The organism is Rathayibacter sp. AY1C2 (assembly GCF_002931195.1).
Classification (GTDB): Bacteria; Actinomycetota; Actinomycetes; order Actinomycetales; family Microbacteriaceae; genus Rathayibacter.
In genome coordinates this window covers 1-57,597 of the sequence record NZ_PSWG01000023.1, presented here as the reverse complement: position 1 = coordinate 57,597, position 57,597 = coordinate 1, and the positions used below count along the sequence as shown (strand labels likewise).

Below are 57,597 nucleotides of genomic sequence, written 5' to 3'. Positions count from 1 at the left end.
CACCTGAAGGACCCCCCCCATGTCACGAACCCCCCGGCAGGAGCGCACCCGGCGCTCACGCCTCCCCCGAGCGGGCGCCGCGCTGACGCTCGCCATCGCCTGCCTCGGCGGCGTCCTCGGACCGATCGGCGCCGCCGGCGCCGCAGAGACCGTCCCCGCTCCCGCGCTGCAGTACTCGTTCGACGGCATCGGCGCGACGCTCGCCAACGGAGCCGTCGTCGCCGACTCCGCTCCGGGCAACCACCCCGGCACCCTGATCAACTCCGGCGCGACCAGCGTCGCGGGTCCCTCCGGCGCCTCCACCGACCGCGCTCTCTCGCTCCCGGGCGGATCGAGCACGTCGGCCGCGCCGCACGTCCGGATCGCCCCGGGCCTGATCCCCGCCGGCACGCAGGACGTCACGATGTCCGCCTGGCTGCGCTGGAGCGGTGCTCCGGACTGCACCTGGCCCTTCACGCTCGGCTCCAGCGTCGACTCCCACGTCCTCTCCACCACGAAGTGCGGACCGGCCGGCTTCGGCGCGATCAAGAGCGGCTCCGAGGTGCGGGCCGCAGGCACCACTCCGGTCGCCGCGAACCGCTGGGTGCACATGGCGGTCGTCGTCAAGGGCGGCCAGTCGGTCTCGACCTACTTCGACGGAACCCTCGTCGGCCAGGGCAGCACGACCTTCACCGCCGCCTCGGCGATCGGCACCTCCACGTTCTCCGGCTTCCTCGGCAAGTCCTTCTACGGCGCGGACGCCTACTGGGCCGGCGCGATCGACGACATGCAGGTCTGGACCTCCGCGCTCACCGCCGGCCAGGTGCAGCAGAGCGCCGCGTCCGTGCACTCGGTGCTCGCGAACCAGGACGCCGCCGTCTCGCTCGGTGACACCTCGAACGTCACCTCGAACCTCACTCTCCCCACGACCGGCGCCAACGGCTCCACGATCACCTGGACGTCGAGCGCCCCCGGCGTCGTCAGCACCAGCGGCGTCGTCACCCGGCCCGCCGCGGGCAGCCCGGACGCCACCGTCACGCTGACCCCGACCGCCGTCCACGGCGGCATCACCGTCGTCGGCCGAGCGACCACCGTCTCCGTCCCGGCGTACGCCGCCGGTGACAGCGCCGAGGCCGAGCTCGCCCGGGCCGTCGCCGACGGCATCGCCAACGATCCCGCCCTCGCCGGACCGGTGCGCGGCAGCCTGAACCTGCCCTCGACCGGAGCCGACGTCGCCACCACCGCCGCGCGCGCGAACAGCGCCAGCGCCGTGGTGACCTGGACCTCGTCGAACGAGGCCGTCATCACCTCCGCCGACAAGGGCACCGCGCCGAACGTCGTCGCGAAGGGCTCGCTCACGCGTCCGTCCGCCGACACCACCGTCACCCTCACCGCGACGATCACCGTCCCCGGCACCACGCCCCTCGTCCGGACCCTCACGCGCACCGTTCCGGCCGCGGCCCCCGTCGCCGCGAGCGACCTCGACGCGTACCTGTTCGCGTACTTCACCGGCGACAGCATCGAGGGCGAGAAGATCCGCTTCGCGACCTCCGACGGCAACGACTCGCTCAAGTGGAAGACCCTGAACGACGCGCAGCCGATCCTCACCTCGACCCTGGGCACGAAGGGCCTGCGCGACCCGTTCATCTTCCGCTCGAAGGAGGGCGACCGCTTCTTCCTGATGGCCACCGACCTCTCCGTCGGCACCACCGGCTTCGGCGGCTCGACCAACCGCGGCAGCCGCTACCTCGAGATCTGGGAGTCCACGGACCTCGTCAACTGGGGCCAGCAGCGCCACGTCGAGGTCAACCTGCCGAACGCGGGCATGACCTGGGCGCCGGAGGCCACCTACGACCCCACCATCGACGCGTACGTCGTCTACTGGACCTCGGCCCTCTTCACCGACAGCACCCGCAACGTCGAGGACGGCAACGGACCCCAGATCCTCACCTCCACCACCCGCGACTTCCGGGAGTTCACCACCCCCGAGGTCTGGTTCAAGGCCGCCGACGTCCCCTCGCTCAACAGCCGCAACGGGCTGATCGACGCCACGATGCTCAAGGACGGCGACACCTACTACCGCTTCACGAAGGCGACCGAGACCAGCGGCTGCCCCTCGCCCGACATCATCGGACAGAAGTCGACGAACCTGCGGGCCACCACCGCCTCCGGCGCGTGGAGCCTGATCGACACCTGCATCGGCCGCACCGCCGGAACGCCGGAGGTCGAGGGTCCCGAGATCTTCAAGACCAACGAGGGTGACCGGGCGGGCTACAAGTACTTCCTCTGGACCGACAACTACGGCGGACGCGGCTACATCCCGCTCGGCACGAACTCGCTCGAGGGCGACATCCAGTGGACGATCCCCAGCAGCTTCTCGCTGCCGACGTCGCCCCGCCACGGATCCGTCGTCTCCATCACCGCGAAGGAGCGCGACGCGCTGGCCGCGAAGTGGAACCCGTCGCTCCTGGTGACCTCGATCGACGCCGTGGCGCGGACCGTGCAGGCCGGATCGACCACCGTCGACCTGCCCGCCACGGTGGGCGCGACGTTCAAGGACGGCCACCGCGAGACGGTCGCCGTGACGTGGGAGACGGCCGATCTCAGCTCGCTGAAGAAGGCCGGCGACACTGTGCAGGTGCGCGGACAGCTCGCCAACTCGGCAGCGACGCCGGCCATCGCCACCATCACCGCCACGGCTCCTCCCGGACCGTCGCTGACGGCCTCGGCCGCGAGCCGCTGCGTCGCCGGCAAGGTGACGGTCACCGCGACCGGCACCAACACGAGCGGCTCCACGGTCGAGATGACCGTCGGCTCGCAGTGGGGGAGCAGGACCTTCGCCGGGGTCGCTCCCGGCAAGTCCGTATCCGCCGCCTTCACCACCCGGGCGACCTCGGTCACCGCGGGCGAGGTGAGCGTCGCCTCGAAGGACGCGAACGGCACCAGGACGGCCACCGCGCCGTACTCGGCGCTCACCTGCCGCTAGGCCGGTGACAGGGGAGGGGCGGCGTCCAGCCGCCCCTCCCCTGACCTCCTCCGTTCCGGGGCCTCCGGCCACCGGAGCAGGGGAGCATGGACCCTGGGTCCGTGCTCCCCGCATCCACCTCTCCCACGGAAGTAGACGAACAATGCGGTTCCGACGCACGACGGCCCTCCTGGTCGCCGCGAGCCTGACAGCGGGAGGGGCTGCGCTCGGCGCGGCACCCGCACAGGCCGCGGTGCCCAGCCCGGTCCTCTCCTACGACTTCTCCTCGTCCGCCGCCGTCGGCTCCGCCGTGGGCGCGGGCACGACCCTGACCGACTCCGCTGCGGGCCGCTCCGCCACCGTACGCGGGACCGGAGCGACGACCGTCGCCGGTCCGCGCGGCGGCACCGACCGCGCACTCCGCCTCCCCGGCGGCGCCGCAGGCAGCTCCGCCGCCTACGCCGAGATCGCGCCGGGACTGACCACGGCGGCCACCACCGACGTGACCATGTCGGCCTGGCTGCGCTGGGAGGGGAACCAGAACTGCAGCTGGGCGTACGCGCTCGGGCAGTCGACCGAGCGGTACCTCTTCACCACGCCCCAGTGCGGAGGCAACCTGATCGGTGCCGTGAAGAACGGCTCGGAGCAGCGCGCGGCCGACTCCGGTCCCGCCGCCACCGGCCGCTGGAGCCACGTCGCCGTGGTCCTGCGCAGCGGCGTCAGCGTCTCGACCTACGTCGACGGCCGGCTCGCCCAGACCACCCCGACCTCCGCGACCGGAGCGGCGACGGTCGGCACCTCCGCCTTCTCCGGCCTCCTCGGCAAGTCGTTCTACGGCCCCGACCCTCTCTTCGCCGGGGCGATGGACGACGTGCACGTCTACTCCTCCGCACTGACCCAGGACCAGGTGCGCGAGGACGCGGCTCCGGCCGCCGCCGCGATCGCCGCATCGGACGCCGCCGCGGCGACCGTCTCTGTGACCGGACCCGTCACCAGCGACCTCTCCCTGCCGACCCGCGGCGCGGGCGGCTCCGTCCTCACCTGGGCGAGCAGCGACCCCGCGGTGATCGGCACCGACGGCTCCGTGCGCCGCCCGGCACCCGGCTCGGCGAACGCCACCGTGACCCTGACCCCGACCGCGACCTTCGCCGGATCCGCCGCCACCGGCACCGCGCGCAGCGTCACTGTCGCCGCGGACACCGAGGCCGACGCCACGGCGCGCCTGCGCACCGCCCTCGTCGTCCCGCCGACCGTCGCCTCCGGAACCGCTCTTCCCACGCTCGCCGGCTACACCGTGTCGTGGAGCGCGGACGGCGCCGGCCTGTCCGGCGGACGCCTCGTGAACGACACGGCGACCGACCGGGCGCTCGCGCTCACCGCCTCCGTCAAGGTCGGCACCACCACGCTGACGAAGACCTTCCGCACCACCGTCCTCAGCGCCTCCACGGCGAAGACCGTGGTGTCGTACACCCGGACGCCGACCGGCGAGGACAAGGCGAACCAGGACACGATCGCCCGCGGCCTCCACCTGGCACTCGGCTCGTCCGTCGCCGACGCGGCACCGCTCTCGGGCAACTCGGGAGTCCTCTTCGCCGACGGGGTCTTCCTCGGGACCGACAAGGCCGACAACCGCGGCCTCGCGAACCCCTCGCTGTTCACCTTCGCCGACGGGACCGTCGGCGTGATCGCCACCCGCGTCCTGCAGTCGGGCGCGTCCGACGGCACCGGGGCCTCGAGCGCTCTGGTCTTCAAGGCCACGGACGCCACCGCGTCCGACTTCACCGAGCTCGGCCTCATCGACCTCGGCACCACCGGGGGCGTCGTCGCGCCGAAGGCCGTCTACGACACAGACCAGAACCGCTACCTCGTCTCCTGGACGGACTCCTCCGGGGCGGCGAAGTACACGACCGTCACGGACCTCGCCCGCACCGAGCTCCGCGCGCAGGAGTTCTGGCCGAAGGACGGCGGCCGTCGCAGCGTCGTCGTGACCGACGGGAACCGCGGTGCGGTCCTCGGAGGAAGCCCCGCCACCGTCGCCGCTCCCGACCTCTCCGGAGTCCCGGGCCGCGTCGCCGACGCTCTGCCGGGCGGCGCGCTGACGGTCTCCGGCTCCGTCGCCGACTCGCTCGTGAAGAGGTTCGGCCGCACGGTCAACACCGGATCCTCGGTCGCACCGCAGACGATCGATCAGGGCGATACCTCCGCCCTGTCCGGAGTGAAGGCGCAGCTCTCCTACAACGACGGCTCGACCGGCAGCCTCGGCATCGACTGGAACCAGCAGCAGCTCGCCGACCTCGCCGCGAAGGGCCCGGGAACGTACGACCTCTCCGGGACCGTCCGCCAGCGGCAGTACAACGAGCCGTTCGCCTACAACCGCGCGGATCCGACGATCTACCGCTACGAGCGCAACGGGAAGACGCAGTACCTCTTCACCGCCACGGACGACACGAACAACAACAACGTCGCCTCGCAGCACCTGCCGATCCGGGTCGCCGACAGCATCGACCAGCTCAGCGACGACAACGGCGGACGGGCCCGTGAGGTGGACCTCCTCAACCGCACCACGCGGATGGACCGCACCGCCGAGGGCAAGGTGATCGCGGGCTGCTACTGGGCCCCCGAGATCCACGAGATCGGCGGCAAGCTCTCCATCCTGTTCGCCCCGTGCTTCAACCCGGACAACGACCAGTCGAACCAGAACGGTCAGTGGTTCACGGTGCAGGCGCACATCATGCAGCTACGCGACGGCGGAGACCCCGCGAACCCCTCCGACTGGAGCGCGCCGCGCGCCGTCGTGAAGAGCGATGGGAGCGCCCTCGGACGCCCCGGCACGGGACGCAACATCAGCCTCGACATGACCTACTTCGAGTCCGGTGGAACTGCGTACTACGCCTGGTCCCAGCGCTACGTCGACAACGGAGTGAGCGACCCGGCGACCTGGATCGCCAAGGTCGATCCCGCGAACCCCACCCGCGTCATCGGCGAGCCGACCCCGATCATCGTGCCCTCGCTGACGTTCGAGGACCACCTGTCCGAGGGAGCATTCGCGATCCAGCGCGACGGGAGGATCACGCTCGTCTACTCCAGCAGCGGCGTCAGCCCGAAGTACATCGTGGGCGGCGCCTGGGCGAAGGAGGGCAGTGACCTGACCGACATCGCGAGCTGGACCAAGTACGACGCCCCGCTCCTGCAGAGCGTTCCCCTGCCCGACGGCGTCCTCGACTACCGCACCTACGAGCAGGGTCCCGGCCACGGAGCCGTCACCCAGGACGAGGACGGCAACGACGTGTACGTCTACCACACCTGGGGCAACGGAGTCGGGGGTGACGGCCGCGACACCCGTCTCGCCCGCATCCACTACGCCGCCGACGGCCGGCCGGTCTTCGACCTGACGCCGACGGAGGAGGTCGCACCCGCGAACCGGACTGTGACCGCCAAGGTCACCGTCACGTCGCCCCTGACCGTGACCGCCACGGCGTCGACCCGCTGCGTCAGCGGGAAGGTCGTCCTGACCACTGTGGTCAAGAACGACAGCCGCTCGATCATGGACATCACGACCGTCACCGCCTTCGGCTCGAAGACCGTGACCGGAGTCGCTCCGGGATCGTCCGCGTCGAGCGCCGTCACCACCCGAGCGGTCTCGATCCCCGCGGGGTCGGTGGCCGCGACAGGAAAGGCCGTCGTCGACGGGAAGACGGTCAGCACGCAGACGAGCGTCGACTACCCGGCGCGCAGCTGCCGCTGAGACGGTGAGGGAGCGGGCGCCACGATCGCCCGCTCCCTCGTCGTCCCGCCCCCGACCGGCACTGCGCCGCCCTGCAGTGCCGCCACCTCAGAAGGACGACCGACGAGATGCACCACAGCAGGAGGGCCGGGACGGTCCCGACGATCGGGCCCGTGCTGACGAAGGTCGCGCAGTCGCACACCCTCACCGAGGAGAAGGACGACGGAGCGGCCGGCAGCGCAGCTGCGGTCGGAGGACACGACCTTCTGCTGATCAACGGCAACGCCCTCCCTCTCTCCTGAGCCCCCCCTGCGCCGTTGGGACGGGTCCTCGACCCTGATCGCCCGACGATTCCGCCGCGGCGGCATCACCACCGGCTGCGGACCGGGGCGGCGATCGGGCCGTATCCTGCTGTCCGGACCGATCGCTGATGTGCGAACCTCTCCTGAGCGGACTCCCGGATGCGGGCCGACCGTGACCGGTCCGGCCCGTTCCTCTCGTTGCAGCAGGAGACCGCCGTTCCCCAGGAGACACCCGTGATGCGCCTCGATCGATTCCTCGTGTCCCTGGCACGCTCTGCGCGGTGCACGAACCGCTGCGGAGCCTGCGGGCTCGACTGCAGCACCGACGTCTTCATCCTGATCGCGCTCGCGACCGGCGAGAACCGCGGCGAGTCCCGCCTCCGAGAGGTTCTCGACCACCGCTCCGGTGACCGTGTCGATGTCGTCGAGGTGCGCAAGCGCCTCCTGCGGCTCTCCCGCCGGGGTCTGGTGCTCCTCGAGAGAGGCAGGAGGACCCCGCTGCAGCGCATCGAGCGCTTCTCGATCACGCGCGACGGCCGGGCCTTCCTGGCGTCCCACGCCAGAGCACTGGACCTCCTCGCCGAGGAGATCCACGTCGCGCTGCTGTCCCGCTGACGAGCCGAGTGCCTGTGCGGGCGCACGCGGGACGTCTCCTGGTCGGCCGTCGTCGGATCGGTCGTGTCGGTGACGCTCCACGTGGCGCGACTTCGACATGGACGTCGCCTCCGACTGCGTCCTGGGCGCTCCGGGGCAGCACGAGGCGTCGCCGACCATCCTGGGCGCCGCGTTCGCGACCGTGCTGCCGTGGCGCGACGCGATGGCGGCGCTCCTCGAGGAGGCCGTCCCTGCTGCATCCTCAGCAGTGCGAGGCCGGCCTGGGGCTCGCCTCGACCCAGGAGCCGGGTCCGGGGACAGGCCTGTCCTGATCCTCGACTGCAGAAGGAAGAGTCTCGGTCCCGGTCGAGCTCCTCCGACCGGGATCCGCCTCACGCCGGAACGCGCCCTTCGTGCATCACCCCGTGCTGGAGAGCTGGACGATCTCGGAGATCACCGCGGCTCGAGTGTCGTCCGGTATCCGATCGCCTCCGAGGGAGTGGTGCGACCACAGGCCGTCAGCCGCAAGGCAGGCGATGAACTGGCGGAGAGCGATCGGATCGGTCGCGGTCTCCTCTGCGGAGGGCGTCCACCTTCGGCGCACCTCCGCTACCGGCGCTCGGAGAGCGGTGTCGCTGCCCGTGGCCTGGAGGAGTCCGATCTGCATATGCGTCGACGGCGTCAGGGCGACGGTGACGTAGGCACTCACGCGCTCCGTCAAGGTGGCCTCGTCCGCGGTCTTCCCCGCGACGTCGATCAGCTGGGCTTCCCAGCCGGCCGCGACGTGCTCCTGGAGAGCATGGGCGAGATCGGCTCGATCGCGGAAGTGGTACATCATTCCACCGCGTGTCAGCCCAGCCTCTTCGGCAGTCGCTTCGAGCGTGACGCGAACAGAACCTTCCCTCGCCGCGACACGGACCGCTGCGTCGAGGATCCGAGTCCGGTTGTTGGGTCGCGTCGCGCGAGGAGACGTCCGAGGAGAAGCCAGGACCCCCTCACCGCTGGGCGGGTTCGGTTCCATGTCGTGATCGATTCCGCCGCTCCCTCGGTCCGAGTGAGCGGCTAGGGACGGCGGGTGCTGAGGCGCCCGGAGGGTGTCGACGCGTCACCGCACGAGCGGGTGCGACAGCGTCGGCCGCCAGTCTGCCATCCTCTCCTGCCGACGTCGGAAGGTGAGGCTCGACCCCCTCGGTGTCGAGCCGTCCTGACGACGGACTGCAGCCGGAGGGACGGCTGTCAAGGTCGACGAATCAGAAAGCAACTGTACATTCATGATTGTACAGTTGTGGTACGGTAACGGCCTGCCCAGCTTCGGAGCTGCGGGCGGTCAGATGCACTGCCGGTGCGGGATCCGAGGCTGAAAACCTCCAGCGACTTCATTCCTCAGAAGCCTGGAGGTTTCTTCATGTCCAGAATCGCGGACAAGCCGAACGCCCGCTGGTGGGCGCTCGCCGTTCTCGCCATGACCCAGCTCGTCGTCGTCCTCGACACGATGATCGTCACCATCGCCCTGCCTCAGGCCCAAGTGGATCTCGGGATGAGTGACAGCCTGCGCCAGTGGGTCGTCACCGCCTACGCCCTCGCCTTCGGAGCACTTCTCCTTCTGGGCGGTCGGATCGCCGATTACTGGGGCCGCAAGCGCACCTTCATGGTCGGAATGATCGGCTTCGGAGCGGCCTCGCTCTGGGCCGGACTGGCTCAGAGCGGTATGGAGCTCGTCATCGCCCGCGGTGTCCAGGGCGCCTTCGCGGCACTGCTCGCCCCCGCCGCACTCGCCATGCTCACCGTGACGTTCGCCCACGGCAAGGAGCGCAATCTCGCCTTCGCCGTCTTCGGCACGGTCGCCGGATCCGGAGCCGCAATCGGCCTGATCCTGGGCGGCGTGCTCACCGAATTCACCGACTGGCGCTGGTGCCTCTTCGTCAACCTCATCTTCGTCGCCTTCGGCCTCGTCGGCGGGGCTCTCGTGCTCCGCGAGAGCAAGGCGGAAGGAGACAACCGCTACGACGTCTGGGGAACCGTCGCCGTGACCCTGGGACTGGGCGCGATCGTCTACGGGTTCACCCGAGCCGAGCACGGATGGGGCGCGATCGACACCGTCGCCTTCCTCGCACTCGGCATCGTCCTGCTGACCGTCTTCGTGCTCATCGAACGCACGGTCGACCAGCCGTTGCTGCCCCTGCGCGTCATCCTGCGTCGTGTGCGAGGCGGCGCGATCCTCATCCAGGCCGCCAATGGCGCCGTGATGATCGGGGCCATCCTCTATCTCGCGTTCTACTTCCAGATCGTGCTCGGAATGGGACCGCTGATGGCAGGACTCGCGAACCTCGCCATGACCGTCGCGATCATGGCGTTCTCGCCCGTCACCACGAAGATCCTCAACACGTTCGGCCCCCGACCCCTGATGATCGTCGGGCCGCTCGTCTCGGCAGCAGGGCTCTTCCTGCTCCTCGGCATCACCCCGGACGGGAACTACTTCCTCCAGGTCCTGCCCGCCCTGGTCGTGCTCGGAATCGGACTCTCCATGCTCTTCGTGCCCGTCCAGAACCTCGCCCTTCTCGGGGTCGAGAACGAGGACGCCGGAGTGGCCTCCGCCGTCGTCAACTCCGTCTTCCACATCGGCGGGTCCATCGGTCTCGCGGTGTTCACCGTGTTCTACGCGAGCACCGCGGACTCCGCCATCGCGTCCGGAACGGCCGAGCTCACCGCATTCACCGACGGCTACAAGGCCGTGTTCCTGGCCGCAGCAGTGACCATGGTCGCCGCCTCTCTCACCGGATTCCTCCTCATCCGAGGGAAGAAGGAAGACCTGAACCCCGCCTGGGACGAGGCGGAGGCCGCCCTCGTCCACTGAGACGATGCCGAAGGGGCGGGCCGGTTCGTGCAGCAGCGGCAGACCGGCTCGCCTCTTCCCGTCCGACTCACGACACCCCGTACGTCGCCGACCGACGACCTCCCCTCGATGGGGAGTCGTTCGTGGATCGCAACGGTCCGGTCGTCCGACGCGGCCGCGTCATCCGGTGGGTCTTCTCCCGCGATGCCGGCTGCACCGCCGAGATCATCGAGGGTCGCGACCCGGTCGCCCGGCACATCACCGCAGACCGGAACGACGACGCCCGGCCGCCCTCAGGTGAGAGGCGGCCGGGCGTCGTCGGTCGGAGGACCCGGTCAGGTCAGCCGCAGCGGAGCGCCGGGTAGGCGGCGCTCACGGGAGCGGAGGCGCTGCCGACGGTGGCGACCCCCTGGACGGTGCCGGCGGCGACCGAGGCGGCCCGCGTGGTCACGGCCAGCGAGGCGGTCCGGCCCGCATCGATCTGCTGCGTCTTCGCGCCCCACAGGGTGTTCCAGCGGAGGTCGGCGGTCGACGCGGCCTTGTTGACAGTGGTCAGCGTGACCACCACCTTGCCCGCGACGCAGCGAGCCGCTGCAGTGGCGGTGACGGCCACAGCCGGCGCCTTCACGGTGATCGTCGCCGTGACGGTGCGGTTGGCCGAGGCCACCTCCTGCTCCTTCGAGAGCGAGAGGTCGAGCCGGCCGCTCGCGCGGATGTTCACGCCCTTGAACCAGGTGTTGCGGTCCGAATCGAACAGGCCGCCCGCGTTCTGCGGATCGGTCGCCGTGTGCGGGTCCGGGTAGGGGCGGGCGTGGTAGGCGAGGAGCAGGTTGCCCGACTCGTCCTCGACGAACGAGTTGTGCCCGGTGCCGGCCTGCTGGCGCGAGAAGTACTGCGTCTCGTCCGCGCCGAGGCGGCCCAGGTAGGTGTCCTCGGTGTCCAGCACCGGGAACGCGGTCTGCGTCCACGTCGCGGGGTTGAGGAGGTCGGCACTCGCGTCGGCCGTGAGCAGGCCGAGCGAGTAGTACTTGTCGACCGTTCCGCCCGAGTAGGTGAGGTACATGCGTCCTCCCTTGGACACGATGAACGGCGCCTCGACGACGCCCTGGTCGTTGCCCTCGGTGGTGTCGGACGGGGTCGGCGAGCGCTTGCCCGACTCCCACGGCTGGCTCTCGCCGTAGATGCGGGTGACCGCACCGGTCACCAGCGGGACGGTGCCCTTGGGCCCCATCGTCGCCTTGGCGAGGGAGAGCGTGTTGCCGTTGGGCAGGACCCAGTAGCCCTGGGTGGCGCCGTTCTCCTGGCGGTCGATGTAGCTGACGTCGAAGGCCGCGCCCTCGAGGACGACCGGCTCGCCCCACTTCGTCTGGTCGAGGAATCCGCCCTCGGCGATCGAGGCGTCGGTCCCGGTGTAGGGGATCAGGACGGTGTTGTCGCACCAGCCGCCCACAGGCGCGTAGCCCTTGTTCATGCCGGCGACGATCCACCAGGTGCCGTTGATCTTGTGGAACTCCTGCGCCCAGATGTATCCGCCCCAGCCGTAGAAGGTGTTCGGGTACTGGCTCTGGCGACCGGGCGTGCCGGCGTCGGGGTCGATCACGATCTGCTCGGGAGCGGAGTCGAGACCGGCGATGGTCTTCGAGCGCTTGAGGCCGATCTTGCGGTAGCTGGAGCTCTCCTCGATCGGGCCGAGCGAGTCCTGACCGTAGTGCGAGCCCGTGAGGTAGTAGTAGCCGTCGTCCTCGTTGAAGAAGACGTGCGGATCCGCGCGGGCCTCGTTGACCATCGCCTCGGGGTCCTGCTGGACGGAGCCGGTGACCCGGTAGGTCCCGGGACGCGAGGTGTCGACGGCGGTGGTCAGATCGTCCTGCCAGTCGACGTTGAGCGACTTGGTCGAGCCGTCGTTGTACTCCATCACGGCCTGCCCCGGGAGCGCTGCGGCGATCGCAGCGGATCCGGCGCCGGAGTCGACGGAGCCGCTGAGCGACTTCACACCGGTGTTCTTCAGGTCGACGTACTCGCGGTAGAACGTGCTGAACTCGGTCGAGGTCAGCGCCGTCTCGCCGGCCTGGCCCTGGGTGAACCCGGCGGGGAGACCCGAGCCCTGGACACCGGGGACGCGGGCGTCGGCGCGGGTGGTCGCTCCGGGAGCGGTGCCGGAGGCGAGGTCCGTGAACAGCGTCACGCGGCCCTCGGTGGTGAGCAGATCGGTCCAGAACAGCTTGTAGACGCCGAGGGCGGAGTCGAAGACGATCCGCGGGTCGGTCACGACCGAGCCCGGCGCGACCCGGAGGACGCGCTGGTCGCGGAACGTGCGGCCGTCGGCGGAGCTCCAGAGGTAGACGGAGTCCGTGGCGTTGTTCTGCGACGAGACCGCGCCGAGCGAGCCGTCCTTCGAGCGGAACAGCAGCGGCGAGCCCATCTGGGCGTTCGGGCGCTGCGCCTGATCGCCGTCCTTGAGGACGGAGAGGATCGACTGCGAGCGGTTCAGCGGCTCCCAGGTGGTCGCGCCGGCGGGCAGTGCGGCCGTGAAGAGCGAGTCCGCGCGGCGGTCGTCGTTGTACGCCAGCGGGTCGTCCTTCACTCCGTTCGTCGTGGTGACGGTCTTGACGGAGGTGGCGATGCGCCCGCCGGGCACGGCGAGGGTGCTGTCCCACGCGTAGGTCTGCCCGGCGACGGCTGCCTGGAGGCGGACGGCGACGGGAGCGGTGAGGCCCGAGAGGTTCACGGCGCCGGTGGAGGAGACGCGCGCGGCGCCGGCGCCGGAGGCGGTCCACGTCACGGTGTTCCCGAGGACCTGCGCGGGCAGGTCGCCGAGCACGGTCGTGGGGACGTCGAGGGCGGCGCGCAAGTCGGTCGCCACGGTGCTGCTCGTCGCGCCCAGCTCGGCCCCGGTCAGGGCGCGGTCGTAGACGCGCAGATTGTCGAGGAGTCCGGTGAAGTACTCCCCGCCGCCCCAGTTGGCCTTGCCGATCTGCAGGACTCCGCCGGTCGATCCGAGGACCGTCGCGAGCGAGGGGCCGGCCGTCGTGACGGCGACGGGCTTCGCATCGACGTAGAGGCGGGCGGTGCCGGCGCTCAGCACGAGATCGACGTGCTTCCACTCCGTGCTGCTCGGGCCGGTGAGGTTGCCCGAGGAGTCGCGGGCGCCGCTGTTGGCGTACCGCTCGACGGTGATGCCGTTCGTCCTGTCGAGGACGCCGACGTACTTCTCCTGGGCGTAGTCCTGGGTCGCGGCCGAGCGAGCGGCGAAGACCGACCAGCCGACGTTGTCCGCGGCGGCGGGCTTCGAGTCGTACGACAGAGTGACGGAGTCGCGACCCTTCAGCAGCGGCTGCCCGTCGGTCGCAGTGAGGTCGAGCCAGAACGAGGACGACAGCGAGACGGCGCTGCCCTGCCCGGTGCGGCCGGCGACGAGGGTCGGCGTGCCCTTCACGGCGGCGCGGGTCGACCGGTCGGTGAAGGCGCCTCCGCTCGGGGCGGTGTCGAAGGTGAAGTCCGCGAGCAGGCTCTGCGCGGGAGTGGTCGCCGCTGTCGCGGCGACGGCGACCGGCACGGCGGCGCCGGCGGCGAGGGCGATCGTCGCGGATGCGGCGAGGGTGGCGGCGAGCAGGCGCGAGGGCCTGCCTCCGCCCGGGGGTCGTGACGTCATCGTCGACGTGTCCTCTCGGGTTCTGCAGCGAACCGGTGGGCGGACGGGGGATCCCGCCTGCGGTGTGGTCATCGCACGGTACCGGCGATTGTTCACGGTAACAAGGGAGCACGACCATCGGTTGCGAAACTCCCACACCCGTCGGACATCCGGGCGAGCAGAACGCCGAAGCGGGAGGGCCGGCAGCCTCTGCGCCGGCCCCGCCCGGTCAGTGCCCGCGCGCGATCCACTCCTCGCGGTGCGGCGCCTCCGCCCCGATCGTCGTCGAGTCGCCGTGGCCGGTCCGGACCACCGTCTCGGCGGGCAGCGTCAGCAGGCGCTCCGTGATCGAGTCGATGATCGTCGGGAAGTCGCTGTACGAGCGGCCGGTGGCCCCCGGCCCGCCCTGGAAGAGGGTGTCGCCGGTGAACACCGTGCCGAGCGCCTCGGCGACGAAGCAGACGGCGCCGGGGGTGTGGCCCGGGGTGTGCCGCACCTCGAGCTCGACGCCGGCGACGGGCACGATCCGCCCGTCGACCAGACCGCCGCTCGGGGCCGTGCCGGGGTGCACGGCGTCCCACAGCATCCGGTCGGCCTCGTGGAGCAGCATCGGAGCGCCGGTCGCAGCGCGGACTCCCTCGACCGCGTCGAGGTGGTCGTCGTGCCCGTGGGTCAGCAGTACGGCGAGGAGCCGGCGCTCGCCGACGGCCGCGAGGATCGCGTCCGCGTCGTGGGCCGCGTCGATGACGACGCACTCGGAGTCGTCGCCGACGATCCAGACGTTGTTGTCGACGTCCCAGGTGCCGCCGTCGAGGCTGAAGGTGCCGCTCGTGACGAGCTGCTCGATCCGCGCGCCCATCAGAGCACCACCACCGAGCGGAGCACGTCGCCGCCGGCCATCGTGGCGAAGGCCTCCTCGATGTCCTCGATCCCGATCCGCTCGCTCACGAACTCGTCCAGGGGAAGTCGGCCCTGGAGGTAGAGGCCGGTCAGCATCGGGAAGTCCCTCTCCGGCAGGCAGTCGCCGTACCAGCTCGACTTCAGCGAGCCGCCGCGGCCGAAGACGTCGAGCAGGGGGATCTCGAGCGTCATCTCGGGAGTCGGCACCCCGACCAGCACCACGGTCCCGGCGAGGTCGCGGGCGTAGAACGCCTGGCGCCAGGTCTCGGGGCGGCCCACGGCGTCGATGACGACGTCCGCTCCGAAGCCGTTCGTCAGAGCCTGCACCGCCGCGACGACGCCCGCCTCGTCGAGGCCGCTGGAGTCGATGACGTGCGTGGCGCCGAGCATCTCGGCCGCGACCAGCTTCTTGGGGTCCCGGTCGATCGCGATGACCGTGCCGGCGCCCGCGAGAGCGGCGCCGACCACGGCGGCCGTGCCGACTCCTCCGCAGCCGATGACCGCGACGGAGTCGCCGCGCGTCACGTTCCCGGTGTTCATCGCCGCGCCGAGGCCGGCCATGATCCCGCAGCCGAGCAGGCCCACCGCGGCGGGGTCCGCCTCCGGATCGACCTTCGTGCACTGCTTCGCGTGCACGAGGGTCTTCTCGGCGAAGGCGCCGATCCCGAGGGCGGGGCTGAGCTCGGTGCCGTCCTCCAGGGTCATCCGCTGCGTCGCGTTGAAGGTGTCGAAGCAGTACCAGGGCTCGGCCCGGGTGCAGGCCCGGCACTCGCCGCAGACCGCGCGCCAGTTGAGGACCACGAAGTCGCCGACCGCGACATGGGTGACTCCCTCTCCGATCGCGCTGACCCGTCCGGCCGCCTCGTGACCGAGGAGGAAGGGGAAGTCGTCGCTGATCCCGCCCTCGCGGTAGTGGAAGTCGGTGTGGCAGACACCGCAGGTCTCGATGTCGACCACGGCCTCGCCCGGGCCCGGGTCGGGGACGACGATGTCGACGAGCTCCACGGGAGCGCCCTTCGACCGGGCGATGACGCCGCGCACAGTGGTGGGCATGGGGGCTCCTTCGACGGGGGCGTGCAGGTCCGATCCACAGTAACGACCGCGGGAGGCGGGTGCGCCGGGTGGACGCGGGCGCTCCCGCCCACTCCGGGGCCGGGCCGCCCGCCTCGCGGACCGCGACCCTGACAGTCGGTAGGGTGCGGGCCATGCGCACTCTGTACCCCGAGATCGAGCCCCACGACTCCGGCATGCTCGACGTCGGCGACGGCCACTCGCTCTACTGGGAGGTCTCGGGCAACCCCGAGGGCAAGCCCGTCGTGTTCCTGCACGGCGGCCCCGGGGCCGGCACCTCGCCCGCCCACCGGCGGCTGTTCGACCCCGAGAAGTACCGCATCGTGCTGTTCGACCAGCGCATGTGCGGCCGCTCGACCCCGCACGCCGGCGAGCCGGAGGCCGACCTCTCGACCAACACCACCTGGTACCTCGTCGCCGACATCGAGCGCCTCCGCGAGCACCTCGGCGTCGAGCGCTGGCTCGTGCTCGGCGGCTCCTGGGGCTCGACCCTCGCCCTCGCCTACGCCGAGACCCACCCCGAGCGGGTCAGCGAGATCGTCCTCCGCGGGATCTTCACCCTCCGCCGCGCCGAGCTCGAGTGGTTCTACGAGGGCGGCGCCGCCGCGGTCTACCCGGACCTCTGGGAGGGCTACACCTCCGTCGTCCCGGCCGGCGAGCGGGGCAGCCTCATCGAGGCGTACTACCGCCTGCTCCACGACGCGGACCCCGCCGTGCACGGCCCCGCCGGTGTCGCCTGGACCACCTGGGAGGCGTCGACCATCACCCTCCTGCAGAAGCCGGAGCTGATCGCGGACTGGTCCGATCCCGTCTTCGCGCTCGCCTTCGCCCGCATCGAGAACCACTTCTTCGTGCACAGGGGCTGGCTGGAGGAGGGGCAGCTGATCCGCGACGCCGGCGTCCTCCGCGACATCCCGGCCGTCATCGTGCAGGGCCGCTACGACATGTGCACCCCGGCCTTCACCGCCTGGGACCTGCACCGGGCCTGGCCCGAGGCCGACTTCCGGATGATCGCCGACGCGGGCCACGCCTTCGACGAGCCGGGGATCCTCGACGCGCTGATCGAGGCGACGGACCGCTTCGCGTCCTGACGCGCGGGGCGGTCCGCGCCTCGCGGCCGGGATGCCCGGGCGCCCGTGCCTGAGCGTCCCGCGCCCGGTGCCGTCGTGCCCCGGGAGCGGGTCTACCCTGATCAGATGCGCGCGGACGACGCCTCCGGTATGGAGGACTGGCCCACCGGCCGGCTGCTCTCCACCGCCTCCCGGATGGTCGAGCACGCCTGGCACGGCGCTCTCGCCGAGATCGGCCTCACCCACGCCGGCCTGATCGTGCTGCACCTCCTGCAGGCGGGTCCCGTCGCGCAGAAGGAGCTGGCCGCCGCGGCCCACGTCGAGGTGCAGACCATGTCGCGCACCATCGAGCGCCTCGAGCGCGAGGGCCACGTCTCGCGCACCACGGATCCGTCGGACCGCCGCCGGCAGCTCGTCGCGCTCACCGACGCGGGCGGCGAGGCCTGGCGCCGGGCGCACCGCCTCGAGGTCGACATGTTCCCGGGCTCGCTCGAGCACGGCCCCCTGCGCGAGGCGCTGCTCGAGATCATCCGCTCGGCCAGCGAGTCGCGCTGGGGCTGACCGCAAGCCCGAGCGGAGCCCGTCCGCGGAGCGCTAGCTTCGTCGGCATGACCTTCAACGACGACTCCCAGCTCAGCGGCGGCAAGGTCCGCCGTCGCGGCCGCACCACCGGCATCGCCGTCGGCGGGGGCGCGGTGGGCGTGGTCGTGCTCGCGCTGCTCTCGCAGCTGCTCGGCGTGAACCTCTCGGGCCTCGGCGAGGTGTTCGGCGGAGGCGGGTCCTCGCCGGAGGGCGTCACCTCCACCGCGGTGGCCTGCGACAGCGGCGCCGACGCGAACACGCAGGTCGACTGCCGCCTCGAGGGTGCGGCCGAGTCGCTCGACCGCTACTGGGGCGAGCAGACGCCGACCCTCGGAGTCGCCTACACGACCCCGACCGGCGTCGACCTGTTCGAGGACAGCACCACCACCGGCTGCGGGAGCGCGACCGCCGCGGTCGGCCCGTTCTACTGCCCGCCGGACCGGACGATCTACCTCGACACCGACTTCTTCGACGAGCTGCGCACCCGGTTCGACACCTCGGGCGGATCGCTCGCGCAGATGTACATCCTCGCCCACGAGTGGGGCCACCACATCCAGAACCTGACCGGCGCGATGGAGTCGGCGGACCGCTCCGGCACCGGTCCCGAGTCGGACTCGGTGCGCCTCGAGCTGCAGGCCGACTGCTTCGCCGGAGCCTGGGTGGGCGACGCCTCGACGGTGCCCGACGAGACCGGCACGCCCTACCTCAAGCCGGTGACGGCGCAGGAGTACCAGGACGCGCTCGGCGCCGCGGCAGCCGTCGGCGACGACCGCATCCAGGAGCAGGCCACCGGCACCGTCGATCCGGAGGGGTGGACGCACGGCTCGGCCGAGCAGCGCCAGCGCTGGTTCCAGGCCGGCTTCGAGGGCGACGCCACCAGCTGCGACACCTTCGCGGCCGCGCAGCTCTGACCGGGCGCCGCTGAGGGCTCCTCGCCGCTGCCTGCGGACTCCCGCGGGTCAGGACACGGAGTCGGCCGGCTCCTCCATGTACCACTCGGTGAACGAGCGCGCCCGCCCGTCGGGGGCGAAGCGGATGACCCAGAGGTTCAGGTAGGTGCGGTCGCCCGGGTAGACGGTGCGCGCCTCCACCACGGCGGTCTCCTCCGTCAGCGCGACCAGGCCCCACGCGAACGTCGGGTCGGCGGGCTCCTCCTCCGCCCGCCACCACTCGACGATCGCGTCGCGCGGAGTGATCGCGTCGCGGTGCGGCGCCGTGAAGTACTCGGCGTCCTCGGTGAACAGTGCGGCCACGTCTGCCGCGTCGTCCGTGGCCCAGGCCTTCTCGTAGCCGGCGATCCAGCTCTCGATGTCGATCATCCGCCCATCCTCGTCCTGCCCGACGCGCGCGGGAAGGAGGAGGAGGGAACAAAGCGGCGGCCCGCGATGTTGAGCCCCGAGCCGGTCGAAAGCAGAGCCGAGCGATACGATCCCGCCGACGACGGCCCGCCCGCCGCCGCGGTCCGGGTGCGCGTCCGCCGCCGACACGAAGGACAGCCGTGCCCGACTCCGACAGACGCTCCCTGACCCGCTCGCCGGACCCGCGCCTCATCACCGCCGTCCTCGCCTTCGCGGGGATGAGCGCCTCCTTCATGCAGACGCTGGTCGTCCCGATCCAGTCCGAGCTGCCGACGCTGCTCGGCGCCGACCGCACCGAGACCGCGTGGGTGATCACCGCGACGCTGCTGAGCGCCTGCATCCTCACCCCGGTCTCCGGCCGCCTCGGCGACCTCTACGGCAAGCGGCGGATGGCCGTGGCCGCGCTGGTCGTGCTCGTGATCGGCTCGATCGTCTGCGCCTTCGCGGGCGACGTGTGGACGCTGGTCGTGGGCCGGGCCCTCCAGGGCGCGGTGATGGGCGTCATCCCGCTCGGCATCTCGATCCTCCGCGACACCCTCCACCGCGACCGGCTCCCCGGCGCGATCGCCCTGGTCAGCGCGACCCTCGGCATCGGCGGCGCGCTCGGCCTGCCGCTCAGCGCCCTCATCGCGCAGAACACCGACTGGCACGTCCTGTTCTGGATGTCCGCAGGCCTCGGCGTCCTCGACATCGTCCTCGTCCTCCTGGTCGTGCCGGTGTCGACGCTGCGCTCGGCCGGCACCTTCGACGTGGTCGGCACGATCGGCCTCGCCCTCGGACTGAGCGGCGTGCTGATCGCCGTCTCGCGCGGCAACGACTCCGGCTGGACGAGCCCCGCGATCCTCGGCTCCGGCCTCGGCGGCATCGCCGTCCTGCTCCTCTGGGGCTGGTACGAGCTGCGGCAGGAGAGCCCGCTCGTCGACCTCCGGGTGGCCGCCCGCCCCGCCGTCCTCTTCACCAACCTCGCCTCGGTGGCGGTCGGCTTCGCGTTCTTCGGCGCCCAGATCACGCTGCCGCAGCGCCTCGAGCTGCCGACCGCGTCCGGCGTCGGCTTCGGCCTGAGCCTGATCGTGGCGAGCCTCGTGCTCGCGCCCTCGGGCCTGGCGATGATGGCGACGTCCCCGCTCGCCGCCCGCCTCTCGGCGCAGTCCGGGCCGCGGCTCGTGCTGATCGCCGGCTCCGGGCTGATCGCGGTCTCGTACCTGCTGATCCTCCCGTTCGGCGGCGAGGTGTGGCAGATCCTGGTGATCAACGCCCTCATCGGCGTCGGGCTGGGCCTCGCCTACGCCGCGATGCCGACGCTCATCATGCACGCCGTCCCCGCCTCGGAGACCGCCGCCGCGAACGGGCTGAACTCGCTGATGCGCACCCTCGGCACGACGCTCTCCTCCGCCGTGACCGCGGGCGTGCTCGCGCAGCTGACCGTGTCCGTCGGCGACGTGCAGCTGCCGAGCTCGCAGGGCTTCGAGACCACGTTCGTGATCGGCGCGATCGGAGCGCTGGTCGCCGTCGCCCTCGGCCTGCTCATCCCGCGGGCGCCCCGCCCGGAGGCGCGACCCGCTCTGCCCTGACCGGACCGCGCGTCGTCGGCCGCGACTGCTCCTCGCCGAGGACCTGATCGCGGCCGGCGTCGCGCGTCCGCTACTCGTCCTCGAGCAGCATCCGCTCGATCTGCAGCTCGCGCAGCCTCGTCGAGGTCTGCAGGTTCTCGCGCGCGGCGAGCACCAGGCGGCACAGCAGCACCAGCAGGACGATCGCGAGCACCGCGACCGCCGTCACGACGACTCCGTACAGCGCGGTCAGGACTCCCCAGGTCTGGATCATCCCTCGACGCTACGGAGCCGCGCCCGCCCTCGCGTCCCCAGCTCGGCGGAGAGCGCGGGGCGGGGCGGGCAGCCGGTGCAGGGGCAGTGGACGCGCAGAGCCCGGCCCGCGAGGGCTCAGCCCGCGAACGCCCCACGGTACGCCCGCGCCGGGTGCGTCGCCGGCAGCTCGTCCGTCCCGAACAGCTTGCGGCGCAGCGTCCCCTCGGCGTACTCGGTCTGCGCGAGGCCCCGCTCCTGGAGCACCGGCATCACCCGGTCGACGAACTCCTCGTAGCTGCCGGGCAGGATCCAGTTGACGACATTGATCCCGTCGATCCCCGCGTCGCGCCAGCCCGCTAGGTGGTCGGCGATCTGCTCGGGAGTGCCGACGACCCGTCCGCGCAGCTTCGCCGAGAGCCGGGCCAGGTCGCGGACGGTCGGCTCGCGGTCGGGGGAGGCGTCCCGGATCCACTGCAGGTGGCTCTGGCCGGCGTAGGTCTCGATCGCCGAGAGCGGCAGGTCGGGGTCGAGCTTCTCGCCCGTCGCCGGGTCGAAGCCGAGGTTCGAGTGCACGAGGAAGGCGTCGGAGGAGAGGTACTCGTCGATCTCGCGCTCAGCGCGGCGCGCCTCCTCCTCCGTGTCGCCGGTGATGAAGGAGAGCCCCAGGTAGAAGGAGGGCGCACCCGCTCCGCGACCGGCCGCCGCGGCGAGGGCCCGCGTGTCCTCGATCAGCTCGCGGGTCTTCTCCGGCGACCCCGAGAACACGAACTGCGCCTCCGCGTTCCGCGCGGCGAAGCGCCGACCCGCGGGGGAGGAGCCGGCCTGGAAGAGCACGGGCGTGCGCTGGGGCGACGGAGCCGAGAGGTGCGGCCCCTGCACGCGGTAGCGCTTCCCGACGTGGTCGATGCGGTGGATGCGCGCCGGGTCGGCGAAGGAGCCGCTCTTGTCGCGCAGGAGCGCACCGTCGTCCCACGAGCCCTCCCACAGCTTGTAGACCACGTCGAGGTACTCCTGCGCCCAGGCGTAGCGCTCGTCGTGCTCCTCGAGCCGGTCGTAGCCGAAGTTGCGGGCCGCGCCGTCGAGGGCGCTGGTGACGATGTTCCAGGCGATCCGCCCCTTCGAGAGGTGGTCGAGGGTCGAGACCTTCCGGGCGAAGTCGAACGGATGCGACTGCAGCACCGAGCTCGTGAACGCGAAGCCGAGGTGCTCGGTGCTCACCGCCAGGGCCGAGAGCAGCACGGACGGGTCGTTGCTGGGCAGCTGCAGCCCCTCGCGGGCGTTGACGTCCCAGTCGCCGTCCGCCGGACCGTAGAGCCCCGCCACGTCGGCGAAGAACATCGCGTCGAAGCGGCCGCGCTCCAGCGTCCGGGCGAGGTCGATCCAGAGCTGCACGTCGTCGAACTCGTGCTGCCGGGCGTCGGGGTGGCGCCAGAGGCCGTGCTGGATGTGGGAGGCGGTGTTCATGACGAACGCGCAGAAGCGCAGCGGGCGGGGCTCGGTGATCACGCTCCCAGGCTAGGCCGGGCGCCTCCCACCGGTCTCGAACGACTCCGCGCGTAGGGTGTCCGACTGTGGAATCCCGCATCCCCGAACCCGCGCACGCCGTCCCTCCGCTGACGGATGCCGTCGCCGAAGCGCTCGACGCCACCACCGTCGCCGAGATCCGCGCCCTGCGCGACGACTTCGCGCGCTTCATGCTCCAGTACAAGTTCGGGATGGACGAGATCGTCACGAAGGTGTCGATCCTGCAGGAGGAGTTCCGCGAGCTGCAGGAGTACAACCCGATCGAGCACGTCACGAGCCGGCTCAAGTCGGCCGACAGCCTGATCGAGAAGATCGAGCGCAAGGGCTGCGAGACGACCTTCGAGGGCATCGCCGACGCGATCACCGACATCGCCGGCGTGCGGATCACCTGCAGCTTCGTCTCGGACGTCTACCGCGTCTTCGACCTGCTCACCTCGCAGTCCGACGTGACGGTGCTCGAGGTGAAGGACTACATCGCCGAGCCGAAGGAGAACGGCTACAAGAGCCTGCACGCGATCGTCGAGGTGCCCGTGTTCCTCTCCGGCGGATCGGTCGACGTCTGCGTCGAGGTGCAGTTCCGGACCATCGCGATGGACTTCTGGGCGAGCCTGGAGCACAAGATCTACTACAAGTACGACCGCCAGGTCCCGCAGGAGCTCCTCGACGGCCTCGCCGACGCGGCCCGCACCGCCGCCACCCTCGACGCCGACATGGAGCGCCTCCACCGCCAGGTCCGCGGCCCGCTGCCCGGCGCGCGCACCTACGACGTCTGACGCGCCGCCCCACGCCCGCGATCGGGCCGCCCCGACTCCTGCCGATCGAGCACCCCGCGCAGCGGGCCTCTCGAGATCCCCCTACGGAGTCAGCAGCGGCAGCAGCGCCAGCAGCAGCACCGCGGAGCCGTTCAGCGTCGCGTGCGAGACGATCGCCGCTCCGAGCCGCCCGGTGATCGTCGCGATCCAGCCGTGCGCGAGTCCCGCGGTGACCGTCGTCACGCCGAGCGTCACGATCGTCGCCGGGTTCACCATCTGGTGCCCGTGCAGCAGGGCGAAGACCGCCGTGGACGCCAGGATGCTGAACACCATCGCCCAGACGCGGCGGCCGCGGGTGGGCGGCGCCGACTCCGCCGAGCCCCGGAGCATCCGGTTCCGCACCGCGCGCATCACGACGCCGCGGCAGAGGACCTCCTCGACCAGCGGCGCGACGACGACGGGGATGAGGACCGAGCTCAGCACGAACCACAGCGGATCGGGGTCGATGTCGAGGTTCCCCTGCGCGTCCTGGAGGAGCGGAGCGAACGCGGCGAGCACGAACAGGATCACGACGCGCACTGCGATGCCGAGCCCGATCCCGATGGGCACGTCGATCCAGCGGAACCGCAGCCCGAAGTCGGCCGCCATCGTGCCCAGCCCGCGCAGCCGAGACGCCGCGAACGGGACGATCAGCGCGACGAGATAGCTCGCGAGCGCCCCCGCGAAGGCGAGTCCGGCGGAGTAGGGGAGCACGCCGAACCCGAACAGCAGGATGAGCACGGCCAGCGGCAGGACGATCCCGACGATCGTGAGCACGGCGGTCGGCAGGCCCCAGCGGACCCGAGGATCGGGCAGGTAGAGGAGGGAGGAGTAGGGCGCGTGGACCGAGGGGAGGGGCTCGGCCGGCCACGACGTCGCCGCAGCGGAGTCGGGCGCGAGCGTCGCGGGATCGGGCGGCGGGAAGGCGTCGGGTTGCATGGCCGGGCCAGCCTACGCAGACCGCCTGGACGGGATCCGGGCCGCAGTCACTGCTCGGCGCGGGCCGGAACGGGAGGGATGTGCGGCGGATCGCGGCGGCGGGGACCTCCGGGTACGAAGAAACCCCCGCCATGTAGAAGCTAGGCGAGGGTTCCAGTGGCTCCGACGGGCGTCGATCCCGTGACCTCACGATTTTCAGTCGTGCGCTCTACCAACTGAGCTACAGAGCCGTTGCGACGTGATGTCGCTGGAGAGGTGATCTCCTGAAAAAGGCCCTTCCTCTCGGAAGGGCCTCTTTGCGACCCTGACGGGACTTGAACCCGCGACCTCCGCCGTGACAGGGCGGCACGCTAACCAACTGCGCTACAGGGCCTCGTTGCGAAGACAAGCATACTGCCTTCGAGGCTGTTCTATTTTCACGCCCCGACCCTCTCGAGCCGGCGCACTTTCCGGTGGTGCTGGTACTTCTGGTGGTGCTGGTAGTACCGACCCATCCGTGACCCCAACGGGATTCGAACCCGTGCTGCCGCCGTGAAAGGGCGGTGTCCTAGGCCACTAAACGATGGGGCCGGAGACTCGCGGGGCGACCCTGCGGCCGACCCCCCATGACTACCGACACGCAAGCATAGGGGGCCGCGGCGCAGGATGCAAAATCGACGGTTCCGCAGGCGGCGTGCACCCCGTCCGGGGTTGACCCGGGTCTAGGAGATCGGGCAGAGCCGCGGTTAGGGTGGGGCGGAATCGCTCTTCCCCCCACCCGCGCGCCGGAGCCGCACCGCCGCGGAGGGAGGGCCCCCTATCCCCGAGGTCCCATGCCCCACTCCCTGCGCCGTCCGCGTCCCGCCCGCCTCCCCGGCGCGCCGCGACTCGGGCGACTCCGAGGTGCTGCCCTGGCCTCCGCCGTCGTCGCGCTCGTCGCCGGCCTGCTCGTCGCCACTCCCGCCCAGGCGGTCGAGTACCCGTCGTGGGCCGACGTCGAGGCGGCGAAGGGCGACACCGCCGCCGCCGCCGCTCAGGTCGACCGGATCACGTCCCTGATCGGCGACCTCCAGAGCGAGGTCGCCTCCGCTCAGCAGCTCGCGCAGCAGCGCGGCGACGAGCACTTCGCCGCTCAGCAGGCGTTCGACGAGGCCTCGGACCAGTCGAAGAAGCTCGAGGACCGGGCCGCCGCCAGCGCCGAGGAGGCCGACAAGGCCTCGCAGCAGGCGGGCCTGCTCGCCGCGCAGCTCTACCGCAGCACCGGCACCGACCTGTCCGTCAACATCTTCCTCGACCAGAAGGCCGGCCAGGCCGACCAGCTGCTGTCGAAGATCGGGAGCATGACCAAGCTGGTCGAGCGCTCCTCCGCGATCTACGAGCAGGCCAGCACCGCCCGGAACACCGCGTTGTCCCTCGCCGACCAGGCCGAGGTCGCGCAGACGGAGCGCGAGCGCCTCCGCGTCGCCGCCGAGCAGAAGCTGGCCGAGGCGACCGCCGCTCAGGAGGCGTCCGAGGCCGCGCTCGCCGAGCAGCAGGAGCAGAGCGTCGTGCTCGAGCAGCAGCTCGCCGCGCTCCGCGACACCGAGTCGAAGACCGTGGCCGAGTACGAGGCCGGCGTCGCCGCCCGCGAGGCCGAGCGCCTCCGGAAGCTCGCCGAGGAGGAGGCCGCCCGCCAGGCCGCCGCCCAGGCCGAGGCCGCGCGCCGCGAGGCCGCCCGGGCCGCGGCCGCGTCCAGCGGCGGCAGCGGTGGCGGCGGCGGGTACGTCGCCCCCTCGGGCGGCGGCGGCTCCAGCGCCGTCAGCGACTCCGGCTGGGTCCGCCCTGCCGGAGGCCGCATCACCGGCACCTTCGGCCCGCGCGACAGCATCTCGACCGGCGGAGGATCCTCCGGCTCGTACCACCGCGGCACCGACCTCGCGGGCGGCTGCGGCATCCCGATCTTCGCGGCGCACAGCGGCACCGTCTCCTACGCGGGCCCCAACGGCACCTACGGCAACTGGGTTCTGATCGACCACGGCAGCGGCATCAGCACCGGCTACGCCCACATCATGTCCGGCGGGATCTACGTCCGCGTCGGCCAGCAGGTCCAGGCGGGCGAGCAGATCGCCGCCGTCGGCTCGACCGGCGCCTCCACCGGCTGCCACCTGCACTTCGAGACCCGCGTCAACGGCTCCGCCGTCGACGCCCAACCTTTCATGGCCCAACGAGGAGTCACCCTTGGCTGACGCACAGACGACCGCACGCACCTTCACCCCGGCACCCCGGGAGCGCGCCTGGAAGGGCCGCCTCCCGCTCGTCATCTCCGCCGCCTTCGCGGTCACGGCGGTCACCGCGTCCCTCGGCATCACCCCGGCCCTCGCCGACGACGCGAAGTACCCCTCGTGGGACGACGTGCAGAACGCCAAGAAGGACGAGGCGAGCAAGCAGGCAGAGATCGACTCGATCACCGGCCTCATCGCGAGCCTGCAGACCGCGGTCGACGAGAAGTCGATCACCGCGATGAAGAAGGCCGAGGCCTGGCGCCAGGCCAAGGAGGCGCTCGACGCCGCTGCGAAGGCCGTCGACGACCTCGAGGAGAAGGCGACCACCGCCTCCGCCAAGGCCCAGACCTCGAAGATGCGCGCCGGCCTGCTGGCCGCGCACCTCTCTCGCGCCGCCGGTGGCGACCTCTCCGCCAGCCTCGTGGCCAAGGGCAAGGACGCGGGCGACCTGCTCTACCAGCTCGGCGCGATGTCGCAGCTCTCGGAGCAGTCGCAGAAGGTCTACGCCGACGCCCTCGCCGACAAGCAGAACGCGGAGTCGCTCGGCGACCAGGCCGACCTCGCCGTCACCGAGCACCAGGCGCTCTCGGACGAGGCGGACGCAGCCCGCAAGGACGCCGACGCCGCCGCCGAGTCGGCCCGCGCGTCGCTCTCGGCGCAGGAGGAGAAGTCGCAGGAGCTGGTCGCCCAGCTCGCGCTGCTGAAGGACTCCTCGGTCGAGGCCGAGACCCAGTACCTCGCGGGCGAGCAGAAGCGCCAGGCCGACGAGGCCGCCGCCCAGGCGCAGGCCGAGGCGGAGGCCGCCGCTCAGGCGCAGTCCACCGCCCGCTCCGCCCAGCAGCAGTCCTCGGCGCAGGCCGACGCCGCCGCCCCGTCGCGTCAGACCGCGTCCCTCCCGCAGCCCGCCGCTCCGCAGCCCGCGCAGCAGCAGCCGGCTCCGGCTCCGGCTCCTGCTCCGGCCCAGCCCGCTGCTCAGCCGGTCGCCCAGCCGGCGGCTCAGCCGCTCCCGCAGCCGGTGACCGCTCCGGTCCTGGTGCCGACCAGCGGCGCCGTCGAGAACGCGATCTCGTACGCGATGGCTCAGCTCGGCGAGGAGTACGTCCTCGGCGGCATGGGCCCGGACCAGTGGGACTGCTCGGGCCTCACCAAGGCCTCGTACGCGTCCTCGGGCATCTACATCGGCACCCACTCGGCGACGAACCAGTACAACACCATGGCCGGCGCCGGCAAGCTCGTCCCCTACAGCCAGCGCCAGCGCGGCGACCTGATCTTCTGGGGTGGCGGCGGGGACTACTACCACGTGGCCATCTACCTCGGGAACAACCAGATCATCGAGGCCGCCGACTACGGCAAGCCCGTGCGCATCTGGAACACCTGGGGCACGCCCGCCGGCATGGTCGGCCGCCCGGCCGCCTGAGCCGCGGCCGCACCGCGCAACGAGAGAACCCCCTCCTGTCGAGACGACGGGAGGGGGTTCCTTCGTTGGTGCGAGGGGTCAGTGACCCTCTTCGGCCAGCTTCTTGATGCCGTCCTGGACGATCTGCTCCGCCTCGGCGGCGTCGCCCCACGCGTCGACCTTGACCCACTTGCCGGGCTCGAGGTCCTTGTAGCGCTCGAAGAAGTGCTTGATCTCGTTCTTCGTCTGCTCCGGGACGTCGCCGATGTCCTGGATGTGCTGCCAGCGCGGGTCCTTCGCGGGGACCACGATCACCTTCGCGTCGGAGCCGGCCTCGTCGCTCATGTTGAGCACGCCGACCGGGCGGACGGAGACGCCCACGCCCGGGAAGACGGGGTACTCGAGCAGTACCAGCGCGTCGACGGGGTCGCCGTCGAGGCCGAGGGTGTTCTCGAAGTACCCGTAGTCCGTCGGGTAGACGAAGGAGGTGAAGAGCACGCGGTCGAGGTAGACGCGACCGGTCTCGTGGTCGACCTCGTACTTGTTGCGGCTCCCCTTGGGGATCTCGACGACGACGTCGTATGCGGCCATGCTCTCTCCTTGAGTCGGTGGCGCCGTGAGCGGCGCATCGGCGGACGGATCGGCCTCCGGAACGCTCGCGCGGGTGCGCGCGCGGGAGGGGCGGATCGCTGGCATTACGTTACTTGATGTGCCCGATCGCCCCCGCCTGACCCCCGCCGTCGCCGATCTGCGGCGGGCGGTGCGCGAGAGCCTCGACGGGCTCGACCCCGGAGCGCTCGTGCTGGTCGCGCTGAGCGGGGGAGCGGACTCGCTCGCGCTCGCGGCGGCGGTCGGCTTCGAGGCCCCGCGGGGCGGGAGGCGGGCCGGCGCGGTGATCGTCGACCACGGGCTGCAGGCGGCGTCGGCGGAGGTCGCGCGGCGGGCCGCGGAGCAGGCGCACGCGCTGGGGCTCGCGCCGGTGCTGCGCCAGGTGGTGACGGTGTCCGCCGAGGGCGGTCCGGAGGCGGCCGCCCGCAGCGCGCGCTACCGCGCCTTCGACGACGCGCTGACCGCGACGGGCGCCGCCGCGATCCTCCTGGGCCACACCCTCGACGACCAGGCCGAGACGGTGCTGCTGGGGCTCGCCCGCGGAGCCGGTGCGGCCTCGCTGCACGGGATGGCGCCGGTCAGTGGGCCGCTGCGTCGGCCGATTCTGGGCCTGCGGCGCGAGACGACCCGCCTCGCCTGCTCCGACCAGGGGCTCGTGCCGTGGGACGACCCGCACAACGACGACCCCCGCTACTCGCGGGTCCGGGTGCGGAACCGCGTGCTGCCCGTGCTGGAGGACGAGCTGGGGCCGGGAGTGGCCCAGGCTCTGGCGCGCACGGCCGAGCAGCTGCGGGAGGACGGGGACGCGCTCGACGCGCTCGCCCTCGACTGGGCGCTCGAGCTGGTGGGCCAGGACGAGGCGGGGCACGTCACGGTCGACGCGCGCGGGCTCGCGGCGGACCCGCCGGCGCTGCGGCAGCGGATCATCCGCCTGGTCGTGGCGAACGAGTTCGGAGTCGCGCTCTCGCGCTCGCAGACGCTGGCGGTCGCCGCGCTCGTCACCGACTGGCACGGCCAGAAGGGCGTCGACCTCCCCGGCGTCCTCGCCACCCGCCGCGGCACCACCCTCGTCTTCGCACCCGCGGCCCCCTGACCCCGTTTCCGCGACGCCGGTCCCCGCGCGGCGCCCGACCCCTCCCCGCGAGATGCCGCTCCGGCACGCGACTCGCCGGCGGAGGTGTACCGGAGCGGAAACTCGCGGAGGGGAGACGGGGGCCGGTCACCCGTAGAGTGGCCGGGTGGAAGCAGCCGACATCGCCGACGACATCACCGAGGTCCTCTACACCGAGGCCGAGATCCACGAGCGGATCCGCGACCTGGCCCGCGCCATCGAGCGCGACTACGCGGGCGAGAACCTGCTCATCGTCGGGGTGCTGCGCGGCGCCGTGATGGTGATGGCCGATCTGGCCCGCGAGCTCAAGCTCGACATCGTCATGGACTGGATGGCCGTCTCGTCCTACGGGAGCGGCACCAAGTCCTCCGGCGTCGTGCGGATCCTGAAGGACCTCGACTCCGACATCACGAACCGCAAGGTGCTGATCGTCGAGGACATCATCGACTCCGGCCTCACGCTCTCGTGGCTGCAGGGCAACCTCCGCAGCCGCGGCGCCGAGTCCGTCGAGATCTGCGCGCTGTTCCGCAAGCCCGCGGCCGCCAAGGTCGAGGTCGACGTGGCCTACGTCGGCTTCGACATCCCGAACGAGTTCGTGATCGGCTACGGGCTCGACTACGCCGAGCGCTACCGCAACCTGCGCGATGTCGCCGTCCTCGCCCCGCACGTCTACGAGTAGCGCCGCGGACACCGCGCAGGAGAGCCTCGAGCGGCTCTTCGCGGTGCCCCTGCTGGGCTACCACATGAGCTACCCGACCTCGCTGCGGGCCGACCTCGAGTTCAACTACTGGTGGCTCGCGCACGCGATCGACGCGGCCGTCGACGCCTTCGAGCGCACGGGCGACGAGGCGCACCTGGAGCGGGCCCGGCGGATCCATCGCGCGATCCGCCTCCGCAACGGCGGGCGCCTGGTCAACGGCTACTTCGACGACATGATGTGGCTCGGTGGCGCGCTCGCCCGCCTCGGGGAGGCCTCGGGCGACCCGCGCTTCCTCGACCGGGCCGACCGCCTGTGGCGCTTCGCCGTCGCGAAGGGCTGGAACCTCCGCCACGGGGCGAGCCTCGCCTGGCGCCGCCGGCAGCTGGACTACAAGAACGCGCCCGCGAACGGCCCGTTCGCGATCCTCGGCGTGCGCCTGGAGCGGCTGCGGCCCGACGGCCGGGAGGAGCTCTCGCGCGCCGCCCTCGACTGGATGCACGTGCGCCTCCGCGACGACGACACCGGCTTCGTCGCAGACGGCATCGGCCGCGAGGGAGGCTCCGCGCGCGACGACTGGGCCTTCAGCTACAACCACGCCGTCTACATCGGCGCGGCGCTCGCCCTGCACCGCCTGCGGCCCGACCCCCGCCTGGTCGCCCACGCCTCCCGCACGGCCGAGGACCTGCTGGACCGGCTCGCCCCCGACGGCGTCTTCGTCGACCAGGGATCGGGGGACGGTGCCCTGTTCGGCGGCATCGCCTACCGGCACCTCGTCGACCTCGCCACGACGAGCGGAGTCGCGCCCGCGGTGGCCGCCCGCCTCCGCGGCTTCGTCGCCGGCAGCGTCGCCGCGCTGCAGAGCTCGAGCGTCCGCCGCGGCGTGCTGCTGGCCGGGCCCCGCTGGGACGCGCCTCCGTCGCTGCCCGCCACGCTCTCGGCCGAGATCGGCGCCGTGCTCGCCCTGGAGGCGTCAGCGCGACTGGACCGGTCGCCGGTGCCGTCAGACTGACGGGGTGAAGGCACCCGAGAAGCGCACCGTCGCCGTCGTGATCAACCCGAGCAAGTTCGACGACGTCGGCGCCGCGGAGGACCTGGTCGCGACGATCGCGCGCCGCCACGGCTGGAACGAGCCGCTCTGGTTCGAGACCAGCCCGGGCGACTCCGGTGCCGCCGCGGCCCGCGCCGCACTCGAGGCGGGCCCGGACCTGGTCTGCTCGATGGGAGGCGACGGCACCGTCCGCGCCGTCGCCACGGTGCTGCGGGGGACCGGCGTCCCCTACGGCCTGCTGCCCAGCGGCACGGGCAACCTCCTCGCGCGGAACCTCGGGATCCCGCTCGGCTCGCTGCCCGAGGCGGTCGAGATCGCCCTGCTCGGGCAGGACCGCGCCATCGACGTGGGCACGGCCGCGTTCGACGACGGCGAGGAGCGGGTGTTCATGGTGATGGGCGGGGTGGGCCTGGACGCCGAGATCATGGACAAGACGGACGAGGAGCTGAAGAAGCGGGTGGGCTGGGGCGCCTACTTCGCGGCGGGGGCGCCGGCGATGTTCAAGGCCGGATTCGAGGTGACCCTCACGATCGACGGCGCGGAGGAGCCTCCGCAGCGCTGCTTCATGGTGCTGGCCTGCAACTGCAGCTCCGTGGTCGCGAACATCGAGCTGGCCGCCGGAGCCGTGCTCGACGACGGCGACCTGGAGCTGGTGCTGCTGCGTCGGCGCTTCGGCCTCGCGCTGGACGTGGCGACCGGCAACCGCAACGGGCTCGCCTCGCTCCGGCAGTGGCCCGGCCGCGAGTTCTCGTTCGAGCTGGACCAGCCGGTGCTCGCCGAGCTGGACGGCGATCCGGTCGGCCGCACCCGCTCCGGGCGCTTCGGCGTGGATCCGGGCGCCCTGCTCGTGCGCCTGCCGGTGCCGACGCCGCGGAGCCCGGGACTGACTCCGCACGACTCGGTGATCGTCGATACGTCCGCCATCGCGACGCTGCTCCCGGAGCCGCCCTCCTCCTGATGCTTGCGCACTCTTCTTTACGGTTGTAAGTTATCTGACGGACGTAAAGCAGGCGCTCCTCGCGCCGGGAAGAAGGACCCCGTGACCGATCCGCGGCTCACCCGCTCGCGCGAGCTCCTGCTCACCGCGATCACGAGTGCCCTCGACCGCCCGGGCGACGACCAGCCCTCCATCACGGAGCTCTGCGGCGCCGCGGGCGTCAGCCGCCCCACGTTCTACCAGCACTTCGGGGATGTGTCGTCACTGATCGAGGCCGCCGCGGTGGAGCGGATGCACGCGCTGTTCGGCGACGTCGCTCCCGGCACCGCCCCCGCCGACTGGGAGGGCGCGGTCCCCCGCATCGTCCGCGGGCTCCTCGAGGGCCTGCTCGTGCACGCCGACTTCTACCGCCGCGTGCTGAGCGGAGGCACGGCCCGCGCCGTGCAGGAGTCGGTCGTCGCGTTCCTCGCGCAGCGGCTCCTCGCCTTCTCGCCCCTCGCCGAGCGCGGATCGGGCGGCGGCGACCACGCCCGCGTCGAGCGCTTCGCCGTCCTCCTCGCCGCCGGCACCACCTGGCTGGTCGTCGGCTGGCTCCTCGACGGCGACGCCCGCCGTCCCGCGGCCTCGGCCTCCGCCGACATCGCCGAGCTCCTCGTCACCGGAGTCGCCTCGCCGCGGCTCGCCGCCCTGCACTCCACGAAGTAGAAGGACCATGACCACCTCCCCGCTCCGCCGCGCCCTGCGCGCCGTGAACCCGCGCCTCGTCGTCGTCTTCGCCGCGATCGCGCTCATCCCGCTGATCTATGCGGGACTGCTGACCTCGGCCAACCTCGATCCCACGCACCACCTCGACACGGTGCCCGCCGCGATCGTCAACGAGGACACCGGCGCGACCGCCTCGGACGGCTCCGCGCTCGCCCTCGGCGACGACCTGACCGAGCAGCTCACCACCGACACCTCCGGCTCGGACTTCGCCTGGACGGCGACCGGTGCCGACGAGGCGTCCCGCGAGCTCGCCTCCGGCGACGTCCTCGCCGTGCTGACGGTGCCGGCCGGCTTCTCGGCCGACGTCGCCTCGGTCGGCGGCGACGACCCCGCCGCGGCCGTGCAGGCGAAGCTGTCGATCGAGACGAACGACGCGGCCAACCTGATCGTCGGCAACATCGCCTCCACCATCGGCACCACCGTGACGAAGACGCTGGAGGAGAAGGTCGGCGCGACCTACCTCGAGAACATCTACCTCGGCTTCACCGACGTGCACTCGAGCCTCGAGCAGGCGGCCGACGGCGCCGCTCAGCTGGCGGACGGCGCCGGGACCGCCGCGTCCGGCTCCTCCGAGCTGGTCGTCGGGCTCGCGCAGCTGCAGGACGGCACCGCGCAGCTGGCGACCGGCGCCGACTCCCTCCGCTCGGGCGCGGGGAGCGCGGCCTCCGGAGCGTCCGACCTCTCGTCGGGACTCCAGCGGATCGCGAGCGGGACCGGGCAGCTGCCCGACCAGGCGGCGGCGCTCGACACGGGAGCCCGCACGGTCGCCGACGGCGCCCAGCAGCTCGACGGCGGAGCGGCGTCGCTCGCCTCGGGCGCCACCGACCTCGCCGCGGGGACGTCGACCCTGAAGGACGGCGCTGCCTCGGCGGCGTCCGGCGCCGAGGCGCTGGCCACCGGGTCCGCCTCCCTCTCCGACGGAGCGGGGAAGGCCCTCGCAGGAGCCCAGCAGCTCGCGACCGGCGCGGGAGCGCTCGCGACCGCCACTCCGCAACTCGCCACCGGGGCGACCGGCGTCGACTCCGGCCTCGCCTCCCTGCTCTCGCGGTACGACTCGCTGTCCGACGCCCAGCGCGTGGCCGAACTGACCGCCCTCGAGCAGGGTGCGGCCGCTCTCGCGGGCGGAGCCGCCTCGGCGGACGCGGGCGCGCAGACGCTCGCCTCCGGTGCGACCGCGCTCGTCGGCGACGACGGCAGCGGACTGACGGCGCTCGCCGCCGGTGCCGCCACGGTCTCGGGCGGAGCCGCCGACCTCGCGACCGGCACCGCCGCTCTGTCCACCGGGGCGACCTCCGCCGCAGACGGCGCCCAGAAGCTGCAGACCGGTGCGCAGGCCCTCGCCCAGGGAGCTGCGACCCTCGACGGCGGAGCCGCGCAGGTCGCCGGCGGAGTGGACACCCTCTCCGGCGCGGTCGGCCCGCTCACCAGCGGCATCGCCTCTGCGGCCGCCGGCGCCTCCGACCTCGCCTCCGGGACGGCCGCCCTCGCGACGGGCGCCTCGGACCTCGCGGACGGCGCCGAGACCGCCGCGACCGGCTCGGCCGACGCGGCCACCGGTTCGCAGGACCTCGCCGACGGGATCGACTCGCTCGCCTCCGGATCGCGCACCCTCGACACGAAGCTCTCGGACGGCGCGGACGACGTGCCCACCTACACCGGCGAGCAGGCTCAGGAGCTCAGCACCGTCGCGGCCGCCCCGGTCGGGATCGACGCCGAGCGGATGAACCGCGTGCCGTCCTACGGCTACGGCCTCGCCCCCTACTTCATGGCGCTCGCGCTCTGGGTCGGCGCGCTCGCCTTCTACCTGATGAGCGCCCCGCTCAGCTCCCGCCTCCTCGCCGCGCGCCGGCCCGCCTGGGTCATCGCGCTGCGCAGCTACCTGCCCGGCGCGCTGATGGCGGTCGCCCAGGGCGTCCTGGCCGCGCTCGTCATCCGCTTCGGAGTGGGCGTCGAGGCGTCGAACCTGCCCGGGCTGATCGGGATCGCCGTGCTCACGAGCCTCACCTTCGTGGCGATCAACCAGGCGCTGATCGCGCTGCTGGACGCCCCGGGCCGGTTCCTGGCGCTGCTGATGATCGTGCTGCAGCTGTCCTCGGCCGGAGGCACCTACCCGGTCGAGACCGCTCCCGCCTTCTTCCAGGCGATCCACGGAGTGCTGCCGCTGACCTGGACGGTGGAGGCGTTCCGCTCGCTGATCGCCGGCGGCAGCATCGGAGTCGCGCACGCGGTCCTGGTGCTCGTGCTCTGGCTGGTCGGGGCGCTCGCCATGACCGTGCTGGCCGCCGCCCGCCGCCGCCGTGGCCTCGTGCCCGCCCTCCGCGACCCGGAGCTCCTCCTCGAGTCGGCCTGACGCGGGCTGTGCGGGCCCGATCCGTCCGCGCCTGCTGCCCCTCGTCGCGGCACGCCCCGCCCGGACACCTTCGCCCCCTCCGAGACCGCAGTAGTCGTCGCTGTCGAGCTCGAGTGCGACAACTCCTGCGCTCTCGCGGCGCGCCCCGCTCGAACACCTTCGCCCCTCCCGAGACCGCAGTAGTCGTCGCTGTCGAGCTCGAGTGCGACAACTCCTGCGTTCTCGCGGCGCGTCCTTCTCGGACACCTTCGCCTCCTTTCCGAGACCGCAGTAGTCGTCGCTGTCGAGCTCGAGTGCGACAACTCCTGCGCTCTCGCGGCGCGTCCCTACCGCCGAAGCGCCGATCCCCGCGACCTCCACCCACAAGGCAGAGGACGCGGACCGGGAAACGCGTGTCAGCGTTTCCCGGCAGTCCGACGAGACCCGCTCTGCGGAACGCACCCGTCGCGAAGCCGACCGCGCGCGGGGATGCGGCCCGCCGCATCCCCGCCAGACAACACAGCCCGCGGCCGTTCGGCCCACGGCGAACGCGTGGGCGGCGCTCAGAGTGCGGGAGGTAGCCTGGCAGGCACAATCTCCTCGTCAGAAAGGCGCCGGGTGTCGCACCCGCAACAAGCATGAACGTGAAGCGCATCTTCCGGGGTCCCATCCTCTACGTCGTCCTGGCGATCGTCGCGGTGTGGATCGGCTCCTCGCTGATCACCATGTCCGGCTTCCGGCCGGTCACGACGCAGGAGGGTCTCGACCTCCTGAAGGACGGCAAGGTCGACTCGGCGAAGATCGTGGACGGCGAGCAGCGCGTCGATCTCACGCTCAAGCAGGCCGACGGAGACAACGGCACGCAGGTGCAGTTCTACTACGTGGCCCCTCGGGGCGCGGAGGTCGTCGACGCGGTGTCCGCGGCCGATCTCGGCAGCACCGGCTACAACGACGAGGTCCCGCAGACCAACTGGTTCCTCTCGGCTCTCGGCTTCCTGCTCCCCATCCTGCTGATCGGCGCGTTCTTCTGGCTGATGCTCTCGGGCATGCAGGGCGGCGGCAACCGCGTCATGCAGTTCGGCAAGTCGAAGGCGAAGCTCGTCTCGAAGGAGTCGCCCAAGGTCACGTTCGGCGATGTCGCCGGCGCCGACGAGGCGATCGAGGAGCTGCACGAGATCAAGGAGTTCCTCAAGGAGCCCGCGAAGTTCCAGGCCGTCGGCGCCCGCATCCCGAAGGGCGTCCTGCTCTACGGCCCTCCCGGCACCGGCAAGACCCTGCTGGCGCGCGCGGTCGCGGGCGAGGCGGGCGTCCCCTTCTACTCCATCTCCGGATCGGACTTCGTCGAGATGTTCGTCGGCGTCGGCGCGAGCCGTGTCCGCGATCTCTTCCAGCAGGCGAAGGAGAACTCGCCGGCCATCATCTTCGTCGATGAGATCGACGCCGTCGGCCGCCACCGCGGCGCCGGGATGGGCGGCGGTCACGACGAGCGCGAGCAGACCCTCAACCAGCTGCTGGTCGAGATGGACGGCTTCGACGTCAAGACGAACGTCATCCTGATCGCGGCGACGAACCGCCCCGACATCCTCGACCCCGCACTGCTGCGTCCGGGCCGCTTCGACCGCCAGATCGGCGTCGACGCCCCCGACCTGCTCGGCCGCAAGCGGATCCTCGAGGTCCACGGCCGCGGCAAGCCGCTCGCCGGCGGAGTCGACCTCGAGGTCGTCGCCCGCAAGACCCCGGGCTTCACCGGCGCCGACCTGGCCAACGTCCTCAACGAGGCCGCGCTGCTCACCGCCCGCTCCAACGCGCAGCTGATCGACAACCGCGCGCTCGACGAGGCCATCGACCGCGTCATCGCGGGGCCGCAGCGCCGCACGCGGGTCATGCGCGACAAGGAGAAGCTGATCACCGCCTACCACGAGGGCGGACACGCTCTGGCGGCGGCGGCGATGCGCCACACCGACCCCGTGACCAAGGTCACGATCCTTCCGCGCGGTCGCGCCCTCGGCTACACGATGGTTCTCCCACTGGAGGACAAGTACTCCACGACCCGCAACGAGCTCCTCGACCAGCTCACGTACGCGATGGGCGGTCGCGTCGCGGAGGAGATCGTCTTCCACGACCCCACCACCGGAGCGTCGAACGACATCGAGAAGGCGACCTCCATCGCCCGCAAGATGGTCACCGACTACGGCATGTCCGCGAACGTCGGAGCGGTCAAGCTCGGCCAGTCGTCGGGCGAGATGTTCCTCGGCCGCGACATGGGCCACCAGCGCGACTACTCCGAGCAGATCGCCGAGACGGTCGACGCCGAGACGCGCCAGCTCATCGAGCAGGCGCACGACGAGGCGTGGCAGGTCATCAACGACAACCGCGACATCCTCGACCGCCTCGCGATGGAGCTGCTCGAGAAGGAGACGCTCGACCACGACCAGCTGGCCGAGATCTTCAAGGACGTCCGCCGCATCGACGAGCGCCCGCAGTGGCTCTCGAGCGACAAGCGCCCCCTGTCCGACCTGCCGCCCATCGCGGTCCCGGTCGCCAAGGCGCCGATCGACTCGGGTGCGACCGACGGGGGAGTCTCCTCCGCTGGTGCCGACGAGGTCGCGCCGAAGCGCCCGCCGCTGATCAACCCGCGCCCCGCGACGGCGTAGCGCGCGCGTGCCCGTCGACAAGGCGCGCATCGAGGCGGCCGTCGCCGAGATCCTCGCGGCCATCGGGGACGACCCGGGCCGCGAGGGACTCCTCGACACGCCGCGGCGGTTCGCCGAGGCGTACGAGGAGTTCTTCGGCGGGTTCGACGACGACGCCGCGGCCCAGCTGACCGAGACGTTCGCGGTGGTCGAGGGCGGCCAGGAGTCGCCGCTCGACCAGACGGTGATCGTGCGCGACCTCGCCTTCCGCTCCGTCTGCGAGCACCACCTCCTGCCGTTCCTCGGCGTCGCGCACATCGCCTACCGGCCGCGCGAGCGGGTCGTCGGCCTCGGCCGGCTGCCGCGCGTGGTCGAGACGGTCGCGTCGCGACCGCAGATCCAGGAGCGGATGACCGAGCAGATCGCCGACGCGCTCGAGCAGGGCCTCGCTCCCGAGGGAGTGCTCGTCGTGGTCGACGCCGAGCACGGCTGCGTGCGGATGCGCGGGCCGCGCCAGACCGCGAGCTCGACCGTGACGGTCGCCGCCCGCGGCTCCCTCGCCGACCCGGCCGCCCGCGCCGAGATCATCGCGCTGATCGGCGCCGCGCGGGGGGAGTGACGTGGCCACCACCGTCGCCGACCTCACGCCGACCGGCCGCGCCGCGCTCCTGGGGATCCTCAACGTCACTCCGGACTCGTTCAGCGACGGCGGCCGCTGGCTGTCCGTCGACGACGCCGTCCGCCACGGCCTCGACCTGACCCGGCCCGCCGGGGACGGACCCGCCGCGTTCGGCGCGGACCTGGTCGACGTCGGCGGCGAGAGCACCCGTCCCGGTGCGGCGCGCGTCGACTCCGCCGCCGAGCAGGGCCGCGTGCTGCCCGTCGTCCGCGCCCTCGCCGCGGAGGGGGTGCGCGTCAGCATCGACACGATGAGCGCCGCCACGGCCGAGGCCGCCCTGGACGCGGGCGCCGTCGTCGTCAACGACGTCTCCGGCGGCCTCGCCGATCCGCGGATGCTCGCGCTCGTCGCCGAGCGCGGCGCCGTCTACATCGCGATGCACTGGCGCGGGCACAGCGCGGGCATGACCGCTCTCGCCTCCTACGGCGACGTGGTGGCGGACGTCCGCGGCGAGCTCGAGCGCCGCGTCGACGCCGCCCGTGAGGCCGGGATCCGGGACGACCGCCTCCTGCTCGACCCGGGCCTCGGCTTCGCGAAGGTCGGCGCGCACGACTGGGCGCTGCTGGCCGGGCTCGACGCGATCGTCTCGCTGGGCTTCCCGGTCCTGGTCGGCCACTCGCGCAAGCGGTTCCTCGCTCCGTTCGCCCCCGCCGGCGCCCCGGCCGCCGAGCGCGACGAGGTCTCCGCCATGCTGAGCCTCGTCGCCGCCGAGCACGGCGCCTGGGGCGTCCGGGTCCACGACGTCCGCTCGTCCGCCCGCGCCCTGGCCCTCGCCGCCCGACTTCAGGAGGAGACCCCGTGACCGCGATCGACCCCGCCGCCCTCGCCGTGCGCGACTCCATCACCCTCACCGGGCTGCGCGTGCGCGCGCACCACGGCGTCTTCGACTTCGAGCGCGAGAACGGCCAGGACTTTGTGATCGACGCGACGGTCTGGCTCGACACCGCGCCGGCGGCCGAGGGCGACGCGCTGGCCGAGACGGTGCACTACGGCGAGCTCGCGATCGCCCTGGCCGACGCGGTGACCCGCGACCCGGTCGACCTCATCGAGACCCTGGCCGAGCGCCTCGCCCGGGTCGCCCTGGGCTTCGCCGCCGCCGACGTCGTCCGCATCACCGTCCACAAGCCGGACGCGCCGATCCCGCTGCCGTTCGAGGACGTCGCCGTGCAGATCACGAGGACCCGCTCGTGAGGCCGCGGCAGGAGCGCGTCCGCCCGGTCCGCCACGTCGTGCTCGCGCTCGGCAGCAACCTCGGCGACCGCCTGGCGCACCTCGAGGAGGCGCTGCGGGCCCTCGCCACGACGCCGGGCCTGCGCATCGAGGCGGTGTCCAAGGTCGTCGAGTCGCTCGCGTGGAAGCCCGAGGGCGTCGACGAGGACGCGCCCGGGTACCTCAACGCGGTCGTGACCGGCTCGACCGTCCTCGAGCCCGACGACCTGCTCGCGGCGACGGCGGCGATCGAATCGGCCGGCGGCCGGATCCGCGGCGAGGGCGAGGAGCGCTGGGGCGACCGGACCCTCGACATCGACGTGATCGCGGTCGGCGGCGTGCTCCGCGACGACCCGCACCTGACCCTCCCGCACCCGCGGGCGGCCGAGCGGGCCTTCGTGCTCGAGCCCTGGCTCGACGCCGAGCCGGCGGCGGTCCTTCCCGGAGCCGGACCCGTGGCCGAGCTGCGCGCACGGGCGACCGACCGCGTGACCGACCACCCGGCCGGGTTGACCTGGCCGGGGCGCGACTCCGCCCGCGGCAGCACCGCCGACCCCGAGAGCAGGACCCCGTGAGGCGCACCCGCATCAGCACCCTGCTCGGACTCGGCCTCGCCGGGGCCGTCGCGGGGTTCCTCCTCGACCTCGCGATCGCCGCCGCCGGCCGCCCCGTGCTCATCCCGCCGCTGACGGTTCCGGTGACCCTGATCGTGGTCGCGGCTCTCGTGCTCGGCTTCGCCGTCCCGATCCACCGCGCCACGAAGGGCACGCTGCGCCGGCCCATCGATCCGTTCCGGGCGATGCGCGTCGTGGTGCTGGCGAAGGCGTCCAGCCACGTCGGTGCTCTGCTGCTCGGAGCCTCCGGCGGCATCCTGGTGTACCTGCTGAGCCGTGCGATCCCTTCGCTAGGCTCCGTGTGGCAGGACGTCGCGACCATCGTGGGTGCGCTCGTCCTGCTGGTGGCCGGCCTGGTCGCCGAGCACCTGTGCACCATCCCGCCGAGCGACGACGACGACAGCGCCGTCGGCGAGGTGAACCACGCCTGACGCCGACGCCCGGATCGCCGCGGGCAGTGAGGACGACGCCATGCCCGCCGAGCCCGAGGACGCGTCGCCGACGACCCGCCGCGACGCGAGGGGACGCCGGCGGGACCGCCTCGACATCACGGGGGAGTGGCGCCGCGTCTCGCCCCGGTACGTCGCGGTCGAGATCGTGTCGGCCGTCGTGTCGAGCGTGCTGCTGCTCGCCGTGCCCGTGGTGCTGATGCTGATCGGCCTGCCGTGGGGCTGGATCCCGCTGGCCGCCGCGGCCGCCCTCGCGGTGACCCTCCTGATCGTGGCCCCGCGCCGTGCGCGCGCCTACGGCTACCTCCTGCGCCAGGACGACCTGCTCTTCCGCCGCGGCATCATGTTCCAGCGCTTCGTGTCGGTGCCGTACGGGCGGATGCAGCTCATCGACGTCAACCGCGGGCCGCTCGCCCGGGCGCTCGGCCTCGCCGACCTCCGCTTCGTCACCGCCGCCGCGGCGACCGGCGTCAGCATCCCGGGCCTGGCCGAGCAGGACGCGGAGGAGCTCCGCGACCGCCTGGTCGAGCTCGCCGAGTCGCGCCGGGCCGGCCTGTGACCGAGCTCCGCGCCGTCGAGACGGACCTCGCCGACGGGGAGTGGCACCGCCTCCATCCCGCGACCCCGGTCCTCAAGGGCGGGATCGGCCTGCTGGTCGTCCTCGGCATCGTGATCACGAACCTCCGCGAGCGCCTGGTCGAGCTGTTCCTGCCCGGGCCGGAGGGGTTCGAGAGTGGCGATCCGGTCGACGAGCTGCTGCGCCGCGGTCTCGTCGGCTGGGCGCTGCTGGCGGTCGCGGTGGGCCTGGCGGTCGCCGTCTTCGCCTTCTGGCTGTCCTGGCGGATGCACACCTTCCGCATCACGGACGAGCTCGTCGAGGTGCGCTCCGGCGTGCTCTTCCGGACCAACCGGCGGGCGCGGCTGGACCGCATCCAGGGCATCGCGGTGCAGCGTCCGCTGTTCGCGCGGCTGTTCGGAGCCGCGAAGCTCGAGGTGAGCGTGGCCGGGCAGGACGCGAACGTCCAGCTGTCGTACCTCGGGTCGCGCTTGGTTGACGCCCTGCGCCGCGACATCCTGCGGCTCGCGTCCGGGGTGCGCGAGCGGGAGGCGACGGTCGACGGTGCGGCTCCGGCGGGCGGGTTCCTGGCGCGCCGGCTGGAGGAGTTCGGCGAGCCTCAGGAAGAGACGCCACCCGAGTCGGTCGTCTCGATCCCGCCGGGCCGACTCCTCGGCTCGCTCGTCTTCAGCGGCTTCACGCTGTTCCTGGCCGCCTCGGTCGTCGCCGTGGTGTTCGTCGCCGTCTACGGCTCGCCCTACGTGCTCTTCGCGATCCTGCCGGGCCTGATCGGCTCGGGCAGCTACTACGTCCGCCAGTTCGTGCGCTCGCTCCGGTACTCGATCGCCGCGACGCCCGACGGAGTGCGGGTCGGCTACGGCGTGCTCTCGACCAGCAGCGACACGATCCCGCCCGGCCGGATCCACGCCGTCGAGATCACGCAGCCGCTGCTCTGGCGCCCCTTCGGCTGGTGGCAGGTGCGGATCGACCGCGCCGGCCACGCGGCCTCCCGCGGGGCGAACGGCGAGCCGAACACCACGATCCTGCCCGTCGGCGACCTCGCCGCGGTCGAGCGCGTCCTCGCCCTCCTGCTGCCCGGACCGGCCGAGGGAGCGGAGTCGACGCCCGTCGGAGACGCACTCCGGCACCGCGACGCGGCCGGCTTCACCCGGGCGCCGCGCTCGGCGGTGTGGCTCCGCCCCTTCTCGTTCCGGAGGACCGGGTACCGGCTGACGGACGAGGTCGCGATCCTGCGCAGCGGAGCGGTCTGGCGGCGGGTCGCCGTGGTGCCCCTGGCGCGGATGCAGAGCGTCGGGGTCCAGCAGGGACCGCTCCAGCGCCTGCTCGGGCTGGCCTCGGCGCGCGTGCACACGGTGGCCGGCCCCGTCACTCCGCTCGTGCCGGTGATGAGCGCAGCCGACGGACTCGCCTTCTTCGAGAGCCTCGCGACGGCCGGAGTGCGGGCCGCCGACCGCGACGCGAGCCACCAGTGGGGGCGGCGGGCGGCCGCACCCGCCCTGCCCGACTGGCCCGCTCCGGAGGGGGAACCGCATGCCTGAGAACCGCCGCGACGGACGCCTGGGCGTCGGCGTGATCGGTGCCGGACGCGTGGGCCCGGTGCTCGGTGCCGCGCTCGCCGGGGCCGGCCACGCCGTGATCGGTATCGCCACCACCAGCGAGAGCGGCCGCGAGCGCGCCGACGCGCTGCTCCCCGGAGTCCCCGTGCTCGCGATCCCCGAGCTCGTCGAGCGCAGCGAGCTGGTGATCGTCGCCGTCCCCGGGAGCGAGATCGCCGCCCTGGTCGCGGGGCTCGCCGCGACCGGAGCGTGGCAGCCCGGCCAGCTGGTGCTGCACACGGCGCCTGAGCACGGCTACGGGGTGCTCGCTCCGGCGCTCGCCTCCGGGGTCATCCCCCTGGCAGTCCACCCGGCGATGGCCTTCAGCGGCACCAGCCTCGACCTGGCGCGCCTCTCCGAGACCTACTTCGCCGTGTCGGCACCGGGCCCGGTGCTGCCGATCGCGCAGGCGCTGGTGGTCGAGATGGGCGGGGAGCCGGTCTCCGTGGCGGAGTCGGACCGCGCCGCCTACGCGGAGGCCGTCTCGACCGCCACGACCTTCTCGACCGCGATCGTCGACCAGGCGGCGGGACTGCTGGCGGGCATCGGCGTCGAGAAGCCGGGCTTCTTCCTCTCCAGCCTCGTCCGCTCCTCCGTCGACGACGCCCTGCGCCGCGCGGCGGGCTGACGGGCGCGCCGCTCGAGACGCCGCTCCCGGGTGGGACGCCGCTCGGGAGGCGGTGCCTCGCGGAGGAGCACGGCGTCCCGGTGCCGAGGGCCCGGGCGGCCGTGGGACCGCCGGTAGCATCGTCGGGTGATCAGCACCGTCCACCGCATCGGCGACCTCCGCGAGCGGCTGCAGGAGGCGCGGCGGGCCGGTCGGCGCATCGCGCTCGTGCCGACGATGGGCGCCCTGCACGCCGGGCACCTCGCCCTCGTCGAGCGGGCTCGCGAGCTGGCCGTCGTCGTCGTCGTGTCGGTGTTCGTGAATCCGCTGCAGTTCGGCCCGTCCGAGGACCTGGACCGCTACCCGCGCGACCTCGAGGGCGACACCGCCCTGCTCGACGCGGCCGGGGCCGACCTCCTCTTCGCTCCGGGAGTCGCCGAGATGTACCCCGACGGGCCGTCCTCGACGCGGGTCGTCGCGGGCGAGGTCGGCGGCCTCTACGAGGGGCGCGCGCGGCCGGGGCACTTCGACGGGATGCTCACCGTCGTCGCCAAGCTCCTGAGCATCGCCCAGCCGGACGTCGCGGTCTTCGGGCAGAAGGACGCGCAGCAGCTGTTCCTCGTGCGCCGCATGGTCCGCGACCTCGACCTGCCCGTGGAGATCGAGGGCGTCGGCATCGTGCGGGAGGAGGACGGGCTCGCCCGCTCCAGCCGCAACCGCTACCTCGACGAGGAGCAGCGCCGCGCGGGCCTCGTGCTGCCGCGCCTCCTCGCGGCCGCCGCGGAAGCCGCGGACCGCGGTGCCGCCGCGGCGATCGAGGCCGCCGAGGCCGTCGCGCACGCCGAGCCGCTCGTTAAGCTGGACTACCTCGTCGTCGTGGATCCCGCGACGCTCCTCCCGGTCGACGCCGACCACCGCGGCCCGGCACTCGTGCTCGTCGCCGCGATCGTCGGCACCACCCGCCTCCTCGACAACGCCCCGATCCTGCTCGCCTGATCGCGGCCGTCCGCCCCGAACCGAAAGCACTGCGACCCCTCATGGCCGACACCCCCGACGTCCCCGAGACCACGACCCCCGCCGCCGAGCAGTCCGACTCCGAGCAGGCCGCCGCCGAGCGGGCCGCGCAGCAGGAGGCCTCCGAGCAGAAGGCCGTCCGCCTCGCCAAGCGCGAGCGCCTGCTCGAGCTCGCGGGCGACGACCTCGGCGCCGGCGCCTACCCCGTCGCGGTCGGAGTCACCGACACCATCGCGGCCGTCCGGGCGCGCCACGAGGGCATCGAGCCGGACGTGAAGACCGGCGAGCGCGTCGGCCTCGCGGGCCGCGTGGTGTTCCAGCGCAACACGGGCAAGCTCTGCTTCGCGACGCTGCAGGCCGGCGACGGCGAGCGGATCCAGGCCATGGTCTCGCTCGGCGACGTGGGCGAGGAGTCGCTGGCGGCGTGGAAGGAGCTCGTCGACCTGGGCGACCACCTCTTCGTCGAGGGCGAGGTCGTCTCGAGCAAGCGCGGCGAGCTGAGCGTGTGGGTGTCGGAGTGGACGATCGCCGCGAAGGCGATCCTGCCGCTGCCGAACCTGCACAACGAGCTCGGCGACGAGACCCGGATGCGCCAGCGCTACCTCGACCTGATCGTGCGCCCCCAGGCCCGCGAGACGGTCGTCACCCGCGCCCGCGTGAACGCCTCCCTCCGCGATACCTTCGCCTCGCACGAGTTCCTCGAGGTCGAGACCCCGATGCTGCAGGTGATGCACGGCGGCGCCTCCGCCCGCCCCTTCGCCACGCACTCGAACGCCTTCGACACCGAGCTGTACCTGCGCATCGCGCCCGAGCTCTACCTCAAGCGGGCGGTCGTCGGCGGCATCGACCGGGTCTTCGAGATCAACCGCAACTTCCGCAACGAGGGCGCCGACTCCACCCACTCGCCCGAGTTCGCGATGCTCGAGGCCTACCAGGCGTACGGCGACTACAACTCGATCGCCGACCTCACCCAGGAGCTGATCCAGAACGCGGCGCAGGCCGTCGCGGGCTCGCACGTGGTCACCTGGGCCGACGGCACCGAGTTCGACCTCGGCGGCCGGTGGGACCGCATCTCGATGTACGAGAGCCTGTCGCTCGCGGCCGGAATCGCGATCACGCCGGAGACGGAGCTCGCCGAGCTCGAGACCCTCGCCGCGCGCGAGGGCGTCGAGGTGCACGTCCCCACGCACGGCAAGTACGTCGAGGAGCTGTGGGAGCACTTCGTGAAGGGCGGCCTGACGCGTCCGACCTTCGTGATGGACTTCCCCGTCGACACCTCGCCGCTCGTGCGCGCGCACCGCAGCATCCCGGGCGTCGTCGAGAAGTGGGACCTCTACGTCCGCGGCTTCGAGCTGGCCACCGGCTACTCCGAGCTGATCGACCCGGTCGTGCAGCGCGAGCGCTTCGTCGAGCAGGCCCGCCAGGCCGCCGCGGGCGACGACGAGGCGATGCGCCTGGACGAGGACTTCCTCCGCGCCCTCGAGCACGGCATGCCCCCCACCGGCGGCATGGGCATGGGCATCGACCGCCTCCTGATGGCGATCACCGGCCTCGGGATCCGCGAGACGATCCTGTTCCCGCTCGTCAAGTAGGGTCGCGGGAGCCGAGGGGGAGACATGGTCAGGGCATCGAGCATCGTCGCGGCCGTCGCGGCGGGCGTCCTCACGATCGCGCAGTTCGGAGTGGGGACCGCGGTCGCCGCGAGCGTCCTCACCTCCTCCGGCGACGTCGGCACCGCGCTGGCCGACCGGCGGGCGGCCGAGGCGTTCACGCCCGACCCCACGATCGCCGGCTTCGCGGAGCGGACCGCCATGTCCGACCGCGGCCGCGCCCTCTACTACGCGTCGAGCCCGTCGGTCGAGCCGACCGCCGGCTTCAACGACCTCTGCGGCTACGGCGCCTCCGACGACATCGTCCTCGGCTGCTACACCGGCACCAGCATCTACATCTCGGACGTCGCCAACCCCGACCTCGACGGGATCCGCGACGTGACGGCGGCGCACGAGATGCTGCACGCCGCGTGGGTGCGGCTCGACGCGGAGGAGCAGGCCGAGCTGGGCGACGAGCTCGAGGCCGCGTACGAGACCCTCCCGCAGGACGGCACGATCGCCGAGCGCCTCGAGCTGTACCGCACCGGCGGCCTCGGCGAGCGCGTCAACGAGCTGCACTCGATCCTGGGGACCGAGGTGGCCGACCTGCCACCGGCGCTCGAGGCGCACTACGCCGAGTTCTTCGACGACCGCTCGGTCGTCGTGGGCCTGAACGCCCGCTACGAGGCGGTCTTCACCGATCTCGAGAACCGCATCGAGGACCTGGTCTCCCGGATCGAGACGATGTACGCCGACCTCACGGCGCGGATCGATGCGAACAACGCCGAGTACGACGCGCTCAACGTCGAGATCGACGACTTCAACTCGCGCGCCGACAGCGGCGACTTCGGATCGACGGCCGAGTTCGAGACGGAGCGCGCCGATCTGCTCGCCCGCAGCCAGGCCGTCGACGCCACCCGCGCCGCCATCGACGCGGACATCGCCGTGTACGACGGCCTGCGCTCGGAGCTGGAAGGCCTCAACTCCGATGCCGCGGCGCTGAACAAGTCGGTCGAGAGCCAGTAGCGCCCAGCGCCCGCGAAGGCCGCTGGGCGCACGGGCCTCCGGGCTCACGGCTCCCGCGCCGGTGCCGCGGGTAGGATCGCCGCATGGACTGGGAGCTGTGGAACCAGGGGCTGTGGGCCCTCGTGCCGACGATCACGGTCGGAGCCATCTTCTGGTTCGTGATGCGCGCCCTCATCCGCTCGGACCGCAACGAGCGCCGAGCGTACGACCGCATCGAGGCCCGCGAGCGCGAGCGCCGCGGCCTGCCTCCCCGCGACGCCTCCTGACCACCGCCGCCGCGCGGGTGCCTCCCGCGCCCGCTGAGCGGCTCCGCACGACGAACGAGGAGGCGCGGTGCCCGCACCCGACTGGGCCGTGATCCTCCCGATCGCGGCCGTCGTCGTCGAGCTCGTGGTCCGCGTGATCGCCGTCATCGTCGTGCCGCGGAACCGCCGTCCGACCACCGGCCTCGCCTGGCTGATGGCGATCTTCCTGATCCCGTACGTCGGCATCCTGCTGTTCCTCTTCATCGGGAGCTACCGGCTGCCGCGCAAGCGCCGCCGGAAGCAGCAGGAGATCAACCGCTTCATCCTGGAGTCGACCGACGGCATCGACCGCGTCGCCCGGGAGCACCCGTGGCCGCAGTGGCTGGAGTCGGTGGTCACCCTCAACCGCAACCTCGGCGCCATGCCGCTGGTCGGCGGGAACGATGCGCGCCTCCAGGGCGACTACGAGCAGACCATCCGCGCGATGGCCGCCGAGATCGACCGCGCCCGCCGGTACGTGCACTGCGAGTTCTACATCCTCGCCGCCGACTCGACCACCGCGCCCTTCTTCGACGCGCTCGACCGCGCGGTGGCCCGCGGGGTGCGGGTGCGGATCCTCCTCGACCACATCGCGTCGATCCGCGTGCCCGGCTACTACAGCGGCACCCATCGCCGGCTGCGCGCCCTCGAGCGGGCGGGCGCCTCGTGGTCGTACATGCTCCCCGTGCGGCCGTGGCGCGGGCAGTACCAGCGGCCGGACCTGCGCAACCACCGCAAGCTGCTGATCGTCGACGGCAACGCGGCCTTCATGGGCTCGCAGAACGTCGTCGACTCCAGCTACAACAAGCGCGGCAACATCCGCCGCGGCCTGCACTGGCACGACCTGATGGTGCGCCTCGAGGGGCCGGTGGTGCAGGGCATCAACGCCATCTTCATCACCGACTGGTACAGCGAGACCGACGAGCTGCTCCTCCGGGAGTCGGAGCCGATGGAGGCGCTGCAGCAGCGCGACACCATCGACTGCCAGGTGGTGCCGAGCGGCCCGGGGTTCGAGGGCGAGAACAACCTGCGCCTGTTCCTGACGCTGCTCTACTCGGCGCAGAAGTCGATCATCATCACCAGCCCGTACTTCGTGCCCGACGAGGCGATGCTCTACGCGATCACGACGGCGACCCGGCGGGGCGTGCACGTGGAGCTCTTCGTCTCCGAGATCGGCGACCAGGCCGTGGTCTACCACGCCCAGCGCTCGTACTACGAGACGCTGCTGACCGCGGGCGTGCGCATCTGGATGTACCGCAAGCCGACCATCCTGCACGCGAAGCACTTCACGATCGACGACGACGTCGCCGTGATCGGCTCGAGCAACATGGACATGCGCTCCTTCACGCTCAACCTCGAGGTCTCGCTGATGGTGCGCGGCGCGGAGTTCGTCGAGGACCTGCGCCAGGTGCAGCAGGACTACCGCGAGCACTCCCGCGAGCTGACCCTCCGCGAGTGGCGGCAGCAGCCGCTCCGCTCGACCCTGCTCGACAACCTGGCGCGGCTCACCTCGGCGCTGCAGTAGCGCGCCTCCCGTCCGCCCGCCGGCGGAGGATGCGCGGCCCCGGCTCGTCGCGCAAGGCCCTGTGCGGGCCGCCGCGCCCCGCGTAGCGTCGGAGCGTCCTCAGCACCATCCGGTTCCGCCTGCCCGGCGCCGGGTTCGAGAAGGGAACGGACATGACGGCATCCCGTACGACGCGCATCCTCATCCTCGGCGGCGGCTACGTCGGCCTGTACACGGCCTGGGGCCTCGAGAAGAGACGGGGGGAGGCGCCGATCGACGTCACCGTCGTCGAGCCGAACCCCTACATGACCTACCAGCCGCTGCTGCCCGAGGTCGCCGGCGGGCACGTCCAGCCGCGCCACGTCACGGTGCCGCTGGTCTCCGCGCTCAAGCGCACCCGCGTGATCCGCGGTGCGATCACCGGCGTGAGCCTCGCCGAGCGCAGCGCCACCGTCGCCGCGATGGACGGCTCCACCCGCACGCTCGAGTTCGACCAGGTCGTCTTCGCGCTCGGGGCCGTCACCCGCACGTTCCCCACGCCGGGTCTCGCCGAGCACGGCATCGGCTTCAAGACGGTGGAGGAGGCGGCGCACCTGCGCGACCGCGTCATCGAGAACATCGCGAAGGCGGCGCTCACCACCGATCCCGCCGAGCGTCGGTGCCTGCTCACCTTCGTCTTCGTCGGCGGCGGCTACACCGGCGTCGAGGCGCTGAGCGAGCTGCTCGACCTCAGCCGCAAGACGCTCGCCGCGCAGCCCTCCCTCTCGATGGGTGACGTCACCTGGCACCTCGTCGAGGCGTTGGACCGGGTCGCCCCCGAGGTCGGTCCCGAGCTCTCGAAGTGGACGCTCGACCACCTCCGCTCGCGCGGCGTGCACGTGCACCTGAAGACGACGATGCCCTCCTGCGAGGACGGCGTCGTGGAGCTCTCCTCGGGCGAGCGCATCCCGACGGCCACGATCGTGTGGACCGCCGGCGTGAAGCCGAACCCGATCCTCGACGCGACCGACGCGCCCCGCGGGCCGAAGGGCCACGTCATGGCGGATGCGCGCCTGCGGGTCATCCGCGAGGACGGCGAGCCGGTGGGCGGCGCCTGGGCGGCCGGCGACGGCGCGCAGGTGCCGGACCTCACCAGCGAGAAGCAGCCCGCGTACTACCCGCCGAACGCGCAGAACGCGGTCCGGCAGGCCAAGCTCCTGGCGCGCAACATCATCGCCGACCTCACCGGAGGCACCGTGGAGGAGTACCGCCACGCCTCCGTCGGGACCGTCGCCGAGTACGGCATCGGCAAGGGCGCGGGCCTGATCAAGGGCGTGAAGCTGCGCGGCCTCCCCGCCTGGCTCGCGCACCGCGCCTACCACGGAGCGGCGATGCCGACCCTGGACCGCAAGTGGCGGATCATCACGGGCTGGCTCGTCGACGCCGTCACTCCGCGCGACCTCTCGCCGATGAGCGCGCTGCAGGATCCGCGCCGCGCCTTCCGCGAGACGGCCGAGGCCACCGATCGCGAGGCCGCTGCGAAGGCCGCCGCGAAGAAGGAGTCGGACGCGTCCTGACGCGCCGGTGAGAGCGCGGGAGTCGCGGTGGTCGAGCGGGATCATCGCGACTTCCGCGCTCCCGAGTCGTGGGCCCCGCCTCGGAGCGCCTCGGCCTGACGGTCTCGGCTCAGGCCCGGCGGCGCGGCTTGAGGCGCACGGTCGGCAGCACGGGCGCGGGGAGCGCGCGTCCGCCGTACCCGTCGACGGTGCCGAACGGTCCCGCGGGATCCGCCCCGGCGATCACGTCGGACTGCCAGCGCTCGCGGGCGGCCGCCACGTCGTCGTGGCTGCGGCCGACGAAGTTCCACCACATCACCAGCTCCTCGGCGAACGGCTCGCCGCCGAGCAGCACCACGCGGGCGCCCGCGTCCCCGGCCGTCAGCACCAGGTGCGAGCGGCCGGGCGCCAGGTAGGCGAGGTCCGAGCGCGGGACGTCCGCGCCCTCGACCGCCACGGGGCCGGCGTCGACGAGCACGCCGTACTCCCACGACTCCTCGACCGGCAGCTCGACCCGGGCACCCGGCTCGAGGTCGATCTGCGCGGCGACCAGCGGAGTGAAGGTGCTCGCGGGCACCGACGCGCCCAGCATCCCTCCGACGAAGACGCGCACCAGCGCGCCGGGCAGATCCACGGGCACGCCGCGGTGGTGCTCGAAGAACGGATCGACGAGCCGCGCCTCCTCGGGCAGCGCGACCCAGAGCTGCACCCCGTGCAGAACGGGCGCGCCCCCGGTCGAGACCTCCGAGTGCGAGATGCCGCGTCCGGCCGTCATCAGGTTGAGCTCGCCCGGGCGCACCACGGCGAGGCTGCCGACGCTGTCGCGGTGCTCGATCTCGCCCTCGAAGAGCCAGCTCACCGTCTGCAGGCCCGTGTGCGGATGCGGCGGGACGTCCATCCCGGCCTCCTCGCCGAGCCGCACCGGGCCGTAGTGGTCGGCGAAGCACCATGCGCCGATCGTCGAGCGCGAGCGCTGGGGGAGGGTGCGGCGCACCTCGATCGCGCGCGGACCGCCGAGCGGGACGAGCCGTGCCTCCAGGATCTCGACCGCGCCGGGCTCGCGAGGGACCGGCTCCGCGGCGACGGGGAGCTCGTCGGGATGCTCCTCCAGGTTGCTCATGCGGGAAGTGTATGCCTTCGCATGGACCGGTGGACGGGACCGCCGCCCGCACCCCTCCCGGATCGCGTGCACGCCCAGGGCGAACAGGCCTGCTCACCGGGGGGAGCGCTGGTTACAGTCGACGTATCGGAGCCCACCCCTGCGGGTTCTGTAGGGAGTGACAGCATGTTCGAGAGATTCACCGATCGCGCGCGGCGCGTCGTCGTCCTGGCCCAGGAAGAGGCCAAGATGCTCAATCACAACTACATCGGCACGGAGCACATCCTGCTCGGCCTGATCCACGAGGGCGAGGGAGTGGCCGCCAAGGCGCTCGAGTCCCTCGGGATCTCGCTCGACGCTGTGCGCGAGCAGGTGCAGGACATCATCGGCCAGGGGCAGCAGCAGCCGACCGGCCACATCCCCTTCACGCCTCGGGCGAAGAAGGTCCTCGAGCTGTCCCTGCGCGAAGCGCTGCAGCTCGGCCACAACTACATCGGGACCGAGCACATCCTGCTCGGCCTCATCCGCGAGGGCGAGGGCGTCGCCGCTCAGGTGCTGGTCAAGCTCGGTGCCGACCTGAACCGCGTGCGCCAGCAGGTCATCCAGCTGCTCTCCGGCTACCAGGGCAAGGAGCAGGTCGCCGTGGGCGGTGAGCAGCAGCAGCCTCAGGGGGGATCGCAGATCCTCGACCAGTTCGGACGCAACCTCACCCAGGCGGCACGCGACAACAAGCTCGACCCGGTCATCGGGCGCGAGAAGGAGATCGAGCGGGTCATGCAGATCCTCTCCCGCCGCTCCAAGAACAACCCCGTCCTGATCGGCGAGCCCGGCGTCGGCAAGACCGCCGTCGTCGAGGGCCTCGCCCAGGCGATCGTGCGCGGCGACGTGCCCGAGACGCTGAAGGACAAGCAGCTCTACACGCTCGACCTCGGCTCGCTCATCGCCGGATCCCGCTACCGCGGTGACTTCGAGGAGCGCCTGAAGAAGGTCACGAAGGAGATCCGCACCCGCGGCGACATCATCACCTTCATCGACGAGATCCACACCCTCGTCGGCGCAGGGGCCGCTGAGGGCGCTATCGACGCCGCCTCGATCCTCAAGCCGCTGCTCGCCCGCGGCGAGCTGCAGACCATCGGCGCGACCACGCTCGACGAGTACCGCAAGCACTTCGAGAAGGACGCCGCTCTCGAGCGCCGCTTCCAGCCGATCCAGGTCGCGGAGCCGTCGCTGCCCCACACGATCAACATCCTCAAGGGGCTGCGCGACCGCTACGAGGCGCACCACAAGGTGTCCATCACCGACGGCGCGATCGTCTCGGCGGCCAATCTGGCCGACCGCTACATCAGCGACCGCTTCCTCCCCGACAAGGCGATCGACCTGATCGACGAGGCCGGCGCACGCCTGCGCCTCTCGATCCTCTCGGCGCCGCCGGAGCTGCGCGACTTCGACGACCGCATCGCCGTGGTCCGCTCCGCCAAGGAGGCCGCGATCGAGGACCAGGACTTCGAGAAGGCCGCGTCGCTCCGCGACGAGGAGAAGCAGCTGCTCGGTGAGCGCCTGCGCCTCGAGAAGCAGTGGAAGTCGGGCGACGTCAAGGCCACCGGCGTGGTCGACGAGGGCCTGATCGCCGAGGTCCTCGCCCAGGCGACGGGCATCCCGGTCTTCAAGCTCACGGAGGAGGAGTCCTCGCGGCTCGTCTTCATGGAGAAGGCCCTGCACCAGCGCGTCATCGGCCAGGAGGAGGCCATCGCGGCACTCTCGCGGACGATCCGCCGCACCCGCGCGGGCCTCAAGGACCCCAAGCGCCCCTCGGGCTCGTTCATCTTCGCCGGCCCCACGGGCGTCGGGAAGACCGAGCTGGCCAAGGCGCTCGCCGAGTTCCTCTTCGACGACGAGAACGCGATGATCTCGCTCGACATGTCGGAGTACGGCGAGAAGCACACCGTCTCGCGGCTGTTCGGCGCCCCTCCCGGGTTCGTCGGCTTCGAGGAGGGCGGCCAGCTCACCGAGAAGGTGCGCCGCAAGCCGTTCAGCGTGGTCCTCTTCGACGAGATCGAGAAGGCGCACCCGGACATCTTCAACTCGCTCCTCCAGATCCTGGAGGAGGGTCGACTGACCGACGGCCAGGGCCGTGTCGTCGACTTCAAGAACACCGTCATCATCATGACCACCAACCTCGGTGCTCGTGACATCGCCGGTGGTCCCGTCGGGTTCCAGATCGAGGGCGACAACGCCACCGGCTACGACCGCATGCGCGGCAAGGTCAACGAGGAGCTCAAGAAGCACTTCAAGCCCGAGTTCCTCAACCGCGTGGACGACGTCATCGTCTTCCCGCAGCTGTCGAAGCCCGAGCTGCTCCAGATCGTCGACCTCTTCATCAAGCGCCTGGGCGACCGCCTGCTCGACCGGGACATGACGGTGGAGCTGACGCAGCCGGCCAAGGAGCGCCTGATCGAGGTCGGGTTCGACCCGGCCCTCGGTGCGCGCCCCCTGCGCCGCGCGATCCAGCGCGAGATCGAGGACCAGCTGTCCGAGCGGATCCTGCACGGCGAGCTCGGCGCCGGAGACCACATCCACGTGGACTTCGCCGACAACAGGTTCGTCTTCACCACGACCCCGCGCCTGATCTCGATCAGCGCCGGCGCGTCCACCGGAGCGGCCACGGCCGGCCCGGCGACGCCCGACCTGATGTCGTAGCAGGCTGCCGAACGACGACGTGCCCGTCCCCTCTCGCGAGGGGGCGGGCACGTCGTCGTCCGGGGGGGTGCGCGCCTGCTCGCAGGATCCCGCGCCCGGTGCGGCCTAGGCTTGTCGAATGGCCGATTGGAAGTACCCGGTGCGCCGCGCGCGCACGAGCGATGTCCCCTTCATCCAGGAGCTCAGCGAGCCGCTCGTGAACGAGCGCATCCTCCTGGGCAAGGACCGCGTGGTGCTCTACGGCGCCGTGCAGGAGTTCCGCATCGCCGAGGACGGGCACGGGACGGCGATCGGCTGCGGTGCGCTCCATGTGATGTGGGACGACATCGCGGAGGTGCGCACCCTCGCGGTCGCGCAGGACTGGCTCGGGAGGGGCGTGGGCCACCACATCCTGGAGCGCCTCGAGAACGACGCGCGCGAGCTCGGCCTGAAGCGCCTGTTCTGCCTCACCTTCGAGGTCGACTTCTTCACCCGTCACGGCTTCGAGCCGATCGGCGAGAAGGTCGTCGACCCCGAGGTCTACGCCGAGCTGCTCCGCTCTCCCGACGAGGGAGTCGCCGAGTTCCTCGACCTCGCCCGGGTGAAGCCGAACACGCTCGGCAACACCCGCATGCTGAAGACGCTCTGACCGCCACCACGTCGTAGCCTGTCCCGGTGACTCCGCCGCCTCGCCGCCTGCCCTCCCGGGTCTACCGGCGACGCCGCGCCGGAGTGCTGCTCGCGCTGGTCGTCATCGTCGCGGGCCTGGCGGTTGTGCTGTCGCTGCTCCCGCGGATGACCGGCTCCGACGCCGCGTCGAGCCCCACGCCGACCGTCGTGCTGCCGACGCTCTACCCGACCACCTCGCCCGGTGCGACGCCCGGCGCCGCACCCGCCTGCACGGCCGACTCCGTCGCCGTCACCGCGGTCACGGACGCCACGAGCTACGCGCCCGGCGAGGATCCGCAGCTCTCGCTCTCGCTGGCCAACATCTCGAGCACCGACTGCGTGATCGACGCGGGCACGAGCAAGCAGGTCTTCACGATCACGAGCGGCTCCGAGCAGATCTGGACCTCGACCGACTGCCAGACCGGCGCGGCCGATCTGCCGGTGCTCCTCCAGGCGGGCCGCTCGGTGATGGGCAGCGCGCTGACGTGGGACCGCACCCGCTCCTCCGCCGACACCTGCTCCGGCGGACGCGAGGCGGTCGAGGCGGGCGGCGCCGCCTACAACCTGTCGGTGTCGGTCGCCGGCATCCCCTCGGGCTCGCCCACGCAGTTCCTGCTCCAGTAGTCCGCCCGGGGGACGTGCCGGGCGTGCGTCGGCGCGTAGCATCGCAGGCATGTGGGGGCTGCTCGGCACGATCCTGTCCGCCTCGACCGCCCGGGCGGGGGTGGTCGCGCGGCGCGCGGCGGCCGTGGCCCTCGCGGTCCCGCTGCTGGTCGGCGGAGCGGCGGCGCAGGCCGTGGCGGCTCCGCACCCTGTCGCGGCTCCGCAGCCCGTCGCGGGTGTCGTGCGCGCGGATGTGGACGGCTTCCGGTTCTCGGAGTACTCGGCCGACTTCCGTCTCGACCGCGACGAGGAGGGCCGCTCGACGCTGACCACTGTCGAGACCTTCGTCGCCGAGTTCCCGCCGTCGCAGAACCGCGGCATGCAGCGCGCGATCCCGCTCGACTACGAGGGGCACCCGACCGACGTCGACCTGGTGTCCGTCACCGACGGCGACGGGGCGTCGCGGCCGGTCGACACCGAGCGCGAGGACGGCTTCCTCCTGGTCACCAGCGCGGCGGACGAGTTCGTCAGCGGCAGCCAGACCTACGTCTTCACCTACACGCAGCACAACACGACCCTCCCTGGATCCGGCACGCGCAGCGGCGAAGACGAGTTCTACTGGGACGTCAACGGCACGGGCTGGCGCCAGTCCTTCGACCGCTACGACGTGCGCGTCGAGCTCGCCGGGTCGCTGGCCTCCGCCGCGACGGGGACCGTCAGCTGCTACCGGGGACCGGAGGGCTCGACGACCCCCTGTCCCATCGGCCGCGACGGCGCGGTCGTCACGGCATCGGGGGAGTCGCTGGCTCCGGGGGAGAACGTGACCGTGGCGATCGGCTTCGCTCCCGGGACCTTCACGCCGCGCGACGACCGCTACCTCGCCTCCGGCTGGTCCTGGGTGCAGCTGGGCGGCCTCGCCGCGGTCCTGATCGGCCTCGCGCTCGCCGTGCACCGCCGCCGGACCGTGCTCCGCGACGCTCCCGGCCGCCCGACCGTCGTCGCCGAGTACGACCCGCCCGCGGAGGGGCTGTTCCTCTCCGCCGCGCTGCTGCGGAAGACGTCGAAGGCCCCTGCGGCCGGACTCCTGGACGCCGCCGTCCGCGGTCTCGTGCGCATCGAGGAGACGGGGGAGGGGCGGAAGCAGGAGTACGCCGTGCGGGTGCTCGACCCCGCGACGACGCCGACGCGACGCGCGGGACGCCCGCGGCCCCTCGCCTCCGACGACCGCGAGTTCCTCGACATCGCCCTCGGCCGGGTGCCGGGGACGGTGCGTGAGCTCTCGGGCAAGGACAAGGAGTTCGGCAAGGCCGTCGGACAGTTCCGGACCGCGCTGGGCAACCGGGTGACCGAGGCGGGACTGAAGAAGGCCGGGACGATCGGCGGCAGCGTGCTCGTGATCGTCCCGCTGCTGCTGGGTGTCATGGCCGCTTTCCTGGGCGCGATCCTCCTGATGACCGGCTCCTTCGGCGGAGCGCTCCCGCTCGTGCTGATGCTGGTCGCGATCGTCGCGGCCGTCGTCGGGACGATCCTGGTCTCGAGGGTGCCGCTGACGGCCGCGGGCGCGGAGCTGCGCGACCATCTGCGCGGGCTCGAGCTGTACATCCGCCTGGCCGAGGCCGACCGGATCGCGATGCTGCAGTCGCCACGCGGGGCGGACCGGCGCACGGTCGGACCGGTCGAGGTGGTCGAGGTGACGGAGCGCCTGCTGCCGTGGGCCGTGCTCTTCGGTCTCGAGAAGGAGTGGTCGGCGGAGCTCGCGTCGGCCTACGAGCGCACCGGCGAGGAGCCGGTCTGGTACTCCGGACCGAACGGCTTCCACGCGGCGGGCTTCGCCGGCAGCGTGTCCTCGTTCTCGTCGTCGACGTCGAGCTACGTCGGATCCTCGTCGGGCTCCTCGAGCGGCGGCGCGGGCGGTGGCGGCAGCTCGGGCGGGGGCGGCGGACCTGGCGATCGCAGTCGCCATCGCCTCCGCCCACGCCTACACGCCGCTGCGGCCCGGGATCGCCGCGTTCGGCGAGATCAGCCTCTCGGG

At 72.3% G+C, this 57,597-nt stretch carries 47 protein-coding genes and 3 tRNA genes; 37 read left to right on the top strand and 13 right to left on the bottom strand.

Annotation, left to right across the window (positions count from 1 at the left end; genetic code table 11):
* Window positions 1-19: 19 nt before the first annotated feature.
* The 4 genes from C5C55_RS14015 to C5C55_RS14005 all read left to right on the top strand — a co-directional run bounded on the left by C5C55_RS14015 (window position 20) and on the right by C5C55_RS14005 (window position 7,585).
* Complete coding sequence (locus tag C5C55_RS14015) at window positions 20-2,965, top strand: immunoglobulin-like domain-containing protein (RefSeq protein WP_104234323.1); 2,946 nt, start codon at window positions 20-22, stop codon at window positions 2,963-2,965.
* Window positions 2,966-3,107: 142 nt separating this feature from the next.
* Window positions 3,108-6,689: a family 43 glycosylhydrolase gene (locus C5C55_RS14010; RefSeq protein ID WP_104234322.1), complete on the top strand. Its 3,582-nt coding sequence runs from the start codon at window positions 3,108-3,110 to the stop codon at window positions 6,687-6,689.
* Between the two features lie 152 nt (window positions 6,690-6,841).
* Window positions 6,842-6,970 carry a hypothetical protein gene (locus tag C5C55_RS16895; protein WP_258059766.1) on the top strand — a complete coding sequence of 43 codons (129 nt, stop codon included), beginning with the start codon at window positions 6,842-6,844 and terminating at the stop codon, window positions 6,968-6,970.
* A gap of 234 nt (window positions 6,971-7,204) precedes the next feature.
* Complete coding sequence (locus tag C5C55_RS14005; protein WP_146076480.1) at window positions 7,205-7,585, top strand: hypothetical protein; 381 nt, start codon at window positions 7,205-7,207, stop codon at window positions 7,583-7,585.
* Window positions 7,586-7,982: 397 nt separating this feature from the next.
* Here the strand turns inward: C5C55_RS14005 and C5C55_RS14000 are convergent, their stop codons facing one another.
* The gene (locus tag C5C55_RS14000; protein ID WP_104234320.1) at window positions 7,983-8,585 is read right to left on the bottom strand and encodes a TetR/AcrR family transcriptional regulator; all 603 of its coding nucleotides are present in this window, start codon (window positions 8,583-8,585) and stop codon (window positions 7,983-7,985) included.
* Window positions 8,586-8,969: 384 nt separating this feature from the next.
* On the opposite strand from C5C55_RS14000, the gene C5C55_RS13995 reads away from it, so the two are divergent.
* Window positions 8,970-10,418, top strand: a complete 1,449-nt coding sequence (locus C5C55_RS13995) for an MFS transporter (protein WP_104234319.1) — start codon at window positions 8,970-8,972, stop codon at window positions 10,416-10,418.
* Window positions 10,419-10,737: 319 nt separating this feature from the next.
* Here the strand turns inward: C5C55_RS13995 and C5C55_RS13985 are convergent, their stop codons facing one another.
* From C5C55_RS13985 to C5C55_RS13975, 3 genes are all read right to left on the bottom strand, one after another.
* Window positions 10,738-14,049, bottom strand: a complete 3,312-nt coding sequence (locus C5C55_RS13985) for a family 43 glycosylhydrolase (protein ID WP_181067862.1) — start codon at window positions 14,047-14,049, stop codon at window positions 10,738-10,740.
* Window positions 14,050-14,257: 208 nt separating this feature from the next.
* Window positions 14,258-14,887 carry an MBL fold metallo-hydrolase gene (locus tag C5C55_RS13980; protein ID WP_104234316.1) on the bottom strand — a complete coding sequence of 210 codons (630 nt, stop codon included), beginning with the start codon at window positions 14,885-14,887 and terminating at the stop codon, window positions 14,258-14,260.
* Window positions 14,887-15,981, bottom strand: coding sequence for an S-(hydroxymethyl)mycothiol dehydrogenase (locus tag C5C55_RS13975; protein WP_104234315.1), 1,095 nt, complete (start codon window positions 15,979-15,981; stop codon window positions 14,887-14,889). Before C5C55_RS13975 ends, C5C55_RS13980 begins: the two co-directional genes overlap by 1 nt.
* Before the next feature lie 152 nt (window positions 15,982-16,133).
* Here C5C55_RS13975 and pip point away from each other — a divergent pair, with 152 nt between their 5' ends.
* From pip to C5C55_RS13960, 3 genes are all read left to right on the top strand, one after another.
* A complete protein-coding gene (gene pip / locus C5C55_RS13970; protein WP_104226020.1) occupies window positions 16,134-17,090 on the top strand; it encodes a prolyl aminopeptidase in 957 nt (318 codons plus the stop codon).
* A gap of 105 nt (window positions 17,091-17,195) precedes the next feature.
* Window positions 17,196-17,630, top strand: a complete 435-nt coding sequence (locus C5C55_RS13965) for a MarR family winged helix-turn-helix transcriptional regulator (protein ID WP_104224399.1) — start codon at window positions 17,196-17,198, stop codon at window positions 17,628-17,630.
* Between the two features lie 47 nt (window positions 17,631-17,677).
* Entirely contained in the window at window positions 17,678-18,562 is an 885-nt protein-coding gene (locus tag C5C55_RS13960) for a neutral zinc metallopeptidase (RefSeq protein ID WP_104224400.1), read from the top strand.
* 48 nt (window positions 18,563-18,610) lie between these two features.
* Here the strand turns inward: C5C55_RS13960 and C5C55_RS13955 are convergent, their stop codons facing one another.
* Window positions 18,611-18,970 carry a nuclear transport factor 2 family protein gene (locus C5C55_RS13955; protein WP_104234314.1) on the bottom strand — a complete coding sequence of 120 codons (360 nt, stop codon included), beginning with the start codon at window positions 18,968-18,970 and terminating at the stop codon, window positions 18,611-18,613.
* 179 nt (window positions 18,971-19,149) lie between these two features.
* On the opposite strand from C5C55_RS13955, the gene C5C55_RS13950 reads away from it, so the two are divergent.
* Window positions 19,150-20,580, top strand: coding sequence for an MFS transporter (locus tag C5C55_RS13950; protein WP_258059764.1), 1,431 nt, complete (start codon window positions 19,150-19,152; stop codon window positions 20,578-20,580).
* 70 nt (window positions 20,581-20,650) lie between these two features.
* Here the strand turns inward: C5C55_RS13950 and C5C55_RS13945 are convergent, their stop codons facing one another.
* A complete protein-coding gene (locus tag C5C55_RS13945; protein WP_104234313.1) occupies window positions 20,651-20,833 on the bottom strand; it encodes a hypothetical protein in 183 nt (60 codons plus the stop codon).
* A 116-nt stretch (window positions 20,834-20,949) separates the two neighbouring features.
* The gene (locus tag C5C55_RS13940; protein WP_374953130.1) at window positions 20,950-22,278 is read right to left on the bottom strand and encodes an NtaA/DmoA family FMN-dependent monooxygenase; all 1,329 of its coding nucleotides are present in this window, start codon (window positions 22,276-22,278) and stop codon (window positions 20,950-20,952) included.
* Between the two features lie 230 nt (window positions 22,279-22,508).
* Here C5C55_RS13940 and C5C55_RS13935 point away from each other — a divergent pair, with 230 nt between their 5' ends.
* A complete protein-coding gene (locus C5C55_RS13935) occupies window positions 22,509-23,111 on the top strand; it encodes a GTP pyrophosphokinase family protein (protein ID WP_104234325.1) in 603 nt (200 codons plus the stop codon).
* 81 nt (window positions 23,112-23,192) lie between these two features.
* On the opposite strand, the gene C5C55_RS13930 is transcribed toward C5C55_RS13935, so the two are convergent.
* From C5C55_RS13930 to C5C55_RS13915, 4 genes are all read right to left on the bottom strand, one after another.
* Window positions 23,193-24,068, bottom strand: a complete 876-nt coding sequence (locus C5C55_RS13930) for a CPBP family intramembrane glutamic endopeptidase (RefSeq protein ID WP_104234312.1) — start codon at window positions 24,066-24,068, stop codon at window positions 23,193-23,195.
* A 157-nt stretch (window positions 24,069-24,225) separates the two neighbouring features.
* Window positions 24,226-24,298 (bottom strand) — tRNA-Phe (locus C5C55_RS13925).
* A 69-nt stretch (window positions 24,299-24,367) separates the two neighbouring features.
* A tRNA-Asp gene (locus C5C55_RS13920) sits at window positions 24,368-24,441 on the bottom strand.
* Window positions 24,442-24,565: 124 nt separating this feature from the next.
* Window positions 24,566-24,638: transfer RNA gene (locus C5C55_RS13915), tRNA-Glu, on the bottom strand.
* A gap of 242 nt (window positions 24,639-24,880) precedes the next feature.
* On the opposite strand from C5C55_RS13915, the gene C5C55_RS13910 reads away from it, so the two are divergent.
* Together C5C55_RS13910 and C5C55_RS13905 are read left to right on the top strand one after the other, a co-directional pair.
* Window positions 24,881-26,272, top strand: coding sequence for a peptidoglycan DD-metalloendopeptidase family protein (locus tag C5C55_RS13910; RefSeq protein WP_104234311.1), 1,392 nt, complete (start codon window positions 24,881-24,883; stop codon window positions 26,270-26,272).
* Entirely contained in the window at window positions 26,265-27,725 is a 1,461-nt protein-coding gene (locus C5C55_RS13905) for an NlpC/P60 family protein (protein WP_104234310.1), read from the top strand. The genes C5C55_RS13910 and C5C55_RS13905 overlap by 8 nt, the downstream gene beginning before the upstream one ends.
* Before the next feature lie 78 nt (window positions 27,726-27,803).
* Here the strand turns inward: C5C55_RS13905 and ppa are convergent, their stop codons facing one another.
* Window positions 27,804-28,295: an inorganic diphosphatase gene (gene ppa / locus C5C55_RS13900; RefSeq protein ID WP_068255683.1), complete on the bottom strand. Its 492-nt coding sequence runs from the start codon at window positions 28,293-28,295 to the stop codon at window positions 27,804-27,806.
* Between the two features lie 118 nt (window positions 28,296-28,413).
* On the opposite strand from ppa, the gene tilS reads away from it, so the two are divergent.
* The 21 genes from tilS (at window position 28,414) to C5C55_RS13795 (ending at window position 50,539) form a co-directional block, all read left to right on the top strand.
* A complete protein-coding gene (tilS, locus tag C5C55_RS13895; protein ID WP_104234309.1) occupies window positions 28,414-29,406 on the top strand; it encodes a tRNA lysidine(34) synthetase TilS in 993 nt (330 codons plus the stop codon).
* 145 nt (window positions 29,407-29,551) lie between these two features.
* Window positions 29,552-30,103: a hypoxanthine phosphoribosyltransferase gene (gene hpt, locus C5C55_RS13890; RefSeq protein WP_104224109.1), complete on the top strand. Its 552-nt coding sequence runs from the start codon at window positions 29,552-29,554 to the stop codon at window positions 30,101-30,103.
* Window positions 30,069-31,133: a glycoside hydrolase family 76 protein gene (locus C5C55_RS13885; protein WP_104234308.1), complete on the top strand. Its 1,065-nt coding sequence runs from the start codon at window positions 30,069-30,071 to the stop codon at window positions 31,131-31,133. Before hpt ends, C5C55_RS13885 begins: the two co-directional genes overlap by 35 nt.
* Window positions 31,134-31,137: 4 nt before the next feature.
* Window positions 31,138-32,130 (top strand): diacylglycerol kinase family protein, encoded by a 993-nt coding sequence (locus tag C5C55_RS13880; protein ID WP_104234307.1) that lies wholly within the window; start codon window positions 31,138-31,140, stop codon window positions 32,128-32,130.
* 81 nt (window positions 32,131-32,211) lie between these two features.
* Window positions 32,212-32,814 (top strand): TetR/AcrR family transcriptional regulator, encoded by a 603-nt coding sequence (locus C5C55_RS13875; RefSeq protein ID WP_104234306.1) that lies wholly within the window; start codon window positions 32,212-32,214, stop codon window positions 32,812-32,814.
* Window positions 32,815-32,821: 7 nt separating this feature from the next.
* Window positions 32,822-35,224, top strand: a complete 2,403-nt coding sequence (locus C5C55_RS13870) for a YhgE/Pip domain-containing protein (protein ID WP_104234305.1) — start codon at window positions 32,822-32,824, stop codon at window positions 35,222-35,224.
* A gap of 617 nt (window positions 35,225-35,841) precedes the next feature.
* The gene (ftsH, locus tag C5C55_RS13865) at window positions 35,842-37,857 is read left to right on the top strand and encodes an ATP-dependent zinc metalloprotease FtsH (RefSeq protein ID WP_104224104.1); all 2,016 of its coding nucleotides are present in this window, start codon (window positions 35,842-35,844) and stop codon (window positions 37,855-37,857) included.
* Between the two features lie 7 nt (window positions 37,858-37,864).
* On the top strand, window positions 37,865-38,455 hold the full coding sequence (folE, locus tag C5C55_RS13860; protein ID WP_104224103.1) for a GTP cyclohydrolase I FolE: 591 nt from the start codon (window positions 37,865-37,867) through the stop codon (window positions 38,453-38,455).
* Window position 38,456: 1 nt separating this feature from the next.
* The gene (gene folP / locus C5C55_RS13855; RefSeq protein WP_258065481.1) at window positions 38,457-39,317 is read left to right on the top strand and encodes a dihydropteroate synthase; all 861 of its coding nucleotides are present in this window, start codon (window positions 38,457-38,459) and stop codon (window positions 39,315-39,317) included.
* The gene (gene folB, locus C5C55_RS13850) at window positions 39,314-39,706 is read left to right on the top strand and encodes a dihydroneopterin aldolase (RefSeq protein ID WP_104347803.1); all 393 of its coding nucleotides are present in this window, start codon (window positions 39,314-39,316) and stop codon (window positions 39,704-39,706) included. Before folP ends, folB begins: the two co-directional genes overlap by 4 nt.
* Window positions 39,703-40,299, top strand: a complete 597-nt coding sequence (gene folK / locus C5C55_RS13845) for a 2-amino-4-hydroxy-6-hydroxymethyldihydropteridine diphosphokinase (protein WP_104234304.1) — start codon at window positions 39,703-39,705, stop codon at window positions 40,297-40,299. Before folB ends, folK begins: the two co-directional genes overlap by 4 nt.
* A complete protein-coding gene (locus tag C5C55_RS13840) occupies window positions 40,296-40,769 on the top strand; it encodes a DUF3180 domain-containing protein (RefSeq protein ID WP_104234303.1) in 474 nt (157 codons plus the stop codon). Before folK ends, C5C55_RS13840 begins: the two co-directional genes overlap by 4 nt.
* 40 nt (window positions 40,770-40,809) lie before the next feature.
* Complete coding sequence (locus C5C55_RS13835; protein WP_104234302.1) at window positions 40,810-41,346, top strand: PH domain-containing protein; 537 nt, start codon at window positions 40,810-40,812, stop codon at window positions 41,344-41,346.
* Window positions 41,343-42,902 (top strand): PH domain-containing protein, encoded by a 1,560-nt coding sequence (locus C5C55_RS13830; RefSeq protein ID WP_104234301.1) that lies wholly within the window; start codon window positions 41,343-41,345, stop codon window positions 42,900-42,902. Before C5C55_RS13835 ends, C5C55_RS13830 begins: the two co-directional genes overlap by 4 nt.
* Window positions 42,895-43,587, top strand: a complete 693-nt coding sequence (locus C5C55_RS13825; RefSeq protein WP_104234300.1) for a Rossmann-like and DUF2520 domain-containing protein — start codon at window positions 42,895-42,897, stop codon at window positions 43,585-43,587. The genes C5C55_RS13830 and C5C55_RS13825 overlap by 8 nt, the downstream gene beginning before the upstream one ends.
* Window positions 43,588-43,713: 126 nt before the next feature.
* Window positions 43,714-44,562: a pantoate--beta-alanine ligase gene (panC, locus tag C5C55_RS13820; RefSeq protein ID WP_104234299.1), complete on the top strand. Its 849-nt coding sequence runs from the start codon at window positions 43,714-43,716 to the stop codon at window positions 44,560-44,562.
* A gap of 41 nt (window positions 44,563-44,603) precedes the next feature.
* Window positions 44,604-46,172, top strand: coding sequence for a lysine--tRNA ligase (gene lysS, locus C5C55_RS13815; RefSeq protein ID WP_104234298.1), 1,569 nt, complete (start codon window positions 44,604-44,606; stop codon window positions 46,170-46,172).
* A 24-nt stretch (window positions 46,173-46,196) separates the two neighbouring features.
* Window positions 46,197-47,195 carry a hypothetical protein gene (locus tag C5C55_RS16670; protein WP_104249707.1) on the top strand — a complete coding sequence of 333 codons (999 nt, stop codon included), beginning with the start codon at window positions 46,197-46,199 and terminating at the stop codon, window positions 47,193-47,195.
* 83 nt (window positions 47,196-47,278) lie between these two features.
* Entirely contained in the window at window positions 47,279-47,461 is a 183-nt protein-coding gene (locus tag C5C55_RS13805; protein ID WP_104224094.1) for a hypothetical protein, read from the top strand.
* A 67-nt stretch (window positions 47,462-47,528) separates the two neighbouring features.
* Complete coding sequence (cls, locus tag C5C55_RS13800) at window positions 47,529-49,004, top strand: cardiolipin synthase (protein ID WP_104234297.1); 1,476 nt, start codon at window positions 47,529-47,531, stop codon at window positions 49,002-49,004.
* A 152-nt stretch (window positions 49,005-49,156) separates the two neighbouring features.
* Complete coding sequence (locus C5C55_RS13795; RefSeq protein ID WP_104234296.1) at window positions 49,157-50,539, top strand: NAD(P)/FAD-dependent oxidoreductase; 1,383 nt, start codon at window positions 49,157-49,159, stop codon at window positions 50,537-50,539.
* Window positions 50,540-50,648: 109 nt separating this feature from the next.
* On the opposite strand, the gene C5C55_RS13790 is transcribed toward C5C55_RS13795, so the two are convergent.
* Complete coding sequence (locus C5C55_RS13790; RefSeq protein WP_104234295.1) at window positions 50,649-51,638, bottom strand: pirin family protein; 990 nt, start codon at window positions 51,636-51,638, stop codon at window positions 50,649-50,651.
* Between the two features lie 165 nt (window positions 51,639-51,803).
* Here C5C55_RS13790 and C5C55_RS13785 point away from each other — a divergent pair, with 165 nt between their 5' ends.
* The 4 genes from C5C55_RS13785 to C5C55_RS13770 all read left to right on the top strand — a co-directional run.
* Window positions 51,804-54,314 (top strand): ATP-dependent Clp protease ATP-binding subunit, encoded by a 2,511-nt coding sequence (locus tag C5C55_RS13785; protein WP_104234294.1) that lies wholly within the window; start codon window positions 51,804-51,806, stop codon window positions 54,312-54,314.
* 118 nt (window positions 54,315-54,432) lie between these two features.
* Window positions 54,433-54,942 carry an amino-acid N-acetyltransferase gene (locus C5C55_RS13780; protein ID WP_104234293.1) on the top strand — a complete coding sequence of 170 codons (510 nt, stop codon included), beginning with the start codon at window positions 54,433-54,435 and terminating at the stop codon, window positions 54,940-54,942.
* Between the two features lie 26 nt (window positions 54,943-54,968).
* Window positions 54,969-55,586 carry a hypothetical protein gene (locus tag C5C55_RS13775; protein WP_104226002.1) on the top strand — a complete coding sequence of 206 codons (618 nt, stop codon included), beginning with the start codon at window positions 54,969-54,971 and terminating at the stop codon, window positions 55,584-55,586.
* A gap of 49 nt (window positions 55,587-55,635) precedes the next feature.
* On the top strand, window positions 55,636-57,597 hold a 1,962-nt coding region (locus tag C5C55_RS13770), incomplete at its 3' end, for a DUF2207 domain-containing protein (RefSeq protein ID WP_104234292.1).

Excerpts from the sequence above, each read along its gene's own strand:
- C5C55_RS13930 (WP_104234312.1), bottom strand. The coding sequence starts at position 24,068 with ATGCAACCCGACGCCTTCCCGCCGCCCGATCCCGCGACGCTCGCGCCC.
- C5C55_RS13825 (WP_104234300.1), top strand. The coding sequence starts at position 42,895 with ATGCCTGAGAACCGCCGCGACGGACGCCTGGGCGTCGGCGTGATCGGT.
- C5C55_RS13965 (WP_104224399.1), top strand. The coding sequence starts at position 17,196 with ATGCGCGCGGACGACGCCTCCGGTATGGAGGACTGGCCCACCGGCCGG.
- C5C55_RS13945 (WP_104234313.1), bottom strand. The coding sequence starts at position 20,833 with ATGATCCAGACCTGGGGAGTCCTGACCGCGCTGTACGGAGTCGTCGTG.
- C5C55_RS13785 (WP_104234294.1), top strand. The coding sequence starts at position 51,804 with ATGTTCGAGAGATTCACCGATCGCGCGCGGCGCGTCGTCGTCCTGGCC.
- C5C55_RS14000 (WP_104234320.1), bottom strand. The coding sequence starts at position 8,585 with ATGGAACCGAACCCGCCCAGCGGTGAGGGGGTCCTGGCTTCTCCTCGG.
- pip (WP_104226020.1), top strand. The coding sequence starts at position 16,134 with ATGCGCACTCTGTACCCCGAGATCGAGCCCCACGACTCCGGCATGCTC.
- C5C55_RS13835 (WP_104234302.1), top strand. The coding sequence starts at position 40,810 with ATGCCCGCCGAGCCCGAGGACGCGTCGCCGACGACCCGCCGCGACGCG.
- C5C55_RS13935 (WP_104234325.1), top strand. The coding sequence starts at position 22,509 with ATGCTCCAGTACAAGTTCGGGATGGACGAGATCGTCACGAAGGTGTCG.
- C5C55_RS16670 (WP_104249707.1), top strand. The coding sequence starts at position 46,197 with ATGGTCAGGGCATCGAGCATCGTCGCGGCCGTCGCGGCGGGCGTCCTC.
- C5C55_RS13960 (WP_104224400.1), top strand. The coding sequence starts at position 17,678 with ATGACCTTCAACGACGACTCCCAGCTCAGCGGCGGCAAGGTCCGCCGT.
- C5C55_RS14010 (WP_104234322.1), top strand. The coding sequence starts at position 3,108 with ATGCGGTTCCGACGCACGACGGCCCTCCTGGTCGCCGCGAGCCTGACA.
- C5C55_RS13885 (WP_104234308.1), top strand. The coding sequence starts at position 30,069 with ATGTCGCCGTCCTCGCCCCGCACGTCTACGAGTAGCGCCGCGGACACC.
- C5C55_RS13985 (WP_181067862.1), bottom strand. The coding sequence starts at position 14,049 with ATGACGTCACGACCCCCGGGCGGAGGCAGGCCCTCGCGCCTGCTCGCC.
- C5C55_RS13975 (WP_104234315.1), bottom strand. The coding sequence starts at position 15,981 with ATGCCCACCACTGTGCGCGGCGTCATCGCCCGGTCGAAGGGCGCTCCC.
- C5C55_RS13940 (WP_374953130.1), bottom strand. The coding sequence starts at position 22,278 with ATGAACACCGCCTCCCACATCCAGCACGGCCTCTGGCGCCACCCCGAC.
- C5C55_RS13870 (WP_104234305.1), top strand. The coding sequence starts at position 32,822 with ATGACCACCTCCCCGCTCCGCCGCGCCCTGCGCGCCGTGAACCCGCGC.
- C5C55_RS14015 (WP_104234323.1), top strand. The coding sequence starts at position 20 with ATGTCACGAACCCCCCGGCAGGAGCGCACCCGGCGCTCACGCCTCCCC.
- C5C55_RS13790 (WP_104234295.1), bottom strand. The coding sequence starts at position 51,638 with ATGAGCAACCTGGAGGAGCATCCCGACGAGCTCCCCGTCGCCGCGGAG.
- C5C55_RS13780 (WP_104234293.1), top strand. The coding sequence starts at position 54,433 with ATGGCCGATTGGAAGTACCCGGTGCGCCGCGCGCGCACGAGCGATGTC.
- lysS (WP_104234298.1), top strand. The coding sequence starts at position 44,604 with ATGGCCGACACCCCCGACGTCCCCGAGACCACGACCCCCGCCGCCGAG.
- C5C55_RS13910 (WP_104234311.1), top strand. The coding sequence starts at position 24,881 with ATGCCCCACTCCCTGCGCCGTCCGCGTCCCGCCCGCCTCCCCGGCGCG.
- ppa (WP_068255683.1), bottom strand. The coding sequence starts at position 28,295 with ATGGCCGCATACGACGTCGTCGTCGAGATCCCCAAGGGGAGCCGCAAC.
- C5C55_RS13805 (WP_104224094.1), top strand. The coding sequence starts at position 47,279 with ATGGACTGGGAGCTGTGGAACCAGGGGCTGTGGGCCCTCGTGCCGACG.
- C5C55_RS13955 (WP_104234314.1), bottom strand. The coding sequence starts at position 18,970 with ATGATCGACATCGAGAGCTGGATCGCCGGCTACGAGAAGGCCTGGGCC.
- ftsH (WP_104224104.1), top strand. The coding sequence starts at position 35,842 with ATGAACGTGAAGCGCATCTTCCGGGGTCCCATCCTCTACGTCGTCCTG.
- C5C55_RS13995 (WP_104234319.1), top strand. The coding sequence starts at position 8,970 with ATGTCCAGAATCGCGGACAAGCCGAACGCCCGCTGGTGGGCGCTCGCC.
- C5C55_RS13795 (WP_104234296.1), top strand. The coding sequence starts at position 49,157 with ATGACGGCATCCCGTACGACGCGCATCCTCATCCTCGGCGGCGGCTAC.
- C5C55_RS13980 (WP_104234316.1), bottom strand. The coding sequence starts at position 14,887 with ATGGGCGCGCGGATCGAGCAGCTCGTCACGAGCGGCACCTTCAGCCTC.